Consider the following 57,671-nt stretch of genomic DNA (forward strand, 5'->3'; position numbering starts at 1 on the left):
GACCCGCTTCGACAAACTCGCCGTCCGCTACGAAGCCACCGTCCACATCGCCGCCATCAACGAGTGGCTGTGACCGACTTCGACACAGGCCCTAGTGGCCTCGCCCGATGGGCGAGGCCACTACTTCCACGAACGAGCACGATCTCGCCGCCGGGGGTCGCCGCCCGGTGGGGTCAGTCGAGGCGGGTGGCGCCGGGGGCGGGGAGGACCGTGATGGTGCCCGGTGCGGTGAAGCCGCGCTCGGCGTAGGCGGCGGTCACGGTTGCGGCGACCGCGTCGGCCCGGCCCGTGTCGACCAGGGCGAGGACGCACCCCCCGAAGCCGCCGCCGGTCATCCGGGCGCCCAGGGCGCCAGCGGCAAGCGCCGCCTCGACCGCGGTGTCGATCTCGGGCACCGTGATCTCGAAGTCGTCGCGCATCGAGACGTGCGAGGCGGTGAGCAGCGGGCCGATGTCCCGGACCCGGCCGGCGCGCAGCAGCGCCACCGTGTCCAGCACCCGCTGGTCCTCGGTGACCACGTGCCGGACCCGCCGCCGGGTCTCCTCGTCATCGAGCCGGGCGAGCGCGGCGTTGAGCTGGTCGACGGCCACGTCGCGCAGCGCGGAGACGCCGAGCGCCTTGGCCGCCGTCTCACAGGACCGACGGCGGGCGGCGTACTCGCCGTCGGCGTGCCGGTGCGGCGCCCGGCTGTCGATCACCAGCACGGCCAGCCCGGCGGCGTCCAGGTCGAACGGAATGTGTTCGACGGACTCGTCACGGCAGTCGAGGAAGAGGGCGTGCCCGGCACGGCAGCGGATCACGGCGGACTGGTCCATGATCCCGGTCGGCGCGCCGACGTAGACGTTCTCCGCCCGCTGCGCCAGCCGGGGCTGCCGCTCGGCGGGCAGCTCCAGCCCTCCGAGGTCGAGTAGCGCGGCGAGCACGGCCGACTCCAGCGCGGCCGAGGAGGAGAGCCCGGAGCCCAGCGGCACGTCGGAGGCGATCGCCAGCCGGGCGCCGGGCACCTGGTGGCCGGCCTCGCGCAGCGCCCAGACCACACCGGCCACGTACGCGCCCCAGCCGGTGACCCGGCCCGGCTCGGCGACGTCGTCCGCGCCGAAGGTGATCGTCTCGTCGGAGAGCTCGGACCAGACCGTCCACCGCTCGCCGTCCTGCCGGTCGGCGGCGACGACCGTCCGCAGTGGCAGTGCGAAGGGCAGCACGAACCCGTCGTTGTAGTCGGTGTGCTCGCCGATCAGATTGACCCGCCCGGGAGCCGCCCAGCGGCCGGCGGCCCGGCCGCCGTACTGGGCGGTGAAGCCGGCGGCGGCCCGCTCGGCGACGTCACCGGTCGGGTGGGTCATGACTGCTCCAGGATGTGCGTGCGGTAGAAGGCCCAGGCGTCCCCGACCATGTCGTGCAGGGTCGGCTTCTGCGGCGTCCAGCCCAGCTCGTCACGGGCCAGCGCGGAGGAGGCGACCAGCTCGGCCGGGTCGCCCTCGCGGCGGGGCGCCACCTCGACCGGCAGCGCGTGCCCGGTGACCTCGCGGACGACGTCGACCACCTGCCGGTTGGTGAAGCCGTTGCCGTTGCCCAGGTTGTAGATCCGGTGCTGGCCGGCCGTCGCCGCGTCCAGCGCCAGCAGGTGGGCCCGGGCCAGGTCGGCGACGTGGATGTAGTCGCGGACGCAGGTGCCGTCGACGGTGGGGTAGTCGTCGCCGAAGAGTTGGAGCTTCTCCCGCCGGCCGGCGGCGACCTCCAGCGCGATCGGGATCAGGTGCGTCTCCGGGTCGTGCCGCTCGCCGAGCGCGACGTCACCGGCGAGGTGCGCGCCGGCCACGTTGAAGTAGCGCAGCGACACGGCGGCCAGCCCGTGGGCGATCGTCTCGGAGGTGAGCGCCATGTCGACGGCGAGCTTGGTGGCGCCGTACGTGTTGGTGGGCGCCTTGACCGCGCTCTCCGGGATGGGCAGCTCGGTGGGGTTGCCGTAGACGGCGGCGGTGGAGGAAAAGACCATCCGGGGCACCCCGGCGGCCCGGACCGCGTCGATCAGGGCGAGCGTGCCGACCGTGTTGGTCTGCCAGTACAGCTCCGGCCTGACCATCGACTCGCCGGCGGCGATCAGAGCGGCGAAGTGCAGCACCCCGTCGAAGCCGGCGTCGGGAGTGACGATCCGGGCGGCGTCGTGGATGGACGCCTCGACGTGGGTCGCATCCGGAGCGAGCGCCTCGCGGTGGCCGGTGCGCAGGTCGTCCAGGACCACCACCCGGTGACCCGCGTCGAGCAGCATCCGGGTCACTACGCTGCCGATGAAGCCGGCGCCCCCGGTGACGAGCAGTTTCACGTCGTTGCCTCCCTGCCTGGCCCGCCCGGGACGTGGCCTCGGTGAATCACCCTACGGCGGCGGGTGGCCCCCGGCCGATCCCGTCACCATCGCCATTCCATCATAATCTCTCACGATTAAACAGACCCGAACATTTGATCCGCACCGTGCGAACCCCGGTGCGACGGGCCGTCGGTGTCTACCATCTCTGTCATGCGGGAAGCGGCCCGTACCGGGCTCCGGCGAGGCGCGCGGGGGAGGCCCCGCCGCGACCCTGGCCCGCTCGCCCGGGTCGTCGCCCGGGTCGTGGTCCGCGCCGCCGACGGCGCCACCCGTCTCGTCACCGACCTGCTGGGGGCCGGCCCGGCAGCCGGCCGGGAGCGCATCTCCGAAGCCGAACTGCGGGACCTGGTCGCGGCGAACACGCTGCTCGACCCGGATGAGCGGCGGATCATCGACGAGGTTCTGGTGGCCGGAGCCAGCCTGGTCCGTGAGGTGATGATGCCCCGCACCGAGGTGGTCTTCCTGCCCGCCCGGCTGACCATCGCCGAGGCCGCCCGGCTGGTACGCGCCGAGACGCACACCCGCTACCCGGTCACCGACGGCACCCACGACGACGTGGTCGGCTTCGTGCACCTCCGAGACGTGCTGCTGCGCCCGGACGCCGACGCGTGCGCCACCGTCGGCGAGCTCACCCGGGAGGTGAAGCGCCTGCCCGGCAGCAAGCGGGTGCTGCCCGCGCTGACCGAGATGCGCCGGGAGGGTCAGCACCTCGCGGTGGTCGTCGACGAGTACGGCGGCACCGCCGGGATCGTCACCCTGGAGGACCTGATCGAGGAGCTGATCGGCGAGATCCGCGACGAGTACGACGTCGCGCCGGACCCGGTGCACGCCGGCCTGCCCGCCGTGGTGGATGGTCGGCTCAACCTGGCCGACTTCGCCGAGCGGACGGGCGTCGCGCTGCCCGCCGGGCCGTACGAGACGGTCGGCGGGTTCGTGATGGCCGCGCTGGGCCGACTACCGGTCACCGGCGACGAGGTGCCCGTACCCGTTGAGCCGGCCGAAGCCGGCGGACCCGACCCGGCCGACCCCCTGGGCGGTTGGCTGCTGCGGGTGCTGGCCCTCGACGGACGCCGGGTGACCCGGGTCGCCGTCTCCGCCGTGCGGGTGCCGGAGCAACGCCGTGAGTTTAGCGCCGGGTTGGCGCGGGACGCCGGGGCGGAGCAGGCGTGGGAGGCGCTGCCGGAGCAGCAGATCGAGGCCGGTGTCGCGCCCGTCCGCCGGGTCGGCGCGAGGGAAGCGTGCGAGGTGAACGCCCCGACACCGGCGGGCCGCGGCCGACCCGCCGGCCCGTCATGACGGACCCCGCTGCTTGCTGACAGAATTATCGGCATGTCCGACGTTCCCGCCCGCCCCCGCGTCTTCTCCGGCATCCAGCCGACGGCCGACTCGTTCCACCTCGGCAACTACCTCGGCGCGGTGCGGCACTGGGTGGCCCTGCAGGAGACCCACGACGCCTTCTACTGCGTGGTGGACCTGCACGCCATCACGGCGGGGCACGACCCGGCGCTGCTGCGCCAGCGGACCAGGGTGGCCGCCGCCCAGCTCTTCGCGGTCGGTCTGGACCCGGAACGCAGCACCCTGTTCGTGCAGTCGCAGGTGCCCGAGCACCCGCAGCTGGCCTGGGTGCTCGGCTGCATCACCGGCTTCGGCGAGGCCAGCCGGATGACCCAGTTCAAGGACAAGTCGCAGAAGCAGGGCAACGAGCGGGCCAGCGTCGGCCTGTTCACCTACCCGATCCTGCAGGCCGCCGACATCTTGCTCTACCAGGCCAATGCGGTGCCGGTCGGCGAGGACCAGCGCCAGCACCTGGAGCTCTCCCGGGACCTGGCCCAGCGGTTCAACTCGCTGTTCGGCCCGACGTTCACCGTGCCCGCGCCGCACATCGTCAAGGACACCGCGAAGATCACCGACCTGCAGGACCCGACCGCGAAGATGTCCAAGTCGTCGTCCTCGCCGGCCGGCATCATCGACCTGCTGGAGGACCCGGCCCGGTCGGCGAAGAAGATCCGCTCGGCGGTCACCGACACCGGCCGGGAGATCGTCTTCGACGCCGAGACCAAGCCGGGCGTGTCCAATCTGCTGACCATCCACTCGGCGCTCAGCGGGCGCGACATCGACGAGCTGGTGGCCGCGTACGCCGGTCGCGGCTACGGCGACCTGAAGAAGGACCTGGCCGAGGTGGTGGCGGAGTTCGTCCGCCCGATCCAGCAGCGCACCAGCACGTACCTCGACGACCCGGCGCAACTGGACAAGCTGCTCGCCGCCGGCGCGGAGAAGGCCCGGGCGGTGGCAGGGGCCACCCTGCGGTCGGCGTACGAGCGGGTCGGGTTCTTCCCGCCGGTGCGCGGCGAATAGCGCCGCGGGACAGGTGGGCGGGTCGGTGGCCGAAGGGGCGACGCGAAGCGTGGATCGCAGTGGTGGGGTGCCGCCGACCGGCGACACCATCCAGATCGGCATCGCGGTGGACATCCCGGAGCCGTGGGGGGCCCAGCTCACCCGGCGGCGGGTCGAGGCCGGTGACCCGCTGGCCGTACCCGCGCACGTGACGCTGCTCGGGCCCACCGAGATCCCGACGGCCAACCTGCCGACCGTCGAGCGGCACCTCGCCAGCGTCGCCGCCGCGCACCTGCCGTTCACGCTGCACCTGCGGGGCACCGGCACGTTCCGCCCGGTGACCCAGGTGGTGTTCGTGGCGGTGGCCGCCGGGATCAGCGAGTGCGAGCTGCTCGCCTCCGCCATCGCTGCGACGCCGGGCCTGCACCGCCAGACCCGGTTCCCTTACCACCCGCACGTCACCGTGGCGCAGGACGTGGCGCCGGAGGCGCTGGACAAGGCGTACGAGGACCTGGCCGACTTCTCCGCGATGTTCGAGGTCGAGGCGTTCACCCTGTTCTCGCACAGTGGGCAGGCCCGATGGCGGCCGCGCCGGGACTTCCGCCTCGGCGGCTGAACCAGCCGGCGACGCGCCGCCGGGCGAGGACGGGAAGCCGGTTGCCACCACGGCGGCGGGAGATCGGCGAGGATGACCGCGTGAACGTGATCGGCCGGATCGAGGCGGGCATCGACCGCTGGGTGAACGCCGCGCGCTGCCGGTCGGGGCTCTTCGACCACGTGTGGCGAGCCGGCGCCCTGTACGCCGAGGTGCTGGCCGGGCGGCTGGCGGCGGCGATCGCCTACTACGGCTTCTTCGCGGTGTTCGCCCTCGCGCTGGTCGCGTACTCCATCTTCGGCGCGATCCTGGAGGACAACGACGAGGTCAGCGCGGCGGCGGCCGATTTCCTGAAGGACAACCTGCCGTTCCTGGACGCGCAGCAGATCGCCAACTCCAGCGGAACGGTCGGTGTGGTCGGCCTCGTCATCCTGGTCTTCACCGGGATCGGCTGGGTGGAGGCGATCCGCTCCTCGCAGCGGTTGATGTACCGGCTCAACCAGCAGCCCGGCAACCTGGTGATCCGGCGGCTGGTCGACCTGGGCGTGATGATCGGCGTCTTCGTGCTGCTCGGCGTCTCGGTGGCGGCGGTGGACGCGTTGGAGTCGCTGCTGCGCTTCCTGCTGCGCAGCACCGGCTCGGTCGGCCTGACCACGATCAGCGCCGTGCTCAGCGTGCTGATCAACACCGTGCTCGCCACCGCGCTGCTGCTCGCGGTGCCCCGGCTGCGGATGAGCCGGTCCCGGCTGCGCCCGGTGGTGCTGCTGGTCGCGGTCGGCATCACGCTGCTGAACACCGTCGGGCGGTACTACGTGGTGCGCACCGAGCGGAACCCGGCGTACACGGTGGTGGCCGGTGCCGTCGGCCTGCTGCTCTACCTCTATCTGCTCAACCAGCTGGTGCTGTTCGGGGCGGCGCTCCTCGCGACCAGCATGCGCGGGCGGGTGGTCGACCTGGCGGAGGGCGCCCCGCCGGCGAATCTCGACGAGGACACCGATCCGGGTACGCCGGGCGGCGCGGGCTGATGATGGAAGGTGTGCAGGTGCTGATCTCGGTCGATCCGGACTCGTCGGTGGCGCCGTACGAGCAGGTGCGCGGACAACTCGCCGAGCTGATCGGCGACGGCCGGTTGCCGGTGGGCACCAGACTGCCGACCGTCCGACAGCTCGCCGCGGACCTGCGGCTGGCGGCGAACACGGTGGCCAGGGCTTACCGGGAGCTGGAGGCGGCCGGGCTGCTGGAGACCCGGGGGCGTAACGGCACCTTCGTGGCCCCGGGGCGGGACGACGCCGTCGACCGGCTGCATCGGGCGGCGGCCGGTTACGCGGCCGAGGCGGTCCGGCTCGGCGTGCCGCCGGCCACCGCGCTCGCCCTGGTCCGTGCGGCCCTGGACGCCACCCGCCCCGGCTGATCGGAGCCTGATCGGGCGCCGGACGGGCGAAAACTGAGGCGAACGGCGTCACGGCTCGCGTTGGCCGACCATGATGAGCCGGTGGGCGCACTCATGACACTGGACCTGCCGGCCGACTCGCCGATGCTCGGCCTGCCCTGGATCATCACCTTCGGCCCGCTCGGTGACCTGGATGAGTGGGAGCCGGTGGTCTGCGGGCCGTACGAGCGGCCGCACGCGTTGGCGCTGGCCGAGGCGGTGGTGGCTGAGGAGCAGCTGATGGCGGTTGTGGAGCCACTGCTGCCGGCGCTGTCCGCCGACGAGATCCGCAGCGAGATCGCCGCCGCGCAGGTCGCCGCCGAGGATGAGGCCCGGCAGGTCGAGGGGGCCGACCTGTACGGCGACTTCGAGGATGTGATCGACGAGGAGTTGGACGCCGCCGCCGACGAGGCGGGCCATGGCGAACCCGCCGAGCCGCCGGACGAGGCCGAGGTGCGCGCGGGCTTCACCCGGATCGCGGCGCTGCTCACCGCGAAGTGAGCGACTCCCACCGGTGACGGCCCGGTCAGCGGGTCGGTGCGCTGTCCAGCACGCAGAACTCGTTGCCCTCGGGATCGGCGAGCACCGTGAACTGCTCGCTGCCCCTCTGCCCGACGTCCACGTGCCGCGCGCCGAGCCCGATCAGCCGCCGTACCTCGGTCTGCGGGTCACCGTCGGCGACCAGGTCGAGGTGGAGCCGGTTCTTGCCCCGCTTGGTCGTGCCGGAGCCCTGCAACCAGACGCTGGGCATCGCGGCGGAGGGCTGCCCCGGCGGCCAGAGTTTGGCGCTGCCGTCGTCGCCCTCCTCGACCTCGTGGCCGAGGGCCGCCGACCAGAACGCCACCATGAGGTCCAGGTCCTCGACGTCGAGTGTGCACTGCGCTATCCGTACCACCATGCTCCGTGTGGTACGGCCGGCGGCGACGACGCACACCCCGCGCAGACGGACACCGGCGCCGCGCGGAGCGGACTCCGCGTGGCGCCGGCGCCACCTCACCCCCCACCACAAGGGGCCGGTAGCCCAGTCGCCCGTCGGCGCGGGGCACGACGGACGACCAGGTCGATGACGGGTTACCCGCTCAGCGTCGTTCCAACCAGGCGGCCGCGTCGACCGGCAGCAGGTGGCCGGAGCCCTGCCCGGTGAGCGCCTCGCTGGCGACGAGCGGTTCGCCGTACCCGTCGATGGGGACCGGTGCGCCGCTGAGGTTGACCACGCAGGTCAGCACGGTCGCGCCGGCGGCGCGGGAGAACGCCAGCACGCCCGGCCCGCTCTCCAGCCAGGTCACCCCGCCGGCGTCGACGGCCAGCGCCGGGTGCTCGTGCCGGATCCGCAGCGCCGCCCGGTAGAGCTCCAGCGTCGAGCCGGGCAGGCCGGTCTGCGCGGTGACCGAGAGGGCGGCCCAGGTCGCCGGCGCGGGCAGCCAGCTCAGCTCGCTGCCGGCCGGCCCGAAGCCGTACGGGGCCAGCTCACCACTCCACGGGATGGGCACCCGGCAGCCGTCCCGGCTCTCGCCGGTCCGCAGGAACGCCGGGTCCTGGCGCAGTTCGTCGGGGAGGTCGAGCACCTCGGGCAGGCCCAGCTCCTCGCCCTGGTAGAGGTAGGCGCAGCCGGGCAGGGCGAGCATCAGCAGGCTGGCCGCGCGGGCACGGCGCAGCCCTTCGACGCCGTCGCCGTAGCGGGTGACGTGTCGCTGCTTGTCGTGGTTGGACAGCACCCAGGTGGTGGGCGCGCCGACCACGGTCGACTCGGCCAGCGCGGTGTCGACCACCTTGCGGAACGAGTCCGCCGACCAGGTCGCGTCGAGGAAGTCGAAGCTGAACGCCTGGTGCAGCTCGTCCGCGCCGATGTAGCGGGCCAGCCGCTGCGGGGTCTCGGCCCACGCCTCGGCGACGGCCATCCGGCCTCCGGGGTAGCTGTCCAGGATGGGCCGCCAGGCGCGGTAGATCTCGTGCACCTCGTCCTGGTCGAAGTAGGGCAGCCGGCCCTTGCCGAGCAGCTCGACCTGGCGCTGGCCGATGGTCAGCGTGCTGAAGCCGACGTCCGGCAGACCCTCGGCCTTGATCATGCCGTGTGCCACGTCGATCCGGAAGCCGTCCACGCCCCGGTCCAGCCAGAAGCGCAGCACGTCCTCGAACTCGGCGCGGACCTCGGGGTGGCGCCAGTTCAGGTCCGGCTGGGCCGGGTCGAACAGGTGCAGGTACCACTCGCCGTCCGGGACCCGGGTCCAGGCGGGGCCGCCGAAGATGCTCTCCCAGTCGTTCGGCGGCAGCTCGCCGTGCGCGCCCCGGCCCTCGGCGAAGAGGTAGCGGGCCCGCTCCGGCGAGCCGGGGCCGGCGGCGAGGGCGGCGGTGAACCAGCGGTGTGCGCTGGAGGTGTGGTTGGGCACCAGGTCGACGATGATCCGCAGGCCGAGGGCGTGCGCGTCGGTGATCATCGCGTCGAAGTCGGTGAGGGTGCCGAACATCGGGTCGACGTCCCGGTAGTCGGCGACGTCGTACCCGCCGTCGACCATCGGGGAGGTGTAGAAGGGGGTCAGCCAGAGCGCGTCCACCCCGAGGTCGCGCAGGTACGGCAGGCGCTGCCGGATGCCCTGGAGGTCACCGGTGCCGTCGCCGTCGCTGTCGGCGAAGCTGCGGACGTAGACCTGGTAGACGACCGCGGAACGCCACCAGTCGTCGTCGGCGGCGGTGCGGGGCGGGGTGGCGGTGCTGGCGGTCATCGGTTGGCGTTCCCCGTCTGTCTCTGGCCGGGTGCGGTGGCACCCGGCGGGGTGTGGCCGATGGCCCGCCGGGTGTCTGAGCAATATGCCGGCCGAGCGCTGCAAGAGTCAAGCAGTTCTTGCGCAAGGCAGCACCGCGGTTGCTGCGGCAGTTGGCAGCTGGGACCGTGTGGCGTCGATCAGCCGGGACCGTGCGGGGCCGATCAGGCGGGGACGGCCAGCGCCGAAGAGCCGCCCCGGTGCCGGTTGGAGCCGGCGGCGCCGGGGCGGGCCGGGACGACAGCGGTGGAGCCGCGTACCACCAGCTCCGGGCGGAACAGGTACTCCGAGTGCGGAGCGCCATGCCCGTTGATCTCGTCCACCAAGGCCCGGACCGCGGCCACCGCCATCGCGATGACCGGCTGCTGCATCGTGGTCAACGGCGGGTCGGTGAAGGCCATCAGCGGCGAGTCGTCGTAGCCGACCACGGAGAGGTCGCCGGGGACGGTCAGGCCGCGCTGGCGGGCCGCCCGGATCGCGCCGAGCGCCATCAGGTCGGAGCCGCACACCACACCGGTCACGCCGCGGTCCAGCAGCCGGCCGGCTGCGGCCTCGCCACCCTCCACACCGAACAGCGACAGCTCGGCCAGGGAGCCCAGGTCAGCCTCGGCGACGCCGGTCAGCCGGGTCATCGCGGAGCGCCAGCCGGCCACCTTGCGCTGCACCGGGACGAACCGGTCGGGGCCGGTGATCAGGCCGATCCGGCGGTGCCCGAGTGCGACCAGGTGGGCCACCGCCAGCTCGGCGGCCTCCCCGTCGTCGCAGGAGACGAAGGGGGCGCCGATGCCGGGCACGTACCCGTTGATCATCACGACCGGCAACGGCCGGGCGATCAACGCCCGGTAGCGGTCGTGGTTGGCGGCGGTGTCGGCGTGCAGGCCGGAGACGAAGACGATCCCGGAGACCTGCCGGTCCAGCAGCATCTCGACGTACTCGTCCTCGGTGACGCCGCCGGCGGTCTGGGTGCAGAGCACCGGGGTGAACCCGCTCTGCGCCAGCGTCGACTCGATGACCTGGGCGAAGGCGGGGAAGATCGGGTTGTCCAGCTCCGGGACCACCAGGCCGACCAGCCCGGCGCTGCGCTTGCGCAGCCGGGCCGGCCGCTCGTAGCCAAGCACGTCGAGGGCGGTGAGGACGGCCTGCCGGGTCTCCGGGGCCACGCCGGGGCGGTCGTTGAGCACCCGCGACACCGTGGCCTCGCTGACTTCGGCCTGCTGGGCGATGTCGGACAGTCGAGCGCGCATGGCGGCACTTTAGCCCACCGGCAAGTTCTTGCGGGGCTCTCTGCAAGCCCTTCCATTATCTGCAACCTCTTGCTAACGTCCCGGCAACATGCGAGAGCAGCGGCGCGACATCGATGCGCCGGTTGGCAAGAACTTCCAGAGCTTCCCACTGGCGGGCTGCCCTTCCCCCGGCGGACCCGCCATGACGACAGGAGTACCGATGCGCATCCGTACCGCGGGTGTGGTCGCCCTCTTCGCCCTGGCGCTCGCCGCCTCCGGCTGTGGTGGCGACAGCGACGAGCCGGCCGCGAAGGAATCCCCCAAGGCCGCCGGCGGCAAACTGGTGATCTGGGCGGACGACAAGCGGACCGCCGCCCTCAAGCCGTTCGCCGAAAAGTTCGGTCAGGAGAACGGCGTCACCGTCGAGGTCGAGGCCGTCAGCAAGGACCTGCAGACCAACTTCGTCACCGCCTCCCAGCAGGGCAGCGGCCCCGACGTGGTGGTCGGCGCGCACGACTGGATCGGTAACCTGGTGCAGAACGGCGCCATCGACCCCGTGCAGCTCGCCGCGGAGCAGAAGAGCGCGTTCAACGAGACCGCCATCAAGGCGGTCACCTTCAACGGTCAGCTCTACGGCGTGCCGTACGCGCAGGAGAACCTGGCGCTGATCCGCAACACCGAACTGGCCCCCGAGGCGCCGAAGACGATCGAGGACCTGGTCGCCACGGGCAAGCAGCTCAAGACGGCGAAGAAGGCCACCGAGACGCTCTGCCTCCAGGTCGGCCAGAACGGCGACGCGTACCACATCTACCCGCTGTACACCTCGGCTGGCGGCTACCTCTTCGGCACCGGCGCCAACGGCGACTACGACCCGAAGGACCTGGGCGTGGGCAAGCCCGCGTCGATCGAGGCGTTCAAGAAGATCGGCGCGCTCGGCGAGAAGGGCGCGGGCGTGCTCAAGCGCTCCATCGCGGACACCAACTCGATCGCCACCTTCACCAGCAAGAAGTGCGCGTTCCTGGTCTCCGGTCCGTGGGCGGTGGCCGACGTCAAGAAGGCCAACATCAAGTACGACATCTCCGCCATCCCCGGCTTCGCCGGTGGCAAGGAGGCCCAGCCGTTCGTGGGTGTTCAGGCGTTCTACGTCGCCACCAAGGGCAAGAACAAGGCGCTGGCCCAGGAGTTCGTGGCCAACTACACCACCACCCCTGAGCTGGCCGTCGCGCTCTACAACGCCGAGCCCCGGCCGCCGGCGCTGACCGCCGCCCTCGAGCAGGTCAAGGGCAGCGACCCGGATCTGGCCAAGTTCCAGGAGGCCGGCAGGAACGGCCAGGTGCTCCCGGCCATCCCGGCGATGGCCGCGATCTGGGACCCGTTCGGCAAGGCCGAGGCCGCCGTCATCGGTGGCGCCGACCCGACCAGCACCATCACCGCGGCCGGCAAGACCATCTCCGGCCAGATCAAGTAATGAGCACGCCGCTGTCCGGCCCGGGGTCTGCCAAGCAGGCCCCGGGCCGGGGGCCCGTCGGCTCCCGGCCCCCGCGCTCCCGTGCCGCGCGTGACCACGCGCCGATCACCCTGACCGGCCTGGCCGGCAAGGTGCTCCTGCTCGGCCTGACCGCCGGTATCGCGGTCTGGGCGGCCTTCCCGCTCATCGACGCAGGGAAGTGGGTCGGTCTGGCCCTGCTGGCGGCGACCACCGCCGGACTGTTCTACCTGTACCTCACCCGCCGGCACATCCCGGCCAAGTACCTGGTCCCAGGCACCCTGTTCCTGATCGCCTTCCAGGTCTTCCCGGTGCTCTACACGGCCAGCACCGCCTTCACCAACTTCGGCGACGGGCACCGGGGCAGCAAGGACGACGCGATCGTCGCGATCCAGACCTCCTCGGTCACCCAGGTGCCCGGCTCCGCCGAGTACGCCCTGTCGATCGCCACCAAGGGCGACCCGGCCACCGGACCGCTGGTCTTCCTGGTCACCAACCCCGCCACCGGCACGGTCTCCGCCGGCGACACCGGCGGGCTACGCCAGCTCGACGCCGCCGACGTCACGGTCACCCCGGCCGGCAAGGTCACCGCCGCCGACGGCTACACCGTGCTGAACTTCGGCCAGGCCAGCGCCCGCAGCAAGGAGATCACCGACCTGGTGGTGCCCACCGCCGGCGGCGCGCTGCGCTCCAGCGGCCTGTCCCGCGCGTACGAGGGCAAGGCGGTGCGGGCGTACGAGGCCGGCTGCGACTGCGTCCGGGACACCGAGACCGGGCAGACCTGGACCGCCGACGAGGAGGTGGGCGCCTTCGTCGCCGCCGACGGCGAGCGGCTCGCCCAGGGCTGGAAGGTCAGCGTCGGGCTGAGCAACTTCACCCGGGTGCTCACCGACAAGAACATCTCCGGCCCGTTCCTCGGCACCCTGATCTGGAACTTCGCCTTCGCTGTGGCTTCCACCGGCGGGACGTTCCTGCTCGGCGTGCTGATCGCGCTCGTGCTGCACTCGCCCCGGATGCGCGGCACCAACCTCTACCGCGTGCTGCTGGTCCTGCCGTACGCCATGCCGTCGTTCGCGATGCTGCTGGCCTGGCGGGACATGTTCAACGCCGACTTCGGCCTGATCAACAACCTGTTCGGCCTGGACGTGGACTGGTTCGGCCACGCGTGGACGGCGCGCCTCGCGGTCATCCTGGTGCAGCTCTGGCTCGGCTACCCGTACATGTTCCTGGTGGCCACCGGTGCGTTGCAGGCCATCCCGCGGGAGTTGACCGAGGCGACCTCGGTCGACGGGGCATCGCCCTGGCAGTCCTTCCGGGCGGTCACCCTGCCCCTGCTGCTGATCGCGCTCTCCCCGCTGTTGATCTCGTCGTTCGCGTACAACTTCAACAACTTCAACGCGATCTACCTGACCACCGAGGGCGCGCCGTTCCCGGCCGACAACCCGACCAACGGCGCGACGGACCTGCTCATCACGTACACCTACCGGCTCGCCTTCGGCGGGCAGGGCGCGGAGTTCGGCTTCGCGGCCGCGATCTCACTGTTCATCTTCGCCATCGTCGCGGTGGTCTCGGCGGTCAGCTTCCGCCGGACCCGTAAGCAGGAGGAGGTGTACTCGTGACCACGCTCACCGGGCCCATGCCTACCGGCGACACGGCAGGTCCGCCGCCGGCGGTCAACCGCAACGTCACCGGCCGGCGGCGCAACCGCTGGTTCGCCCAGGTCGGCTGGCGGCACCTGGTCGCCGTGCTCGGCGTGCTGTTCAGTCTCTTCCCGATCGTGTTCGTGCTCTCCGCCGCGCTCAACCCGCTCGGCACGCTCTCCACCACCGACCTGGTGCCGACCGACGGGGTGTCGCTCGGCAACTTCGGCGGGTTGTTCGAACGGACCGCCTTCGGGCGGTGGTTCCTCAACTCGCTGCTGATCGCCGGGGTGGCCTCGTTCGCGTCGGTGCTCCTCTCCGCGCTGGCCGCGTACGCCTTCTCGCGGATGCGGTTCCACGGCCGCCGGGTGGGGCTGCTCGCCCTGCTGTTGATCCAGATGTTCCCGCAGTTCCTGGCGATCGTGGCGATCTACCTGATCTTCGGCACGATCACCGACCTGTGGCCGTCGATCGGCTTCAACACCCCCTGGGGGCTGTTGCTGCTCTACATGGGTGGCGCGCTCGGGGTGAACACCTGGCTGATGAAGGGCTTCTTCGACACCCTGCCCCGGGAACTGGACGAGTCGGCGACCATGGACGGGGCGTCGCACGCCCAGGTCTTCTTCCGGATCATGCTGCCGCTGGTGGCGCCGATCCTGGCGGTGACCGGGCTGCTGGCGTTCATCGGCACCATCAACGAGTTCCTGATGGCCAACGTGTTCCTCACCGGCACCGACTCGAAGACCCTGGCGGTCGGCATGTACGGCATGTTGCAGGGCAACGAGCGCAACAACAACTTCGGCATCTTCGCCGCCGGGACCCTGCTCACCGCGATCCCCACCGTGCTGGTCTTCCAACTGCTCCAGCGCTACATCGTGTCCGGGCTGACCGCCGGCGCGGTGAAGGGGTAGTCGGCCTGGGGCTGGGTGTGGGTCGTGACACGGGCGCGGGCTTGGGCGCGGGCCGGGACACCCTGCCCTGCTGCCTTTGCTCTGCTTCAACCCGCGCAACAGCCGGTGTCCGCTATCCGGACAGTGCCCGTTGCGCGGGTGTAAGCAGAGCAAAGGCGGCCAGCAGAGGCAGCTGGCCCGGCTCACCGTCGTACCCCCGCGCCCCGGACGAAAGGAACATCGTGCAGCCGCACCACGACGGATCCGCCAGTTACGTCCCGCAGCAGGAGCCCACGCTGGGGGAGACAATCGACGTCTTCGTCCGGGCGCCGGCCGGGGGCGACATCCAACAGGTATATGTGCGCACGACTGGCGATGGCGAGCCGCGTTTCCGCGAGGCCACTGTGGACCGCGTCGACGGTGAGGTGGTCTGGTGGCGGGCCGAGATCGAGGCGCGCAACCCGGTGAGCAACTACCGCTTCCTGCTCTCCGGGCGACGGCGTACCCGGTGGCTGACTGCCGCCGGGCTGGTCGACCACGACGTGCCCGACCACGGTGACTTCAAGCTGGTCACCCACGCGCCGCCGCCGGCCTGGGCGCGCGACGCCGTGATCTACCAGATCTTTCCGGACCGGTTCGCCCGCTCCGCGGCGGCCGGCACCCGGCCGCTGCCGGACTGGGCGATCCCGTGCGACTGGGACACCCCGGTGATCGGGCGCGGCCCGGAGACGCCGCACCAGCTCTACGGCGGCGACCTGGACGGGATCGCCGAGCGGCTGGACCACCTGGACCGGCTCGGGGTGAACACCGTCTACCTGACCCCGGTCTTTCCGGCCCGATCCAACCACCGCTACGACGCGGCCAGCTTCGACCGGGTCGACCCGTTGCTCGGCGGGGACGCCGCGCTGGCCCGGCTCGCCGACGCGGTACGGGCCCGGGGCTGGCGGCTGCTCGGCGACATCACCAGCAACCACACCGGCGACGCGCACGACTGGTTCACCGCCGCGTCCTCCGACGTCCGCGCTCCGGAACGGGAGCTGTACTACTTCGACGGGAGCACCGGGGACTACGAGTCCTGGAACGGGGTCAAGTCGCTGCCGAAGCTGAACTGGCGAAGCGCCGAGCTGCGCCGCCGCTTCGCCACCGCCGAGGACGCGGTGCTGCGCCGCTGGCTGCGCCCCCCGTACGGGCTGGACGGGTGGCGGGTGGACGTGGCGAACATGACCGGCCGGCGTGGCGCCGACGCGTACACCCACGAGGTGGCGGCGCTGCTGCGCTCGGTGGTGGCCCAGGACCGCCCGGACGGCCTGCTGATGGGCGAGCACGGCCACGACCACACCGGTGACCTGGACCGCGACGGCTGGCACGGCACCATGAACTACGTCGGCTTCACCGACCCGGTCTGGTCCTGGCTCCGCCACGGCGACCAGCCGGTGCCGAACTTCCTCGGCACGCCGGGCGGGGTGCCCCACCGGGACGCGGACGCGGTGCTGGCCACCATGGACGCCTACCGGTCGCTGGTGTCCTGGCGTTCGTACGTGCACTCGTGGCAACTGCTCGGCTCGCACGACTCGGCTCGGATCCGGACGGTGGTCGGCGACGCGGCCCGACAGGAGGTCGCCGCCGGGCTGCTCGCCACCATGCCCGGCATCCCGATGATCTTCGCGGGGGATGAGCTGGGCCTGACCGGCACGAACGGCGAGTCGTCTCGTACCCCGATGCCGTGGCACCGCCCTCGGAGCTGGGACGCCGGCACGTTCGCCGCGTACCAGGCGCTGATCGCGCTGCGGCGGGGTGAGCCGGCGCTACGCCACGGCGGCCTGCGGCGGCTGCACCACGACCCGGACACGCTCGTCTTCCTGCGCGAGGCGCCGACCGGGGCGGTGCTGGTGCTGGCCCGCCGGGCACCCGGCGGCCCGGTGCGGCTGGCCGGGCTGCCGGCGGCCGAGAACCTGTACGGGGGTGCGCCAGCGCTCCGACCCGGCCCGGACGGCTCGATGACCCTGCCCGGTGACGGCCCCACCTTCCAGGTCTGGCGGCTGTGCTGAACGCGGTCGGTCAGCCTCGACGCGCCGATCCGCAGGACCCCCTACTACAAACTGTCGTTGATAGGGGAGGATGGGCGGCGTGGAAGCTCTGCGACTGACTCTCCTCTATGTCCATCTGATCGGTTTCGCCCTGCTGCTCGGCGGCTCGATCGCCCAATACATCAGCGGCCGGCTGCGGATCAACCCGGCCATGCTGTGGGGGGCGGTGATCCAGTTGCTGACCGGGCTCGGCCTCTCCGCCCCGCTGCGCGACGGTGACGAGCCGGCCCCGGCGAAACTCGTGACGAAGCTGGTGATCGCGCTGCTGATCTTCGTCATGGTCTTCTTCTCGCGGAAGCGGGACGTGGTCAATCGCGGTCACTTCCTCGCGATCGTCGGCCTGACGCTGGTCAACGCGGCGGTCGCGGTCTTTTGGCGGTAGCGTCCGAGGAGGGGGCCGCCCCTGAAAAACGGACGTTCGTGACGCCTGGACTGCTCGCCTACCAGCACGAAGAGTGACTTGCCCCACGCGAGGATTACACCCGGGTAACAGGCACTCAACAGTCGTGCACGATTGTCGGCTGGTGGGTGGGCGCGGGCGTACGCTCCCGTCCGTAACGTGGGACAGCCGGCGGCACACCGCAGGTCGGCTGATGGGCTGCCACCGCACTAGGCGCGGTGTGCAATGGGAAGGAGACGTCTTGCGCTCGGTGCGTGGGATGCGGATCGCCTCGATCTTCGCGGTGGGTGGGCTCGCGCTCACCGCCGCCGCGTGTGGCGAGGCCCCCAAGGATGACAACAACGCGGGCAGTGGCGCCAAGAAGTTCAGCGCCTGCATGGTGACCGACGTCGGCGGCATCGACGACAAGTCGTTCAACGCTTCGGCCTGGAAGGGCCTGCAGGAGGCCAAGGCCGCCAACGACAACATCGACATCAAGTACGTCGCGTCGAAGGCCGAGGCCGACTACGAGCCGAACCTGACGCAGTACGTCAACCAGAAGTGCAACTTCATCCTGGCCGTCGGTGGCCTGATGTCGAACGCCACCTCGAAGATCGCCAAGGCGAACCCGAACCAGGAGTTCGGCATCGTCGACGCCAACCCGGGTGACGCCAACGTCTACCCGATGCAGTTCGACACCGCGCAGGCCGCCTTTCAGGCGGGCTACCTGGCCGCCGGGCTGACCAAGACCGGCAAGGTGGCCACCTACGGCGCCCTGCCGATCCCGCCGGTGACCATCTTCATGGACGGCTTCGTCGACGGCGTGGCGTACTACAACACCACCAAGAAGAAGAACGTCCAGGCGCTCGGCTGGGACAAGGCGACCCAGAAGGGTTCCTTCACCAACGACTTCGCCAAGCAGGACGAGGGCAAGAAGGTCTCCGACACGCTGGTCGCCCAGGGCGCGGACATCATCATGCCCGTCGCCGGTGGCTCCGGCCTCGGCACGACCTCCGCGGCCAAGGCCTCGAGCGGCAAGTACAACACCATCTGGGTGGACGTCGACGGCTGCGAGAGCACCCCGGACTGCGCGGCGATCATCACCACCGTGGTCAAGAACATCCCGGACGCCGTCAAGGAGGCCGTGGTCAAGGCCGCCGCCGGCGACAAGCTGCCGGCCAAGCCGGGCTTCGTCGGCACCCTGGCCAACAACGGTGTCTCGCTCGCCCCGTACCACGACTTCGACAGCAAGGTTCCGGCCGAGCTGAAGGCCGAGATCGACAAGATCAAGGCGGACATCGCCGCCGGCACCATCACCGTCACCTCAAAGGCCCAGCCGACCAAGTGACGACCGGCCGGTCCCTCCGGTGAGATCATCGGAGGGTCGGCGGGGACAGGTACGACCGATCCGGCCGCTCCGGCGCCGCGGGTGACCACCCGTGGGGCCGGAGCGGCCGATCGCGCGCCACGATGACCGGGCCAGCCGGGCCGGGTCGACGGCAGCTACGCTGCACCATCGCTCGCACTCCAGGAGGTTGCGCTGAGACTCGAACTGCGCGGCATCACCAAGCGGTTCGGTGATCTGGTCGCCAACGACCACATCGATCTGACGGTGGAGCCTGGAGAGATTCACGCCCTGCTCGGCGAGAACGGCGCGGGCAAGTCGACCCTGATGAACGTGCTCTACGGGCTCTACCAGCCCGACGAGGGCGAGATCCTGGTCGACGGCAAGCCGCTGAAGCTGAAGGGCCCGTCCGACGCGATCGCGGCCGGGATCGGCATGGTGCACCAGCACTTCATGCTGGTGCCGGTCTTCACGGTCACCGAGAACATCATGCTCGGAGCCGAGCAGGTCCGGGGCGGCATCGCCGGCTTCCTGGACCGGCGGCGTGCCCGGCGCGAGGTCGCCGAGGTGTCCGAGCGCTACAACCTGCAGGTCGACCCGGACGCGGTGATCGAGGACCTGCCGGTCGGCATCCAGCAGCGCGTCGAGATCGTCAAGGCGCTCACCCGCGACGTCGACCTGCTCATCCTGGACGAGCCGACCGCGGTGCTCACGCCGCAGGAGACCGAAGAACTGCTGACGGTCATGCGGTCGCTGAAGGCGGCCGGCAAGTCGATCGTCTTCATCACCCACAAGCTCGGCGAGGTCAAGGCCATCGCCGACCGTATCACCGTGATCCGACGCGGAAAGACCGTCGGCACCGCCTCGCCGGAGGCCAGCCGTGACGAACTGGCCGCGCTGATGGTGGGGCGCAGCGTCCGGCTCACCGTGGACAAGGGCAATGCGACACCGGGCGAGCCGATGCTGGAGGTGGCCGGGCTGGTCGTCGACGACGACCGGCAGATCCGCGCGGTCGACGGGGTGGACCTGACCGTACGCGCGGGCGAGGTGCTCGGCGTGGCGGGTGTGCAGGGCAACGGTCAGACCGAGCTGATCGAGGCGATCATGGGCTTGCGCCCGGTGCTCGCCGGCACGGTCAGCCTGGCCGGCGACCGGATCGACGGCTGGACGACCAAGAAGGTGCTCCGCGCCGGCGTCGGCTACGTGCCGGAGGACCGCAGCGTGGACGGCCTGGTCAAGGAGTTCAGCGTCGCGGAGAACCTGGTGCTGGACATCTACGACCGGCCGCCGTTCGGTGCGGGGCTCGCGCTCAAACCGGACGCGATCGCGACCTCGGCGAAGGAGCGGATCGAGCAGTTCGACGTCCGCACCTCATCGGCCGACGCGCCCGTGGGCACCCTCTCCGGCGGTAACCAGCAGAAGGTGATCGTGGCCCGGGAGCTGTCCCGGCCGCTGAAGCTCTTCATCGCCGCCCAGCCGACCCGCGGCGTCGACGTCGGGTCCATCGAGTTCATCCACAGCCGGATCATCCGCGAGCGGGACATCGGCACCGCCGTCATGGTGGTTTCCAGCGAACTCGACGAGGTGATCGGGCTGGCCGACCGGATCGCGGTGATGTACCGGGGTCGGATCATCGGCATCGTCGGCCCGGACACCCCGCGCGAGGAGATCGGCCTGCTGATGGCCGGTATCAGCCCGGACGCGGCCCACGAGCAGGGTACGGACGCCGTGCCCACCGACGGCGCGGCTACCGACGGGAGCCCGGCGAGCGACGCAGGCTCCGCGAACGAGGACGAGGCATGAGCGACCCCATCCCGCAGTCCGGCTCGCCGGACAAGGAGCCGGCGAGCGAGGCGCAGGCCGCGCAGAACGCGTTCAGCAACACCGAACGGGCCGAGCCGGCGACCAAGCCGGACCCGTCGGCACCGGAGCCCAAGCCCAGCCTGGGCCGGCTGTTCCTGGACAACCTCTGGGCGGCCAACACCTTCACGGTGACCCTGCTGTCGTTGGTGCTGGCGATCGTGGTCGGCGCGGTGCTGATGATCATTTCTGATCCGGCCGTGCTCTCCACCTACTCCTACATCACCGCCCGCCCGGCGGACGCGTTCAGCGCCAGCTGGACGCTGGTCAGCGAGGCGTACGCGAACCTGTTCAAGGGGTCGATCTTCGACCCGGAGGCGTTCTCCGGCTGGCTGAACGGCAGCAACGGCTGGCAGGCCGTGCTCGCGCCGATCTCCGAGACGCTCACCTACACGGCGCCGCTGGTCTTCACCGGCCTGGCGGTGGCGCTGGCCTTCCGCGGCGGCCTGTTCAACATCGGTGCCCAGGGCCAGGCCACCGTCGGCGTGGTCCTGGCGGCGCTGGCCGGCTTCCTGCTGCCGCTGCCGCCCGGTCTGCACCTGCTGGTGGCGGTGCTGGCCGGGGCCCTGGGCGGGGCGATCTGGGGTTTCATCCCGGGCATCCTCAAGGCCCGCGCCGGGGCCCACGAGGTGATCAACACGATCATGCTCAACTACGTCGCCACGTACTTCCTCACCTGGTTGATCGTGCAGAACGGCGTGCAGGACCCGACCCGTCCCGACGCGATCAGCAGGGCGGTGGACACCTCCGCCCAGCTGCCCCGGCTGCTCGGTGACAACCTGCGGGTGCACGCCGGCATCCTGCTCGCCGTGCTGGCCACCTGGGCGGTCGCCTGGCTGCTGAACCGCTCGACGCTCGGCTTCGAGCTGCGCGCGGTCGGTGCCAACCCGGACGCCGCCCGGACCGCCGGAATCAGCGTCACCCGGACGTACATCCTGATCATGGTCTTCTCCGGAATCCTGGCCGGCCTCGGCGGCTCGAACATGGTGTTGGGCTCCACCGCCAGCGCCCTGACCCCGCTGGTGGTCGCGCAGATCGGCTTCGACGGCATCCTGGTGGCGCTGCTCGGCCGGGTGAAGCCGTGGGGGGTGCTGCTGGCAGGGCTGCTGTTCGGGGCGCTCCAGGCCGGCGGTAACCGGATGCAGTCGTACTCGGGGATCTCGCTGGAGCTGGTGACCGTGCTCCAGGCGCTGATCGTCATCTTCATCGCCGCGCCGGCCCTGGTGAAGGCGATCTTCCAGCTCCGGGCCGCGCGCGCCGCCCGGTTGCAGACGAGCCTGGCGAAGGGCTGGTAACTCATGTCCACCATGGCTGTCCCCGACATCGCGGTCGCCCCGGTCGACGAGGGCTTCTGGACCCGTAGCCGCAAGGTCGGTCTGACGCTGCTGGCGCTCGGTCTGCTGTCGGCGGTGCTCTTCGGCGCGCTCGCCACCGACCAGCAGGCCCGGTTCACGCTCAGCGACGACGCGGCCGGCGCCGCACTGGAGATCAACGGCACGATCGGGGCGATCCTGTTCGGGATCATCGCGATCGCCGCTGGCGCGGCGCTGCTCGCCGGGGTGCCGAAGCGCTGGTTCCTTCCCGTGCTCGGCGTCGGGCTGGTCGGCTTCGTGCTCTCCTTCCTCTGCTGGCAGGTCTCCGCCGCGCCGGCCGGGCAGAACTTCATGCCGCTGGTCAACATCATCCGGGGCACGTTCATCCTCGCGCTGCCGCTGATCTTCGGCGCGCTCGCCGGGGTGCTCTGCGAACGGTCCGGCGTGGTCAACGTGGCCATCGAGGGTCAGTTGCTGATGGGCGCGTTCAGCGGCGCGTTGTTCGGCAGCCTCTCCGGCAGCGTCTGGGTGGGTCTGGTCGCCGCCGCCCTCGGTGGCGCGTTCATCTCGCTGCTGCTGGCCGTCTTCGCCATCCGCTACCTGGTCGACCAGGTCGTCATGGGCATCGTGCTGAACCTGCTGGCGGTCGGTGTCACCGGCTTCCTCTACGAGCGGCTGATGCAGACCGACGCGACGAAATACAACAGCGCGCCACGCTTCAGCAACTGGAACATCCCGCTGCTCGAGGACATCCCGGTGCTCGGCCCGGCGCTGTTCCGCGGCAACATCTTCCTCTACCTCGGCCTGCTCCTGGTGCTGGTGATCCACATCGGGCTGTTCCGGACCCGGTGGGGGCTGCGTACCCGCTCGGTCGGCGAGCACCCGACCGCCGCCGACACGCTCGGCGTCAAGGTGCTGCGGGTGCGTTACCGCAACGTGCTGCTGGCCGGCGTGGTCGCCGGAATCGGCGGCGCGTCCTACACGCTGGCGCTCTACTCGTTCACCAAGAACATGATCGGCGGCAAGGGCTTCATCGCACTGGCCGCGCTGATCTTCGGCCGGTGGAACCCGACCGGCGCGCTGCTCGCCGCGCTCTTCTTCGGCTTCGCCGACCAGCTCGCCACCTATCTGGGCGCGATCAACAGCGTGATCCCCAGCCAGTTCCTGGCCATGCTGCCCTATCTGGCGACGATCCTGGCGGTCGCCGGGTTGGTCGGCCGGGTCCGGGCACCGGCTGCGGACGGCAAGCCGTACATCAAGGGCTGACGCCCGGCGTCGACGCGGCGGGGCCGAGGTGGTCCCGCCGCAGGCAGCGATGACGGTGCGGCAGAATGATGGGATGACTGAGATCGACTGGGCGCGATTGCGCGCCGCCGCCTCGGACGCGATGCGGCACGCGTACGCGCCGTACTCGACGTTCCCGGTCGGCGCGGCCGCGCTGGTCGACGACGGCCGCGTGGTGGTCGGCTGCAACGTGGAGAACGCCGCGTACGGGGTGACCCTCTGCGCCGAGTGCGGGGTGGTGTCCAGCCTGCACGCCACCGGGGGTGGCCGTCTCGTCGCGCTCTCCTGCGTCGACGCCACCGGTGAGCCGTTGATGCCGTGCGGCCGGTGCCGGCAGCTGCTCTGGGAGCACGGTGGGCCGGAGTGCCTGATCGAGACCAAGGGTCGCCCGCTGCGGATGGCAGAGCTGCTGCCGCACGCCTTCGGTGTGGAGGACCTGGAGGCGGTGACCGGTGAGACGCCGGTGCCGGTGGTCCCGGAGCGGCTGGCTGCCTGGCGCGGGCGCGGCACCGTCTTCGTGCACCCGGACATGTCCGCCGGGCAGCAGGTCTGGACGGCGTACTGGGAGCGGTCGGCCGGGGACGACGCGGGCGCCGAGACCGGCGTGCTGGAGGAGGCCCCGAGCTGGGACGACCCGGCGGAGGCGATCACCTGGGGGATGGCCCGGACGCCTCGGGTGGTGGTGGTCGACGCGACCGGGACCATCTTCTGGGCCGGTGAGGGCGAGCCGCCTTTGGAGATTCCCGTTCGCTGGGCTGCTGGTTGAGCTCTGGGGATTGGGCCGACCGCGCCCGGCTCCGGGCGGTCAGGCTTGATCCCTCCGCCGGGCACGGTCGGCCCAATCCCTCGGTGTTCACGGTCCGTGGGTCGGGATCTGCATACGACTAGGAAAGATCTTTTCTGATGAGTAGTGGTTTTGCTGCTGTTGATGTCATTCGGGTGAAGCGGGACGGGGGTGTGCTGTCGGACGCGCAGATCGACTGGGTGATGGACGCGTACACCCGCGGGGTGGTCGCCGACGAGCAGATGGCCGCGCTGGCCATGGCGATCCTGCTCAACGGCATGACCGACCCGGAGATCGCCCGGTGGACCGCCGCGATGATCGCCAGCGGTGAGCGGCTGGACCTCTCGGCGGTACGACGCCCGACGGTCGACAAGCACTCCACCGGCGGCGTCGGCGACAAGATCACCCTGCCGCTCACCCCGCTGGTCGCGGCGTGCGGCGCGGCCGTGCCGCAGCTCAGTGGGCGCGGTCTCGGGCACACCGGCGGCACGCTGGACAAGTTGGAGTCCGTCCCGGGCTGGCGGGCCGCGCTGAGCAACGACGAGTTCATCAGCCAGCTCGGCGACGTCGGCGCGGTGATCTGCGCGGCCGGCGCCGGCCTGGCTCCCGCCGATCGGAAGCTGTACGCGCTGCGCGACGTGACCGGCACGGTGGAGGCGATCCCTCTGATCGCCAGCTCGATCATGAGCAAGAAGATCGCCGAGGGCACCGGCGCACTGGTCCTCGACGTCAAGGTCGGCTCGGGCGCCTTCATGAAGTCCGTCGACCAGGCCCGTGAGCTGGCCCGCACCATGGTCGAGCTGGGCGGTGCGCACGGCGTGCGGACGGTCGCCCTGCTCACCGACATGTCCACACCGCTCGGCCTGGCGATTGGCAACGCGGTCGAGGTGACCGAGTCGGTCGAGGTGCTGGCCGGAGGTGGACCGGCCGACGTGGTGGAGCTGACGCTGGCCCTGGCGCGGGAGATGCTCGACGCCGCCGGCCTGCCGGACGCCGATCCGGCGGCGGCGCTGCGGGACGGCCGGGCGATGGACTCCTGGCGGGCGATGATCCGGGCGCAGGGCGGCGACCCGGACGCGCCGATGCCGGCTGCCCCGGAGGTCGAGGTGGTGCGCGCGGAGCAGGACGGGCACGTGGCGGCCGTCGACGCGTACGCCATGGGGGTGGCGGCCTGGCGGCTCGGCGCGGGCCGGGCCCGCAAGGAGGACCCGGTGAGCGTTCCGGCCGGGGTGGTCCTGCACAAGCGACCCGGCGATGCGGTGCGGGCCGGTGACGCCCTCTACGAGCTGCGCGCCGAGGACCCGGCGCGGATCCCGGCGGCGCTCGCGGAGGCGGCCCGCGCGGTGCGGGTCGCGCCGACCGCGCCGGTGCCGACGCCGCTGGTCATCGAGCGGATCGGCTGACCTGACCCGGGGTCGGGGCGGCGTGGTGCCGGTCACCAGGGAGCGCTATTCTCGCAGGCCAAGGGGGGATAGCCGGCCTTGAGCCGTCGCGAGCAGACAGGAAAACGCGCCGTGACCGTACCTGCCCCCGACCCACGAGAGGTACGCGAGGCGAGCCTGGACGAGTTGTCCCGGCTCCGCCTGCCGTTGCCGCCTCCCCAGTTCCCGCTCGTCTGGGAGCCGGGTGACCAGATCGAGTTGCGCCCCACAGCGGAGATCGAGGCGCGGATCGCCGTGCTGCACCTGATCCTGGCCCGCTGCTTCGGGATGCCCCCGCAGGCGGCGATGAGCTGGCTGCTCGGCTCGCACCTGATGGAGATGGTGACCCCGCCGGAGTGGCAGTTCGTGACCGGCGGCAAGGGCGACCACCGGTCGTTCGTGCTGCACCACGACGCGCTCTTCGCCCTGGCCTGGGTGCTCGGGCTGAGCAAGCAGCTCGACCCGACCCTCGCCGTGGACGAGCGGCTGGTCGAGCGGCTGCCGCACATCGCCGAGGGGGAGACGTTCCCGCGCTGGCGGTCCCGGATCCTCACCGCGCCGCAGCATCCCGCCGACGCGGCCGCCCTGCTCGATCTGCACTACTGCCTGGACTGGGCTTACCTGGAGACTGAGCGGGTCGGGCGGTCGCTGCCTGGGCTGGTCGACGCGAACGCGATCGGTCAGCGGCGCTGGGCGCTGGAGTGGGCGGTGATCCTGCGTGGGCCGTACCACGATGAACCGCCCGGCTGGGAAGAGGTCGACCTCTCCACCTGACCTCAGCGGGGCCGCTGGACGTCGAGCCGGACCGCCACGGTGACCCGGACCGGTTCGGGCAGCGCGACCAGCCGGGCGGCGAGAGCGGCCGGGTCGGTGTGCCATGCGCTGGGGCCCATCCCGACCAGGGTGGCGACCTCCGGCCGGGTCAGCGTCAGCTCCGCCCGGTGTACGGCCGAGTTGACCCCGGTGAAGTGCCCGCCCAGGCTGCCGGCCACCCGGTCGGCCTTGTCCGGGTCCACTCGCAGCAGGCCGAGAGCGTCCACCAGTTCGGCGAGGTGGTCGGCGGCGGGGGTGACCACCAGCAACGTGCCGTTCGGGTCGAGCACCCGGTGGAACTCCGCGCCGTTGCGCGGGGCGAAGACGTTCAGCAGCACGGAGGTCGACGCGTCGGCGAGCGGCAGCCGCTGCCAGGTGTCGGCGAGCGCCGCGGCCGCCCGGGGATGCGCCCGTGCCGCGCGGCGGAGCGCCGGCTTGGACACGTCCAGGGCCAGACCCACCGCGTCCGGCAGCGCCGCCAGCACCGCGCCGAGGTACCGGCCGGTGCCGGCGCCGGCGTCCACCACCAGGGGGTACGCCTCGAAGTCGGGCGTCGGCGGCTCAACCCGTACCTCTGCGGTTGTGTCCTTTGCTCTGCTTGCCTCCGCGCAACGGTTCTGTCCGGAAACCGTTGCGTCGGTTGAAGCAGAGCAAAGGGCGGACGGGGTAGGCCCCGGGTGCGTGGCGGCCGGCGCGCGGAGCCGGCCGACGGCGTCCGTGGCGGCAGCGGCGAGGGCGGCCGAGATGACGTCGTAGTGCCCGGCGGCGAGGAAGTCCGCCCGGGCGGCCACCATCTCGGCGCTGTCGCCGGCGTGCGGGGCGCGCCCGGCCAGCAGGTTGACGTACCCCTGCCGGGCGATGTCGAAGCTGTGCCGGCGCGGGCAGCGCAGCGCCCTGGCGGTGCCGGCGGTCGACTCGGACAGCGGCTCGCCGCAGACCGGGCAGCGCAGCCGGTCGAGGATGCGCGGGTCCACGTCAGGCCGCCGGTTCGGGCTGCGGGCGGGTGGCCCGGGGCTCGGGGCCGGCGAGGTGGTCGACCACCCGGTGGGTGAGCGCGCCGAGCGCGTCGACCTCAGCGGGGGTGAGCAGGTCGATCAGGTGCCGCCGGACGGCGGCCACGTGGCCGGGGGCAGCGGACTCGATGGCCTGCCGACCCGCCGGGGTGAGCACGACGATGGAGCCGCGGGCGTCGTCGGCGCACTCCTCGCGGGTCACCAGGCCGCGTTGCTGCATCCGGCTCAGGTGGTGCGAGAGCCGGCTGCGCGACCACAGCATCCTGGCGGCCAGCTCGCTGAGGCGCAGCCGCCCCTGCTGGGTCTCGGAGAGGTCGGAGAGCACGTCGTAGTCCGGCTCGGAGAGGCCGGCGTCCTGGGTCAGCTCCCGGGCCAGCTCCAGATCGAGCAGTCGACGCATCCGGCGGTAGCCGCGCCAGGCGCGGGCCTCCCGTTCGTCCAGCCACCGCGGTGTGTCCATACGTGGAGTCTAGCGGTTTGGTTGACATGTCACCGATTCGCCTTCTAGGTTGATGACATGTCAACAAATTCACTCGAGCGCGACCCGACCACCCGCCGCCTCAACGTGATCGTCGCGAGCACGCGCCCCGGCCGGGTGGGTCGGATGATCGGCGACTGGTTCACAGACGCCGCCGGCCGCCACGGTGGCTTCGACGACGTCCGACTGGTCGACCTCGCCGAGGTCGGGCTGCCGTTCCATGACGAGCCGCATCACCCGTCCGAGGGTCGCTACCTCTACCGGCACACCCAGCGGTGGAGCGCGACGACCGCGGCCGCGGACGCGTTCGTCTTCGTGATGCCCGAGTACAACTACGGCTTCAGCGCCCCGCTCAAGAACGCGATCGACTACCTCTACCACGAGTGGCAGCACAAGCCGGTGGGCTTCGTCAGTTACGGCATGAGCTCCGGCGGCCTGCGTGCCGTTCAGATGATCAAGCAGGTGGTGACCACGCTCAACATGGTCCCGGTCAACGACGCGGTGACCATCTTCTTGCGACAGGCGCTGGACGGCGCCGGCCGGCTGGTGCCGGATCCGGGGCGGGACGCCGCCGCCGAGGCGATGCTCCACCAGCTCGGCCGGCTGGCCGCCGCGCTTGCGCCGCTGCGGGTGCCGGCATGAGCGACCGGCTGTGGGGGCTGTTCGGCACGCGGGGGCGCGGGGTGCTGGTCACCCTGCGCCGGGACGGCCGACCCCAGCTGTCCAACCTCGACTACCTGGCCGAGCCGGGGCTGATCCGCTGCTCCACCACCGGGGACCGGGCGAAGGTGCGCAACCTGCGCCGCGACCCCCGGGCCAGCTTTCACGTGACCACGCCGGACGGCGGCGCGTACGCGGTCGCCGAGGGCACCGTTACCCTCACCGAGCCGGCCGCGGCCACCGCCGACGCGACGGTCGACGAGCTGGTCGAGGTCTACCGGCGGATTCGCGGCGAGCACCCGGACTGGGCGGACTACCGTGCCGCCATGGTCGCCGACGGGCGGCTCGTGATCCGCCTCGAAGTGCACCGGGTGTACGGCTGGCAGCCGTGACTGCCGGCCGGTCCCGTCCCGGTCCGCCAGGGTCGCTGACTAGGGTCTGAGCATGGTCGCAACTATCCGGTACGAGGACATCGTCAAGGTCCCGAAGGCGCTGCTGCACGACCACCTCGACGGCGGGCTGCGGCCGGCGACGATCGTCGAGCTGGCCGCGGAGGTGGGCCACGAACTGCCCGCCACCGACCCCGAGGCGCTGGGGCGCTGGTTCGTCGACGCGGCCGACTCCGGCTCGCTGGAGCGCTACCTGGAGACGTTCGCGCACACCGTGGCGGTCATGCAGACCGCGCCGGCGCTGCGCCGGGTGGCCCGCGAGTGCGCGCTGGACCTGGCCGCCGACGGCGTGGTCTACGCCGAGGTGCGGTTCGCTCCGGAGCAGCACCTGGAACAGGACCTGAGCCTGGACGAGGTGGTCGAGGCGGTGCTCGCCGGTTTCGCCGAGGGCACCGCCCAGGCCGTCGAGGCGGGGTTGAACATCCGGGTGGGCACGCTGCTTACCGCCATGCGGCACGCGGCCCGCTCGCAGGAGATCGCCGAGCTGGCCGTGCGGCACCGGGACTCCGGGGTGGTCGGCTTCGACATCGCCGGCGCCGAGGCGGGCTTCCCGCCCACCCGGCACCTGGACGCCTTCGAGTACCTCCAGCGGGAGAACTTCCACTTCACCATCCACGCCGGCGAGGCGTTCGGCCTGCCGTCGATCTGGCAGGCGATCCAGTGGTGCGGCGCGGATCGGCTCGGCCACGGGGTGCGGATCGTGGACGACATCACCCCCGGCGCGGCGCCGGTGCTCGGCCGGCTGGCCGCGTACGTCCGGGACAAGCGGATCCCGCTGGAGCTGTGCCCGTCGTCGAACGTGCAGACCGGAGCGGTGGACTCGATCGCGGACCACCCGATCGGCCTGCTGCGGGACCTGCGGTTCCGGGTCACCGTCAACACCGACAACCGGCTGATGAGCGGCACGTCGATGTCGCGGGAGATGGCCCTGCTGGTGGAGACGTTCGGCTACGGCTGGCGGGAGTTGCAGTGGTTCACCATCAACGCGATGAAGAGCGCCTTCATCCCGTTCGACGAGCGGCTGCGGATCATCGATGAGGTGATCAAGCCGGCGTACGCGAAGCTGCTGGCCTGAGTGGTCAGCCGTGCGGGTGGCCGGCGAGCAGGCCGGCCACCCTGCGCAGCACCTCCCGGGCCCGGGCCGCCTCCGCGCCCAGCCCGGTCTGCCGGCGCAGCACCGCGGGCTCGGCGCGCAGCAGCGCCACCCCGCGCCGGACCAGCACCTGTGGCGCCTTGCGCTGCTCGGACAGGTCGCGGGCCAGCCGGCGGAGGAAGGTCGCCCCGCGCGGGCGGCGCAGCGCGTACGCACCGGCGAGCAGGCCACGACGGCGGCACTCATCGACGATCTCGGCGGCGAAGATCCCTTCGGCCACGAAAAGTGGCGATCCGGCGACGTCAAATGGCCGTGTGGCCACCCGTCGATCCGCGCCGATCGCATAAACCGGCACATCGGCGCGACCCTCGCGAGCCAGTCGGGCAATCGTTTCGACCGCCGTGAGGGCGTCCCACGACTCGGGTGATTCCCAGTCCACCTGGCCGTTTCGGCGCGGCAACGTAGGGTTATCGCCATCTTTGTAAAAGTCGTCCAGGCAGAGCACCGGTAGGCCGGTTTGCTGCGCTATGTACGACTTTCCAGAGCCAGAAGGGCCAGCGAGCAGGACAACGCGGTGCGGATGTTTCATTACCTTCAGTTACTCCGGCCAGACGGACTGCTATCAAATCGCATCAACATCTCATCACACCTTCGGCGGGTGACAACCTGGGCTTTCTTCTTGCCGGGCGGCGTGATGGAATCTCGGGGGTCCGACCCGCCGGGTCGGACGCTGGGCGTTGCGCGGGGGCAACGCGTTCAAGCTGTAATCGCGAGGGCGGTGACGTGAGCAAACGGCCAAAGACGGCGGGCTCCTTCCTGTCGCGGCTGCGCCGACCGGCCAGCCGGCTCCGGGACATGCCGATCTGGTCCAAGCTCGGTCTCATCATGATCGTGCCGACCATCGCCACGGTCGTGGTGGGCACCAGTGGTCTCGTCGACCACCTGGAGACGCTCAACAATGCCAACCGGGCCGGCGACCTGGCCAACCTGTCGAGCTACTCGGGTGACCTGGTCGACACGCTTCAGGACGAGCGGACCACCGCCGTGCTGCTGCTGGGGGCCAAGGGGACGCAGCCGACGGCGCAGTACCAGGAGGCCTACAACCGGGTGAACTCCCGGGTAGACCAGGCGAGGGGCCCCTACCTGCAGCAGCGGGCCGAGATCGAGGACCTGCCGAGCAGCCTGGAGGGCGTGCTCAACGGGATCGACCAGACCCTGAAGGACCTGCCAGGCGTCCGCAGCCAGGTGTTCAACGGCAAACTCAAGCTCACCGAGACCATTCAGGCGTACGAGCGCCTGATCAACGACCTGCTCGCCATCCGTGACTCCGCCACCCAACTCGCCGGCAACAGCGACCTGAGCGACCGGATGCGGGCCGCCGCGGCGATCGCCCGGGAGAAGGAGTTCCTCTCCGTCCGCCGGGTCGTCGTGCACCGCGCCCTCGGCTCGGAGCAGCGGCGGATGACCCCGGTGCTGCGCACCGACTACATCGCCAGCGGCACCGGTCAGCAGCAGGCCCTGCAGAGCTTCAAAGCCGTCGCCAGCCCCGACGAGGCGAAGTTCCACGACCAGACGGTCGCCGGCGGTGACCGTCGGGAGGCGCAGAACTACACCGGCTGGATCGACGGCAACACCACCGGCGACATGAGCGGTGCGCCGTTCGGCCCGGACCAGTGGGACTCGGCCATGACGGCCAACGCCAAGCTGATCCGCACCGTCGAGACGAAGCTCGACGGCGACGTGGTCGCCGAGGCCGACAACCTGCGCTCGGACGTCCAGCGTCAGGTGTTCCTGGAGACCGGCCTGCTGCTCAGCATGCTGCTGCTGGCCATCCTCTTCGCGTACCTGGTCGCCCGCTCGATGGCCCGCTCGCTGCGTGAGCTGCGGCAGGGCGCTCTCTCCGTCGCCCAGTACGGCCTGCCGCAGGCGGTGGCCCGACTGCGTGACCCGCAGGTCGTCGGGCAGCTCTCCCCGGTGCAGCTGGCCAACCAGATCGCCGAGCCGCTCCCCGTCCGCAGCAAGGACGAGTTCGGCCAGGTGACCGAGGCGTTCAACGCCGTCCACCTGGAAGCCGTCCGAACCGCCGCCGAGCAGGCGGCGCTGCGCGCCTCCGTCGCGACCATGTTCGTCAACCTGGCCCGCCGTTCGCAGATCCTGGTCGACCGCCTCATCGGGCACCTCGACCGGCTGGAGCGCGGCGAGGAGGACCCGGACCGGCTGGCCGAGCTGTTCCAGCTCGACCACCTGGCCACCCGGATGCGCCGCAACGACGAGAACCTGCTCGTGCTCGCCGGCGCCGACTCCACCCGCGTGCAGCGCGAGCCGGCGGCGCTCATCGACGTGCTGCGCGCCGCGCAGTCCGAGGTCGAGCACTACACCCGGATCGAGTTCGGGGTCATCGACCGGGACATCGAGGTCGCCGCGCACGCGGTCAACGACCTGGTGCACCTCGTCGCCGAGCTGTTCGACAACGCGACCGCGTTCTCGCCGCCGGACTCGCAGGTGATGGTCGAGGCCCGCCGGGTCGGCGACCGCACCTCGCTCTACGTCGAGGACCGCGGCATCGGCATCAGCAACGACCAGCTGAACGAGCTCAACGAGCGTCTCGCGACGCCGCCGCAGGTGGACGTGGCCGTGTCCCGCATGATGGGCCTGGTCGTGGTCGCCCGGCTGGCGTCCCGGCACGGGGTCCGGGTCGAGCTGCGTCCCGGTGGTGACCGTGGCACGGTCGCCGACGTGACCCTGCCGACCTCGGTGCTGGTGCCCCGGGCGCTCTCCGGCCGGATGCAGCAGCCGCCGGCGCTGCCCGCGGCCGGTGGCCCGCAGGGCGGTGGCCCGGTTCCGGCCTTCGGCGCGCTGCCCGCGCTGGGCAACGGCCCTCGCCCGAGCGAGTCCGGCAACCAGGTCACCCTGGGTGGTCGCCCGTTCGACCCAGCCTCGCGCAACGGCGCCGGCACCCCCGCCAACGCCGGTGCGTACCGCTCGATGCCGGCCTGGTCGGACCTGACCGGTGCGGCCGGCACGAACGGCGGGGACGGGTTCACCCCGCGGACGGCCAACGGACAGCCGATCGACCCGCTGCCGCAGCGCCGCGCCGGCGACGACTCTCCGGACGCGGGCCAGCAGCCGGCCATTCCACGGCAGCTGCCCAGCAGCCCCGAGGCGCACCCGTACTCGCCGCCGCCGGTCTCCGCGCAGCCCTACTCCGGCGCACCGGTCTCCGCCTCGCCGGCCTCCGGCCAGCCGTACTCCGCGCAGCCCTACTCGGGTGCGCCGTACGCCGGTCCGCCGGTGTCGGCCGCCCCGGCCTCGGGTCAGCCGTACTCGGCCCCGCCGGCCGGTCAGCCCTATTCGGCCCCGCCGGCCGGTCAGCCGTACTCGGCGCCGCCAGCCGGTCAGCCCTATTCGGCCCCGCCGGCATCGAGTCAGCCGTACTCGGCGCCGCCGGCGTCCGCCCAGTCGTTCCAGTCGTTCAGCGGCTTCGCGCCCCGATCGGCCCCGCCCGCCCAGGCGCCCAACGCCCCCGCGCCGCCGGCCTGGCCGCCGGTGCCCGGTGGCGACCGGGACGCGGCCACCCCGCCGGTGCCCGAGCGGTTCGCCGCCGCCCTGGACATGACGACGGAGCTGCCGCGGGTGCAGCGACCCGCCGAGCAGCCGGCCGCCACGGCTCAGCCGACGGCACCGACCTCGGCGGCACCGGCGCAGAGCCGGCCGGCGCCGCAGCAGCCGCAGGCCCAGAATCGGCAGCGGTACGCGGACGAGACCATGGAGCTGCCGATCTTCCGGGAGCTCGAGTCGGCCTGGTTCCGTACCCGTCGGCCGGGTCCGGAGGAGGCGGCAGCGGCTCAGGCAGCCGCACCGGCCGCCCAGCCGGCGGCCAATGGCGGCACCGCGACCCAGCAGTTCGCGACGGTCGAGGCCAGCGGCCGGGCAGTCCACAAGACACCACCCGGGACGACAGGTAACACACCGATGGCAGACACTCCGACGGCCGGAGGAGCGCCGCGGGACAACGGGTCGACAGCGAACGGGGGCACCCGCCCCAGCCTCGCCGAGAGCCTGCCGAACCGCCGGCCCCAACCGCCACAGACCAACGGCTGGCAGACCGCCGCCGACGACGGCTGGCGTGCCGCCTCGGCAGCGGCCAGCGCGGTCCCGGTGAGCGAGACCACCACGACCGGTCTGCCGAAGCGCAAGCCGATGGCGCAGCTGGTCCCCGGCGCGGTGGAGAAGCCCACCACCTCGGTCCAGCGGCGTTCCCCGGAGGCGGTCCGTGGCCTGCTCTCCGCCTACCACCGGGGCGTGCAGCGAGGGCGTAGCACCTCGGACAACCCGACCAGCCCGGAGGCGACTCCGGGAGGGCAGCAATCCTCGCAGTCTGGCTCAGGCCCAGCGGCCGGGAGCGGGCAGAAGGAGCAAGAAGGATGACAACTACGCAGGATCTTGGTTGGCTGCTGGCCAACTTCGCTGACCGGGTGCCCGGTGTCGCGCATGCGGTCGCCGTCTCGGCGGATGGCCTGCTTCTCGCGTCGTCACGGGATCTGCCGCGGGACCGGGCCGATCAGCTCGCCGCGATCGCGTCCGGTCTGGTCAGCCTCACCCAGGGAGCGGCCCGCTGCTTCGAGGGAGGCGCTGTGCTGCAGACCGTCGTGGAGATGGACAATGGCTTCCTGTTCCTGATGTCCATCTCGGACGGCTCGTCCTTCGCAGTGCTGGCCGCCCGCAGCTCGGACGTCGGGCAGGTCGGCTACGAGATGGCGTTGCTGGTCGACCGGGTGGGCGACGCGCTGACCCCGCAGCCGCGTGCGGCCGCGGGGATGCTGAGCTGACGCCTCGCCGATCGTGAGGTCGGCGCTACTGCAACAACGACAACGACGGGTTTCACCGGTGGGAGCCGGTGCCGGGTACGAAGGAGGTGAGCGGCGACATGGCCGATCGTGACGAACCGACCGGAGCGTTGGTCCGTCCATACGCCGTGACCCGCGGTCGTACCCGTCCCCGGCTCGACATCGCGCTGGAGGCGCTCGTCGAGACGACGGTGCGTGGCCGGGCCGCTGCCAATGGCAACGGTGGCCGCGAACACCAGTACATCGCCGCGCTGTGTGACGGACGCGTGCAATCGCTCGCCGAGATCGCGGCGCGGATGCAGCTCCCGCTCGGTGTGGCCCGGGTGCTCATCGCCGACATGGCGACGGACGGCCTGGTCGCAGTCCACGAGCCGACCATTTTGGACGACTCCGACGACGCGATGGGCACTGAACTGCTGGAGAGGGTGCTGAGTGGACTTCGCAGGCTCTGACATGTCGCACCGCCCGCCGAACCCGAGTGGGCGCGTGACGTCGGCGAAGATCGTTATCGCCGGTGGATTCGGCGTCGGTAAGACGACGCTGGTCGGCTCGGTCTCGGAGATCACGCCGCTGACCACCGAGGCCATCATGACCTCCGCTGGCGTGGGCGTCGACGACACCCGGCAGGTGCCGGGCAAGACGACGACCACGGTGGCCATGGACTTCGGCCGGATCTCGATCGACCGTGACCTGATCCTGTACCTGTTCGGTACGCCGGGTCAGACTCGATTCTGGTTCATGTGGGACGAACTGGTTCGGGGCGCCATCGGTGCGGTCGTGCTGGTGGACACTCGCCGGCTGGCCGACTGCTTCGCGGCGATCGACTTCTTCGAGCACCGGCGGCTGCCGTACCTGGTGGCCATCAACTGCTTCGACGGGATGCAGTACCACGACCCGCAGGACGTTCGGGACGCGCTGGCGATCTCGAGCGACGTGCCGGTGGTGGCCTGCGACGCCCGCAACCGGGAGTCGACGAAGCACGTGCTGATCTCGCTGGTCGAGTACGTGCTCACCATGCGGCGTACACGCGCCGTCGCGCCGGCCTGACCGGGCGATCGCGCCCGGTGGTGGCTTCGGCCGCCACCGGGCGCTGAGTGCTGTCCGGAGGCACCTCGCCGGGCAGCCCCGCACCTCTTTTCAAGACGCCGCCTTTCCAGGCTCTTGGACGCAGTCGGCCCCTTCAGGGGCGGATTGGTCCAGGACCTTCACGAGGCGGCGTTGGTCGTGCCGGGCTAACGCTGTGGCCTGAACGCGCTCCCGCCCCCAGTCAGCTGACTGAGGGCGGGACAGACGCGTGGGTGATGGTGACCGGGGGTCAGGACTGGTAGCCGGCGGACCGGTACTCGTATTCGCGGTCGTCGTCGCGGTCACCGTGGTCACGACTGAAGTCCCAGCCGCCGGCGGCCTCGCGACCCGGCCGGCCGCCCACCGCGAACCCACCGATCTCCTGCCCCCGACGCCAGCCACGGAAGTAGCCGGTGGTGTTCTCCGCGAGACTCGCCGCATCACGCACTATCCGCAGCGGACGCTCCTCGCGCAACGGGGAACCCGGGACCAGGTTGGCCTGCGGCACGCGCTTCGGTAGACCGGCCGTCGTCTCGGCGCCCACCGCGGGACGGGCCGCCTGCTCGGCTGCCTGCCACCCGGTGTCGGCCGTGGTCGACCAGTCCAGGTCGGACTCCTCGGTCTGCCCGACGAACCAGGCCGACTTGGCCTGCGCGAAGATCAGCAGGTCCCCGTCGCCCTCGTCCGCCACCGGTGGCGGACGGTGCTCGACCGGGGGTGACGGCCGGTGCTCGACGGGTCGTTCCATGCGGGGCGCGGGGCGGCCGTTGCGGGCGGCCTGCTCCCGATCGACCAGCCGCAGCGGCGGCGTCTCGAGGCGCGGGTCGGTGGGCGGGTTGAGGCTTGCCTCGCGCAGCGCCCGGTCGGCCAGCGGTGGCGGCTCCACGAGCCGCAGCATGGGTGGCTCCTGCGGCAGGTCGTCCGCCAGCCAGGGCGGGGTGACGCGGCCGTCGGCCCGGCCCGGGTCGGTGGGGGCGTCGATGCCACGGCCGCCGCCGTACGAGTAGGCGGCCGGGTTGTTCGGCGAGCTGTCGGCCGGGTCCTCCGGGTTGTTGACCAGCGGCCAGTTGGCCCGGGAGCCCGGCGGTGCCGACTCCTGGCCCGGACGGGGAGTGGGCACCGGGATGCTGAGGTCGGTGGCGCTGAAACCGCCGGTGGGAGCCTCGTCGACCGGGCGTTGCAGATGGCTGGGCCGGGGCTCGCCGTTGGTCTTGGGGCGGGGCGGGATGACCGTGCGTTGCCGCTCGGCCCGCGCGTTGTTGATCGCCGCGGTCGTCAACGTCGGCCGGAACGGCTCGCCCGCCTCGGCCGGCGGCACCGCGCCGCGCTGCGCCGGCGCGATCGGGGTGATCCCGGGCGGCGGGGGCGGTGGCGAGGAGACTGGCCGGTTGGTCGGACCGTCGATGCGGCTCGGGAGGGGTTCGCCACGCCCCGGCAGGGCGGACACCGCCGGGCCGGCGGCCGCCGCCGGGGCAACCGGAGCGGGTGCGACCGGCGGCGGGGTGATCGGAGCCGGGGCGACCGGCGGTGGCCCGAGCGGGCGCGGCGACGCCAGCGGGGCGCCACCCGGGATCGGTTCGGGGCGGCTGCGTCGGCCCCCGGTGGGGGCGGGCTCGGCGGCGACCGGGGTCGGCCGGACCGCGCGCAGCCCGGTGCCGGTGTTGGACATGCCGGCCAGCTCGCCGACCGACTCGCCACGGCGGGCGGCGGCGCGGCGACCGGGCGCCGGCGCGGGCGTGCTGGCCCGTGCGCTGAGCGCGCTGACCAGCGCCTCGCAACCGGCGTCGCAGGCCCGTACCGAGGCGACCGCCTGCCGGACGGTCTCGGCCACCGCGGAGGTGAGCGCCCGGTTCACCGCGGCGCGGCGGGGCGTCTCGGAGATGGCGACCCGCAGTGCGGTGACCGCCTCGTTGATTTCCTCGGCGTCGGCCACCCCGTCCGCGGCGAGGTGCGCGGCGATGGCGTCCGCCGCCACCGAGACCTCGCGGCCCCGGGCCACGGTGCCGCCCAGCATGCCCGGCTCGGGCAGGGCGTCCAGCACGGCCAGCGAGACCGGCTCGGCCGGGTCCGGATACGCGCGCAGCGCCGCCGGGTAGAGCTCGCGCAGCACCTCGCGCAGCGCCACGGCGGCCGAGTGCCGACCGCTGGCAAGCGCGGCGTGCGCGGAGAGCACCTGCTTGTAGCCGGCGAGATCCCGGGGTGCCGGCAGAGTGACCGCGGACAGCGCGCCCGCCTGCAACGCGCGGGCCAGGCCGACGGCGCGTCGTTCGGCTGGCGGCGACTGCATCTCCTCCAGGGAGTCGTCGTCGGCGAACCGCTCGGCGAAGTCGTCCACCGAGTCGTCGTCCGCGATCGCCAGCGGCCGACCCGCCGCGCTCAGCAGCGAGGTGACCGTGTGGTCGTCGCTGTCGGCGGCGATGGCCGCACCGCTCGGCCCGCCCGACCGCTCCACGAGCAGCGCGACGAGCTGGGCGTAGCCAGCCGCGTCGTCGCCGATCTCGCAGACATGCAGCAGACGGCCTGCGTCGTCGACCACAGCGGACGTCAGCGTCGAACCGGCCGAGGCCGGTCGGTCAGCAGGATCCGCTGAGGCCAGACCGCAGTACACGCGCACGAGCGCCACGGCGTCGTCCTCCTCCCGGGACAGGTCTTTCCTCTGCCAGCAACTGATGCTCCCCGGTACGGGTCAGTCGCGCCAGTCCACGACCGCAGAGATCTTGCCGACAATGGTGCGCCAACCCAAACTTGCGGTTTGTGCCCCGATTTTCTTCAACCGCCGTCGGCCCATGAAACCGCCGATCCCGCCGTTGGCGGTCGCCCGCAGCGCCTCGTCCAGGTCGTCGAGGCTGGAGGCGGCGGAGAGCATGTCCAGCACCGCAGGCAGCCGCAACGCGTACGACAGGTCACGTGCGACCTCGCCGGCCTTGATCAGCAGGGCCGAATCCCAGGCGTCGTGCCCGCCGCGCAGGTTCTCCACGACGAGGTCGAGCTCGTAGCTGTCCTCGTCGAGCGACGCGATGTCGGCCGGCTCCACCCGTTCGGACAATTCATTCCAGCTGTCCAGTTGGGACAGATCATTTGGCGCGCCGGACCGGATGAAACTGACCAACGACTCGGGGGTCTTGAACAGCAGCAGCTTGCCCCGGTGGCTGAGGAAGACCGGCACCTCCTCGTCGTCCGCCTCGTCCGTGGCGTTCTCGTCGTCGGCCTCGTCGGCGTCCGTGTCGGCGTCACGGCGACGGCGCGACGCCTCGTCCTCGTCGCTCTCGGCCAACTCCTCGGCCAACTCCTCGTCGAGGATGACGACGGTCTCGTCGTCCTCGTCCTCCTCGATCACCTGACGGCGGGCGAGGAACGGGTCGTCCTGGTCGCGCTCGGTCACGTCGGTGGGGGTCAGCGCCCCCGCCGGCCGGTAGGCCCGCAGCGTGAAACCGGAGCCGGCGGGCAGGGCGATCTCGACCGGGTCGATCCGCAGCTCGTCCCAGAGCGACCGGTCGTCCGACGTCGACGCGAGGCCAATCTCCTCGGCCTCGTCGGCCTGATCTGGCTCGGCCGGGCCGGTGGTGTCGTCGAGCTCGGGCTCGTCGGCGTCGGGCCGTTGGGGCGACTGGCGGGCCACGCTGACCTCCGTGTGCTTCGGGTTGCCCACCCGCCGACGTCTTCGACCGGCGAGTGACTCTGGGCACATACCCTAGTCGGCGGTCCTGGGCGGCCGGTGCCCGCACCCCGATGACCGGCTGGCGCACCGGTTCGGGCCCGCGGGTCATCGCGGGTGGCCACCGGTGGCGTACCGGCGATTCGACAAGTAGCGTAGCTACGTATGAAGGCCCAGGAGTTGCACGGCCACCTCGACGCACTGCTGCTCGCCGTGCTCGAACAGGGCGCGCTGCACGGGTACGCCATCATCGAGGCGCTGCGGGCGCGCAGCGACGGCAGCCTCGACCTGCCCACCGGCACCATCTATCCCGCGCTGCGCCGGCTGGAGCGCGCCGGGCACGTCGCGAGCACCTGGAGCACGGTCAACGGTCGGGAGCGACGGACGTACCAGCTCACCGACTCCGGTCGGCGGGCGCTGGCCGGTGAGCGCGCTGGTTGGCACGAGTTCCGCGTGACGGTCGGACGATTCCTCGACCCCGGCAGCCCACCCGGCACCCCGGCCTGAGCCGCTCAGCGGGTGGTGGCGAGCAGCCAGCCGCGCGCCGCGCGGACGAGCGAGAAGTAGGCTCCGCCGACCAGCACCGCCCCGATGAACATCGGTGGCCAGCTCAGCGCCGCGTCCCAGAGCCCGATCGACCATGCGAAGAGGGCGGTGACGGCCAGCATGCCGAGGACCAGGGTGCCGGTCAGGCCGGCGCCCACCGCGCGCTGCGCGACGGCCAGGCCCGGCCGGGCGGACCGGGCGCTCGCCACCACCACCAGCAGGCCAGCCACCGCGAGCAGCAGCGAGCCGATCCAGATCCAGTCGACCGAGGCGGCGAGCAACCGGTAGACGGCCGGCGGGTGCGGACCGTCGCTCCAGCTCGCCCCGCGCCACGTCAGGTCGCCGGCCACCACCGACACTCCGGCCACCGCCAGCATCCGCAGGGAGAGCCCGCGCAGCGCGCCGACCGCCAGCTCGGCCTGCCAGGAGGGAAGCAGCTGCGCCGGTGAGCCGAACTCGGCCACCGCACGCCGCTGCGCCTCCGTGGGCGGCACGCCGTCCTCGCGGTACGCCTCGACGGCGTCCAGCAGACCGTGCCGGGCCTCGGTGAGCAGGTCGGACTTCAGTCGGGCCGGCCCCTGCAACCGGGCAGCAAGCTCCCGCAGGTGCTCCTCCACCAACACGTCCTCACAGCGCGGCATGGCACCACCCTGCCACGGACGCCGGCGCGCCGACGTCCGGGAGAACCCTGGTCCGTCCCCGAGCCCGGTCAGGGGGTGAGAGCCAGGTACCCGCGTTCGGCCGCCGCCTGGAGCAGCCACTGGTCCCGGTACCAGCCGGGGGCGGTGACCAACTCGGCGTGCCGACCGCGCTGGATCACCCGGCCGCCATCGAGGACGACGATCTCGTCCAGCTCGGCCAGCCCGCTGAGCCGGTGACTGATCAGGAGTACCGAGTGCCCGGCGGGGGTGGCGGCGAGGGCGGAGGCGAGCACGGCGTCCGCGGCGGTCGGGTCCAGCCCCTCGGTGGGCTCGTCGAGCACCAGCACCGGCGGCGCGGCGAGCAGGGCCCGGGCGAGCGCGAGCCGTTGCCGCTGGCCGCCGGAGAGCTGACCGCCCTCCTCGCCGACCAGGGTGTCCCATCCCGCCGGCTGGGCGTGCACCCACTCCAGCAGGCCGGCGGCGGCGGTCGCCGCCACCAACTCGTCGTCGCTGGCCCCGGCACGGCCGAGCAGCAGGTTCTCCCGCACCGTGGCGTGGAAGACGTACGCCTCGGCGAGCAGCCCACCGACCGCGCGGGGCAGCTCCTCCTCGGCGTACGTCGAGACGTCGCGACCGTCCAGCGTGACCCGGCCGGACGTGGGCCGGACCGCGCCGGTCAGCACGGCGGCCAGGGTGCTCTTGCCGGCTCCGCTCGGGCCGACCACCGCGATCCGCCGCCCGGCGGGCAGGTCCAGGCTCACCCGGTCGAGCGCGGGCGCGGCACCGGCCCGGTACCGTACGGTCACCTCGGCGAAGCGCAGCTCGTGCGCGCCGCCTCGGTCCGGGCCGCCGATGCCATTCGCGCTGGGCTCCACGGCGGCGTGCCGGGGAGTCGGCAGGTCCGCGTCGAGCAGGGCGGCCACCCGGGTCAGGCCGGGCCGCAGCTGGGTCCACTGCCGGGCCGCCGAGACCAGGGCCAGCGCCACCTCGACGGCCGCCAGGGTGCCGACGGCCAGTACGCCGACCAGCACCCCCGGCACGTCCGCGGCCAGCGCGGCCAGCACCACCGCGGCGGCGGTCAGCCCGGCGACCAGCACCCCGGCCGCGTCGACGGCGAACCCGGTGGCGGCCAGGCGGCGTTCCAGCCGGGCCAGTCGGCCGGCCCGCTGCTCGGCGGCGTGCAGGGCAGCGCCGGTCGCGCCGAACGCGGCCAGGTCGGCGGCACCGTGGGTGAGGTCGATCGCGTCGGTGGCCAGCGCGCCGCGCAGCGGGGCCACCTCCGCCGCGTTGCGCCGGGTGACCGCGGTGGCCAGTGCGGGCAACGCCACCCCGGCGATGAGCAGCCCGGCGGCGAGCACACCGGCGGCCGGCGGCGAGATCAGCGCCGCCCCGGCCACCGCCAGCAGCCCGACCAGTGCCGCCGCCGATCCCGGCACCAGCACCCGCAGCAGAAGGTCCTGCACCGCCTCGACGTCGGAGACCAGCCGGCTCAGCACGTCCCCCGAGCGGTGCGCGGCGGTGCGGCGGGCGGCGAGGGTGGCGAAGACCCGGGCCCGGACGTCGGTGATCATGCGGAGGACCGCGTCGTGCCCGGCGAGCCGTTCGGTGTAGCGGAACACGCCCCGGCTGATCGCCAGCGCCCGGACCGCCACGATCGCCACGGTGAGCCGGTCCAGCGGTGGCCGGCCGGCGGCGCTCATCAACAGCCAGGTGGCGGTCGCCATCAGGGCGAGCCCGGCGAACTCGGTGGCCGCGGCGAGCAGGCCCGCGCCCACCAGCCGGCCCAGGTACGGCCGGGCCAGGCGCAGGACCGTCCGCTCGGCGGTCGACCGCCCGGTCGGGGCGGCGTCGACCGCCGCTTCCAGTGGGCCCGGCCCGCCGGCCAGCGGCTCGGGTGCCGCGTTCATCGGGCCACCTTCCCGGTCGGCTCGGGCGTCAGCTCGGTGACCCGGCCATCCTCGATCCGCAGGATCCGGTCGGCGTCGGCCAGCAGTGCCGGCCGATGCGCGACCAGCAGCGCGGTCCGCCCGGCGACCAGCCGGCGGGTGGCGTCGAGCACCACCGCCTCGGCCGCGGTGTCGAGTCGGGCGGTGGGCTCGTCGAGCACCACCACCGGGGCGTCCCTGAGGAACGCGCGGGCCAGGGCCACCCGTTGCCGCTGCCCGCTGGAGAGGCCGTGCCCGCGCTCGCCGAGCAGCGTCTCCAGCCCCTCCGGCAGGCCGGCCACCACGTCGTCCAGGGCCGCGTCGTGCACCGCGGTGGCGAGCGCGTCGGGCGGGGTGTCCGGTGCGCCGAGCCGGATGTTGTCGGCCAGCGAGGCGGCGAAGAGGTGGGCGCGCTGCGGCACCCAGGCGAGCTGGCGGCGCCAGGCGTCCGGGTCGGCGTCGGCGAGGTCGACCCCGTCCACGGTGACCCGGCCGCTGGTCGGGGTCACGAAGCCGAGCAGCAGACCGAGCAGGGTGCTCTTGCCGGCGCCGCTGGGCCCGATGATGGCGATCCGCTGACCGGGTCGGACGGTCAGCGTCACGTCGCGCAGCGCGGTGGTCCGCTCGTACGCCACGGTCACCGACTCGAAGCGGATCTCGCCCCGCCCGTCCGGGGTGGCCGCGCCCTCGGCGGCCCGGGGTGCGGCGGGCGCGGCGGAGATGGTGAGCGCCTCGTCCAGCGCGGTTAGCCCCTCCATGCTGGCGTGGAAGCGGCTGCCGGCGGCCCGCAGCGGCAGGTACGCCTCCGGGGTGAGCAGCAGCACCAGCAGCGCGGTCTGCAGGGCCAGCCCGCCGCCGAGCAGCCGGATGCCGACCGGCACCGCGACCAGGGCCACGGAGAGGGTGGCGACCAGCTCCAGCACCAGCGCGGAGAGGAACGCGATCCGCAGTGTCTTCATGGTGGCGACCCGATGCCCGTCGGCCATCCGGCGGACCACCTCGGTCTGCGCCCGGGCCCGGCCGAACGCGCGAAGCGTGGGCAGCCCGGCGACCATGTCCAGGAAGTGCCCGCCCAGCAGGGAGAGCCGGCGCCACTGCCGCTCCGTGGCGGCCTGCGCCTGCCAGCCGAGCAGCGCGCCGAAGACCGGGATCAGCGGCAGGGTCAGTGCGATGATCACCGCGGAGCCCCAGTCGGCGAAGACGACCCGGGCCAGCACCGCCACCGGCACCGTCACGCTGAGCACCAGCTGGGGCAGGTACCCGGTGAAGTACGCGTCCAGCGCGTCCAGCCCGCGCCCGGTCAGCGTGGCGAGCTGGCCGGCCCGTTGCCCGGCAACCCAACCCGGCCCGTGCCGGCCCACAGCGCCGAGCAGGTCGGCCCGCAGTGCGGCCTTGACGGTGGCGGCGACCCGCGATGAGACCGTGCCCTGCGCCCAGACCAGCGCCGAACGGGCGGCGACCGCCACCGCGAAGGCGGCCAGCGCGGGCCGGTCCAGGCGGCCGTCGACGGCGGTGGCCAGCACCGCTGCCAGCGCGGTGGCCTGCGCCACGATCAACCCGGCGGCGAGCACGCCGAGCAGAACGAGCACGGCGAGATCGCGCCGGGCCGCGGGGACCCGGCGCAGCAGACGCGGGTCGAAGGGACGGCGGTTCACCAGTACACCGGTGCCCTGCCGTCGGTCCGTCCCCGGAAAACCCACCAACACATCGCCTGGAAGCCTAGTAGGGCCGGCAGCAGCGGCAGCGCCACCCAGCCGAGTAGCCGCAGCGTCGGCGCGCTGGCGGCGGCGTCGGCCACCGTCAGCGAGGTGCCCGGGTCCGCCGAGGACACCAGCACGTAGGGCCAGAGGGCCGCACCGACCAGCGCCACCGGCAGTGCCAGAGCCGCGCCGGTGGCGACCAGGGCCCATCCCGGCCGCCGTCGGGCCAGCGCCGCGCGGGCCAGCAGCAGCGCCGCCGCCAGCAGCAGCGGCAGCAGTACGGCCACCGCCGGCCGCTGGACGGCGTCGTGTACCCGGGTGGAGAGCAGCCCCAGGACGGTGGCCAGGGCGACCGCGGTGAGCGCCACCGGCACCAGCCGGCGGGCCGACCGGCCGACCGCGTCGGCGTCGGCGGCCGGCAGCCGCAGGGTGAGGAAGGTCGCACCGTGCACCGCGACCAGGGCGACCATGGCCAGCCCGGCGGCGGCCGCGAACGGGGTGGCCAGATGCGACACCCCGACGACGTGCCCGTCGGCCGCGCGGGGCACGCCCTGCAGCAGCGCGGCCAGCAGCACGCCCCAGCCCAGGGCGGCGAGCACGCTGCCGACCACCACCACCCGGTCCCAGCGGGCCCGGATCCGCTCGTCGGTCGGCCGGCTGCGCAGTTGCACTCCGGCGGTCACCAGGACCACACCGGCCAGCGCGCCGGCGACCGCCGGGTAGCACCCGGAGAGCAGCTCGCCCTCCAGCACCGGAAAGGCTCCGAAGAGGATGCCCACGGCGGCCACCAGCCAGACCTCGTTGCCGAGGAAGAACGGGCCGAGCGCGGTGAGCGCGGCCCGTCGTCCGGCCGGGCCACCGCGGCGCGCGAGCAGCAGCCCGACGCCGTAGTCGTAGCCGGCGAGCACCAGGTAGGCGCCGAAGAAGAGGCCGAGCAGGGCGTACCAGGCGAGGTCCACGGTGATCTCCTCAGGCCAGGGCGGGTTCGGGGTGAGCCGGTTCGTTCGCCGGTGCCGGCGGGCGGCCGAGCGGCGGGTCACCCGCGCCGCGCGCCGCGTGCCGGGCGAGCAGCACCCAGTTGGTGACGGCGAGGGTGCCCAGCAGCAGGCTGAACCCGATCAGCGAGGCGAGCATCACCGGTGCGCCGACGGGGGAGACCGCCTGCTCGGTGGGGAGCAGGCCGTACGCCACCCAGGGCTGGCGGCCGACCTCCCGGGCGATCCAGCCGAGGATCACCGCCACGAACGGCAGCGGCAGGGCCAGCAGGACCAGCCAGAGCGGGAAGCGCAGCCGGATGATCCAGTCCCGGAAGAGCAGGGGGAGCAGCAGCCAGACGCAGCCGAGCGTGAAGCCGATCAGGATCATGAAGCCCAGCCCGACGTTGGCCAGCACGGGCGGGGTGTAGTCGCCGGGGCCGAACCGCGCCGTCCACTCGGTGATCAGCGCCTGGGCTTCCGGGCCCTGGCCGAACTTGGTCGGCTGCACCGCGCCCACCGGGCCGAACTGGGCGAAACCGAAGCCCTGCACCAGCGTGATCGCCAGCGCCGAGGTGACCAGGCCGATCCGCAGCGAGGTGCGGAAGATCGCGAAGTCGGGGGTACGCCGGATCAGGTGCCAGGCGCTGACGGCCGCCATCAGCATCCCGCCGACCAGCAGCGCGGCCGAGACCACGTGCCCGAACGCCATGCCGAGGCTGGGATTGGTGAGCAGCGCGCCGAAGTCGGTGAGGTGGGCGATGCCGTCGCGCACCTCGTACCCGACGGGGTGCTGCAGCCAGGAGTTCGCCACCATGATCCAGAACGCCGAGGCGTACGCGGTGAGCGCCACGCCCCACAGCAGCGCGAGGTGGACGCCCTTGCGGAGCCGGTGCCAGCCGAAGATCCACATCCCGAGGAACGTGGACTCCAGGAAGAACGCCACCAGCGTCTCGATGGCCAGCGGCGCGCCGAAGACGTTGCCGACGTAGCGCGACAGGCCGCTCCAGTTCAGCCCGAACTGGAACTCCATCACGATGCCGGTGGCGATGCCGAGCACGTAGTTGATCACGTAGAGCTGGCCCCAGTATCGGGTGAGCCGCTCCCACTTCGGGTTGCCCGTGAGCACCCACGCGGTCTGCATCCCGACCAGCAGGGTGACCAGCCCGAGCGTGACGACCACGAACAGGAAGTGGATCGACGTGGTGGTGGCGAACTGCAGACGGGCGAGGAGCAGGGTGTCCATGACCGGCTCTCCAAAGCGTTGGCTGCCTTGTCGTAGCCACCCTACACGTAGCTTGGCTACACGTTGATTACTACGTCTTGTCGTAGACAATTCTACGACAAGACGTAGTAATTGTGGGGAGCCTGCTCCTCAGCCTGGACGTGGGATCAGGAGCGCGCGCCGAACTCGGCGGGCCAGCGCGGGTCAGCTCAGGAAGAGGGTGATCGGGAGGGCGACCAGCATGGTGGCGACCGCGAGAGCGGTGGCGCCCAGCACCCGCGGCGGCCGGTCGCTGACCAGCAACCGCTGTACGCGTACGTCCAGGTCGCGGTCGCCCATGCCCAGCGCGCCGGCCGGGGTGATCCGGTGACCCGCGGCGGCGAACCGACGCAGCGCGCCCGCCAGCGGCGCCTCGGCGTGCAGCTCGCGCGCCTTGTCGTCGGCTCGCATCTCGACCAGCAGGGCGACCCGCTCGTGCGCGTCCCGGACCCAACGGAACCACGGCAACGCGCGGCAGAGCGCGGTGAAGGGCAACAGCACCAGGTCGTGCCGCTCGTTGGCGTGCGCGCGCTCGTGGCTGAGCACCGCGGCGAGCTCGGCCCGGTCCAGCAGGCTCAGCGTGCCCGCGCTGACCACCACCTGCGGCTTCACCCCCGGCAGGCAGTACGCGGCCGCGCTCGGATGGTCCAGCACAAGCGCGCCGGGCGCGGCCGGGTCGTTCCGGGCGACCAGGGTGAGCAGGTCCCGGTGCCGACGCTGGGCGCGCAACGTGCCGTGGATGCTGTGCACGGTCGTGGTGACCAGCACCGCGCCGATGCCGAAGCCAACCCCCACACCGGCCAGGTGGAAGGCGGTCACCCCGACCGGCAGCGTGCCGTGGGCGAGGTCGGTGGCCAGGGCGAACAGTGCGCTCCCGGTCGGCAGGTCGTAGGCGGTCACCCCGAGCGCCATCGGCAGGCCCATCGCCGAGAGGCCCAGCGCCAACCCGACCGCCTGCCAGCACACGATCGCCACCCGAGGGCTGCGCCACGTCCAGGTGGAGCTGGCCAGCACCTGAGCGGTCAGATAGCAGGCCAGCATGGTGGCGGCGAAGTGCGCGGCGTAGGCCATGGCGCGCGCCCTACCGCTCCGCTGCCTCGCCGGCCGGCCGTCGGCCCGCCGGCCCGTCCACGCGGTCGGTCAACTCGGCGCCGGCCTCGGCCGTGCCCGGCCCGGTCAGCCCGGCCTCGCTGCCCAGGGCCGCGCGCAGCACCTCGGCCTCGGTGCCGGTCACCGAGCGGGCGAAGCGCACCAGCGCGGCGTCGCGGCTGCCGCCGAGGTCGAGCGCGTCGAGCATGAGCTGGGCGATGTGCGCCTCACGGCTGGCCGCCGGCCGGTAGCGCCAGGCCCGGCCCTCTCGCTCCCGCTGCACCATCCCCTTGCCGGCGAGCCGGTCCAGCACGGTCATCACCGTGGTGTACGCCAGCTCGCGGCCGTCGAGCGCGTCGGCCACCTCGCGCACGGTCACCCCATCCGACGTGCCCGGGACCACGTCCCACAGCACGTCCATAACCGCACGCTCAAGATCGCCCAACCGAGTCACGCCCCAATCCTACCCCCGGTAGTAGACCCCCACCCCACAAGCCCACCCGACGGCCCTCACCCCCGCCCCCATCCCGCCGGCGAGTCGCTGGCCGGTGACCCAACCCGGGGCGCCGGCCGGCAAGACGAGACACCCGGGCGGACCCGGCCCACGTCAGGGTTTCGGGGGGAGCCCGCCCGCGGAGGGATCAAGCCTGACCGCCCGGAGCGGGTGGGCTCCCCCCGAAACCCCACGGCCGGGACCCGATTAATCACACCCCCTTGGGGTGCCACACCGTCTTCGTCTCCAACAGGTTGGTCATCCGCGCGACGCCGGGGTCGGCGGACCAGTCGTGGTCGGCCGGGGCCGGACGGAGCACCCGCTTCAGGTTCTCCGCCGCCTTGACCTCCAGGTCGGCCGCCAGATCGGCGTCGGTCACCCCGCTGAGGTCGATCGCGTTGACGTCCATGTGCGCGGCCAGCGTCGGCGCGGTCTCGGTGATCCGGCCGGTGAGGATGTTCACCACCCCGCCGGGCAGGTCGGAGGTGGCCAGCACCTCGGCCAGCGTCACCGCCGCCAGCGGCTCGGTCGGGGAGGCCGCCACCACCACCGTGTTGCCGGTGACGATCGCCGGGGCGATCACGCTGACCAGGCCGAGCAGCGCCGGGCGCTCCGGTGCGACGACCGCGACCACGCCGGTCGGCTCGGGCGCGGAGATGTTGAAGTACGGCCCGGCGACCGGGTTTGCCCCGCCGTGCACCTGGGCGAGCTTGTCGGCCCAGCCCGCGTACCAGACCCAGCGGTCCACCGCGGCGTCCACCTCGTCGCCCGGCACGCCGAGGGCGACGAACTGCTCGCGGCGGCCCTCCAGCATCTCGGCGGCCCGGTAGAGGATCTGACCCCGGTTGTACGCGGTCGCTCCGGCCCAGCCCTTCACGGCGGCGCGGGCGGCGACCACCGCGTCCCGGGCGTCCTTGCGGGAGGCCAGTGACACATTCGAGGACTGCACGAGATACGACCGTCCCGACTCGCTGCGCGGGAACTTCCCGCCGATGAAGAGCTTGTACGTCTTGCGTACCGCGACCCGCTCAGACATTGAGGTACCCCTCCAGCCCGTGCCGGCCGCCCTCGCGACCGTAGCCCGACTCCTTGTAGCCGCCGAACGGCGAGGTGGGGTCGAACTTGTTGAACGTGTTGGCCCAGACGACCCCGGCGCGCAGCCGGTCGGCCGTCCATAGGATCCGGGAACCCTTGTCGGTCCAGATTCCCGCCGAGAGCCCGTACGGCGTGTTGTTGGCCTTCTCCACGGCCTCGGCCGGGGTGCGGAAGGTGAGCACCGACAGCACCGGGCCGAAGATCTCCTCGCGGGCGATGCGGTGCGCCTGGGTGACGCCGGTGAAGATGGTCGGCGCGAACCAGAAGCCGCGGTCGGGCAGTTCGCACGGTGGCGACCAGCGTTCGGCGCCCTCGGCCGAGCCGGCGTCGGACAGCTCGCGGATCCGCTCCAACTGGGCGGCGGAGTTGATCGCGCCGATGTCGGTGTTCTTGTCCAGCGGGTCGCCGACCCGAAGCTGGGCCATCCGCCGCTTCAGGGACTCCAGCACCCGGTCGGCCACGTTCTCCTGGACCAGCAGGCGGGAGCCGGCGCAGCAGACGTGCCCCTGGTTGAAGAAGATGCCGTTGACGATCCCCTCGACCGCCTGGTCGATCGGTGCGTCGTCGAAGACGATGTTGGCGGCCTTGCCGCCGAGCTCCAGCGTGAGCTTCTTGCGGGTGCCGGCGACGGACCGGGCGATGGCCCGTCCGACGTCGGTGGAGCCGGTGAAGGCGACCTTGTCCACGCCGGGGTGCTCGACCAGTGCCCGGCCGGTGTCGCCGGCCCCGGTGATGATGTTGACCACGCCGGCCGGCAGCTCGGCCTGCTGGCAGATCTCGGCGAAGAGCAGCGCGGTCAGCGGGGTGGTCTCGGCCGGCTTCAGCACCACCGTGTTGCCCGCCGCGAGGGCGGGGGCGATCTTCCAGGCCAGCATCAGCAGCGGGAAGTTCCACGGGATGACCTGCGCGGCGACCCCGATGGGCTTCGGGTCGGCGCCGAAGCCCGCGTGCTCCAGCTTGTCGGCCCAGCCCGCGTAGTAGAAGAAGTGCGCGGCGACCAGCGGCAGGTCGACGTCGCGCGCCTCCTTGATCGGCTTGCCGTTGTCCAGCGACTCCAGCACGGCCAGCTCGCGGGACCGCTCCTGGATGAGCCGGGCGATCCGGAACAGGTACTTGGCCCGGTCCCGGCCCGGCATCGGACCCCAGACCTTCTCGTACGCCTTCCGGGCGGCGCGCACCGCGCGCTCCACGTCCTGCGCGCCGGCCTCAGCGATCTCGGCCAGCACCTCCTCCGAGGCGGGGTTGATCGACTTGAAGCTGCCGCCATCGGTCGGGTCGACGAACGTGCCGTCGATGAACAGCCCGTAGGTGGGTTTGAGGTCCACCACCGAGCGGGACTCGGGGGCGGGTGCGTACTCGAACATCGGCTCAGTCCAGGGTGAAGTAGTCGGGACCGGAGTAGGTGCCGGTCGTCAGCTTGGTGCGCTGCATCAGCAGGTCGTTGAGCAGGCTGGACGCGCCGAAGCGGAACCAGTCCGGGTCGAGCCAGTCCGCGCCGACGGTCTCGTTGACCATCACCAGGTACTTGATCGCGTCCTTGGTGGTCTTGATGCCGCCGGCCGGCTTCACGCCGACCTGCCGCCCGGTGGCGGCCCGGAAGTCGCGGACCGCCTCCAGCATCACCAGGCTCACCGGCAGCGTCGCGGCGACCGGGACCTTGCCGGTGGAGGTCTTGATGAAGTCGCCGCCGGCCAACATCGCCAGCCAGGAGGCCCGGCGCACGTTGTCGTAGGTGGCCAGCTCGCCGGTCTCCAGGATCACCTTGAGGTGGGCGTCCCCGGAGGCTTCCTTGGTGGCCACGATCTCGTCGTAGACCTCCTTGTAGCGGCCGGCCAGGAACGCGCTCCGGTTGATCACCATGTCGATCTCGTTGGCGCCGGCCGCGACGGCGGCCCGGGTGTCGGCGAGCTTGATCTCCAGCGCCACCTGGCCCGACGGGAAGGCGGTCGCCACGCTGGCCAGGTGCACGCCGCTGCCGCGCAGCACCTCCGCCACGTACGGGACCATCGCGGGGTAGACGCAGACGGCGCCGACGTGCGGGCAGGACGGGTCGGCCGGGTCCGGGCGAACGGCCTTCGCGGCCAGCGCGCGCACCTTGCCCGGGGTGTCCGCCCCTTCGAGGGTGGTCAGGTCCACCATCCGGATCGCCAGGTCGATCGCCTGTGCCTTGGCGGTGGTCTTGATGGAGCGGGTGCCGAGCTGCGCCGCCCGCTGCTCCGCGCCGACCTGGTCCACGCCGGGAAGGCCGTGCAGGAAGGTCCGCAGAGCGGTCTCGGATCGTCCCAGCTCGGAGAGCTCCGACCGGGCCGACGTCGTTGTCGCCGTCATGCCCCGAAGTCTACGCACCGGACCGCTGTGTGATCTTGCTCACGCGGTCCCGCTGTGACCGGTCCGGCGTGAGCGGCGTCGCTGGTCCGACCGCACCCGCACCGTCCCACGCGACGGACCGGTAGGTTGAGCGATCGTGGATGTACACGTCATTGACCACCCGCTGGCACAGTCACGGCTGACCGCCATGCGGGACGCGCGCACCGATTCCTCGACGTTCCGGGCGGCGCTGCACGAACTGACCACCATGCTGGTGTACGAGGCGGCACGCTCCTTCCCCGTCGAGCGGTACCCGGTGCAGACGCCGATCACCGGCACCGAAGGCACCCGGCTGGCCAACCCGCCGCTGCTGGTGCCGGTGCTGCGGGCCGGCCTGGGCATGGCGGACGCCGCACTCGGCCTGCTGCCCGAGTCCTCGATGGGCTTCGTCGGCCTGGCCCGGGACGAGGAGACGTACGAGCCGCGCGCGTACATGGAGTCGCTGCCTCGGGAACTGGCCGGCCTGCCGGTGCTGGTGCTCGACCCGATGCTGGCCACCGGTGGTTCGCTGGAACACGGCTGCCGGCTGCTGGCCGACCGGGGCTGCACCGACATCACCGTGCTCTGCGTGCTCGCCGCACCGGCCGGCATCGAGCGCCTGGAGCGCTCCGGCCTGCCGTTGCGCCTGGTCACCGCCTCGATCGACGAGGGCCTCAACGAGCGGATGTTCATCGTTCCCGGCCTCGGCGACGCCGGCGACCGCCAGTTCGGCGGCATGCCCCGGTTCTGAGTCGTCACCCCGGTCGGTGCCCGGGTCCGGCGGGTCCGCGCGCGGTGGTGCGCGGACCCGCTACCGTCTCCGGCCATGACTGGTGTTGCGCTCGCCGAGGAACTGCTGCTCCTCGCCTACGACGACACGACCGGCAAGGCGACCATGCCGCGGATCAGCCTGGACCTGGGCATGGCCGCCGCGGTGCTGGTCGAGCTGGCCCTGGCCGGCCGGATCGCGTACGCGGACGGTTCCCTGACGGTGGTCGACCCGACGCCCACCGGCGAGCCGGTCGCCGACGAGGTGCTCGGCCGGATCGCCGCCGACACCCCGCACACCCCGGCGTCGTGGGTGCAGCGCCTGCGGCACGGCCTGCGCGACCGGATCCTCGGTGACCTGTGCCAGCAGGGTGTGGTCCGGGACATCGACGAGACCGAACTGGGCTTCATCCACGTGCACCGCTACCCGGTGGTGGACACCTCGGTGGAGGCGGACACCCGGCAGCGGCTGGCCGAGGCGCTGACCGGCACGGCAGCGCCGGACGAGCGGACCGCAGCGCTGGCCACCCTCGTCGTGGTGCTGCGGATGGAATCCGCGCTCGGGGTGAGCGGCGAGACTGCCGCCGACGCCCGCCGCCGGCTGGAGGAGATCGCCACCGGCGCCGGGTTCTCCGGAGAGGTGAGCATCGACGACTCGGTGGTCCGCCCCTCGGTCGGCCTGGTCGTCGCCGCGCTGGCGAAGGCCGTCGACCAGGCCCTCGGCAAACGCCACTGACCTGTTAGGAAGGGCCCCTTCCTCTACACGAGGCGGTAATAAGGGGCCCTTCCTTGCACTACACGCCGAGGGCGGTGGCGATTTCCGTGCGGAGCTGCGCGATCGCTGCGGCGGCGCGGGCGCGGGCGGCTCCGACGTCGCCGTCGGGCACCAGCTCCACCACCTCCAGGTACGCCTTGAGCTTCGGCTCGGTCCCGGACGGGCGGATCACCACCCGGGCGGCCCCGGTGCGCAGGATCACCACGTCCGCCTCGGGGAGCAGATCCCGGGTGCTGTCGACCGGGTGCCCGAGCAGCGTGGTCGGGGTGGCCGCCCGGATCCGGGCCATCGCGTCGGCGATCTCCCGCAGGTCGTCCACCCGGACGGAGAGCTGGTCGGTGTGGTGCACGCCGAACTCGGCGGCCAGCTCGTCCAGCCGGTCGGTCAGCGTGCGGCCCTGCGCCTTGAGGCCGGCGGCCAGCTCGGCGACGGTCAGCGCGGCGGTGATGCCGTCCTTGTCCCGGACGTGGTCCGGGGCGACGCAGTAGCCGAGCGCCTCCTCGTAGCCGTAGACCAGCGGCGCGCTCCCGCCGCCCGCCCGGACGATCCACTTGAAGCCGGTCAGCGTCTCGTCGTAGGGCAGGCCCCGGGCCGCGCACATCGCCCGTAGCAGTGACGACGAGACGATGGTGGTGGCGTAGAGCCCGGTCACCCCGCGGCGCATCAGGTGGTCGGCGAGCAGCGCGCCCACCTCGTCGCCGCGCAGCATCCGCCAGCCCGTGTCGCCGTCGCGGACCACCACCGCGCAGCGGTCCGCGTCCGGGTCGTTGGCGATGGCGAGGTCCGCGCCGGTGGAGTCGGCCAGCGCGATCAGCAGGTCCACCGCCCCCGGCTCCTCTGGGTTGGGGAACGACACGGTCGGGAACTCCGGGTCCGGCTCGGCCTGCCCGGGTACTACCCCGGGCACCGGGAAGCCGGCCCGGGCGAAGGCGGCGGTGAGCACCGCGGCACCCACCCCGTGCAGCGGCGTGTACGCCACCGTCAGGTCCCGCGACCCGTCCGGCGCGATCACCGCGGTGGCCCGCTCGACGTACGAGGCGACCAGGTCGTCACCCAGCACCTCACCGGGGCGGCCCAGCGGCACCTCGGTCAGCGGGCCGACCGCCCGGATGGCGGCCTCGATGCCGGCGTCGGCCGGTGGCACGATCTGCGCTCCGGCGCCGAGCTCCCCGCCCAGCTCCGCACCGAGGTAGACCTTGTAGCCGTTGTCCTGCGGCGGGTTGTGGCTGGCCGTGACCATCACTCCGGCCACCGCGCCGAGCCGACGCACCGCGTAGGCCAGCACCGGGGTGGGCAGCGGGCGGGGCAGCAGCAACGCCGGCCGACCGGCCCCGGTGGCCACCTGGGCGGTCCGCTCGGCGAACTGGCGGGAGCCGTGCCGGGCGTCGTACCCGATCACCAGGGGGCCGGTGCCGCCCTGGGCGGCGAGCCAGCCGACCAGACCGGCGGCGGCCTGGGTGACGACGGCGAGGTTCATGCCGTTCGGGCCGGCGCGCAGCGGGCCGCGCAGGCCCGCGGTGCCGAAGGTCAACGGCCCGGCGAACCGGTCCGCCAGCTCGGGGGCGCTCGTCGGCAGCCTGTCCAGCACCGCCGTCAGCTCGTCCCGGCTGGCCGGGTCGGGGTCGTCGGCGAGCCAGCGCCGGGCTTGCTCGCGAATGTCGTCGATGTCAGTGGTGTCCGCCGCCATGCCTCTTGATAGCACGGCGGCGATCACCGCTGTCGGTTCCCTCCCGCTCAGCTGTCCCCGGTGAGCTGGAACGTCCGCACCATCTCGTCGAAGATCGCCTTGCTCTCGGCGAACTTGACGTCCGTCGAGGTGAGGTAGAACGAGAACGCCTTGCCGTCCTGCGCCACGCCACGCCAGATGCCGTGCCGTTTGGCGTCGCCCTCACCGCAGGTGTACTCGAACTCGGCGGCCGGCTGGCTGGCCAGCTCGGTCTCTTGCGAGGCGACCTGGCTGTACGGCTTGACGCAGGACTTGCTCCTGGTCTTGAGGCCGTTCTCGGCCGTCTCCGCCCACCGGGTGGAGCTGCTCGACCACTTCTCGGTGATGATGCGGACCTTGCGGCCGCTGTCCTCCGGGTCGATGTAGTCGGTGTACGAGCCGCCGGTGGCCTTCTTCCAGCCCTTCGGGACCAACACCTGGATGCCCCGGGCGGAGTGCTCCTGCATCTCCACCCCGGCACCGGTCGGGGCGGACGCGGTGGGCTGTGCCTGCGGGGTGCTCGGCGGGGTCTCGTCGCCGCCACTGGACAGCGCCACGATGCTGAGCAGCAGCACCACGGCCAGCCCGCCGGCCGCGGCGAGCTGCACCTTGCGCGGCCAGCCCTTGACCGTGGTGACCAGCTGACCACCGGTGGCGCGGATCTTGCCCAGAGCGCCGCCGCCCGCCGTCGCAGGCGTGGCCCAGGGCTGCCCGGTGCCCGGCACCGACCACTGGTTGCCGCCACCGTAGGTGCCGCCGATGTGTTGGGTGGCCTCCGGCGCACCGCCGTAGCCGACCTGCTGGGTGGCGTCGGGCCGGTTGCCGTAGCTGACCCGCTGGGTGGCGTCCGGGTGCCCGCCGGCGTCCACCCGCTGGGTGGCGTCCGCGGCGCCGCCGTAGGTGCGCCCGGTGGTGGGTCGGCCGGAGACGGACATCGCGCCGGTGGGCGTGTGCAGTGGGCCGGCCAGCGCGTCGGCGCTGGTCTCGTCGAGCCCCGTGGTGCCGCCCGCGTCGCCGGGCTGCGGGCGTTCGCCCCGGCGCAGCGACGCCAGGCGGTCGGTCAGGGACTCGTCCGGGGCGAGCATCGCCCGGCCGCCGATCTGGTTGTCCGGCTTCGGCTCGGGCCGGGCCGGCGGGGCGACGGGCGCCGGGCGCTGCTGCACCGGGACCACGGCGTACGGGTCGGTCACCGAGTGCACGGCGGTGGCGGTGCTGCCCAGCGGGCCGGCGAGCAGCTCGCGCAGCATGGCCCGGGACGTGTGCACGTCCAGCCGCCGGGCCGGGTCCTTCTCCAGCAGGCCCATCAGCACCCGGGTCAGGGGGCCACTGCGCTGCGGTGGGGCGGGTGGGTCCTCGACCACGGCGTGCATGGTCTCGATCGGGTCACCCTTGTCGAACGGAGGCCGCCCCTCGACGGCCGTGTAGAGCGTCACGCCCAGCGAGAACAGGTCGCTCGGCGGGCCGAACTCCTGACCCATGGCCCGCTCGGGCGAAATGAAGTGCGGCGAGCCGAGCACCATGCCGGGGGTGGTGAGCTGCACGTCGGTGGGCATCCGGGCGACCCCGAAGTCGGTCAGCACGCAGCGCCCGTCGGTGCAGATGAGCACGTTGGCCGGTTTGACGTCGCGGTGCAGTACGCCGATCGCGTGCGCGACCTCCAGCGCGCCGAGCAGCGCGATGCCGATCTTGGCGACCGCGCGGGGCGCGACCGGCCCGTCCTCGATCACCATGTCGGCGAGGCTGCGGGCGTCCAGCAGCTCCATCACGATCCAGGGCCGGCCGGCCTCGGTGACCACGTCGTACACCTGCACCACCGCGGGGTGCTGGATGGCGGCGGCGGCGCGGGCCTCGCGCAGCGTGCGCTCGTACATGGCGTCGCGGTCGCTGGGGGCCAGCCCCGGGGGCAGGACGACCTCCTTCACCGCCACGTCGCGGCGCAGCAGTGTGTCTGTGGCGCGCCACACCGTACCCATGCCGCCGTTGCCCACCGAGGACCGCAGCGAGTACCGGCCACCAATGGTGGTGCCGGGCGCTGCTCGTCCGTTGGCGGGACTTAGCTGTCCGCCGCTCCACGTCGGGATCTGAGTCACAGAAAAGCCACCGGGGGAAATCGAGGGGGGCTGGGACACAACCCCCCTATCTTGCTGGTTCCGACGCCCGATGCGAAAGCCGACGCGTCGGGCGTTTATCGAAGTCGACGGAACGTGCCCTGTCGTTCACCTCCTGTCGACGGGTCGGGACGCACTGTGCGGTATCCCTCACCCGACGACACGCGCGGGCGTCCTACCATCCGGGGATGAGTGAACGGCGGTCAAGCGAGTCCGGTTTCCCGATCAAGGGCGTCTACACGGCGGCCGACCTTCCGGAGGACCTCGACTCCCGGCAGGGCGCCCCGGGCGAGTTCCCGTACACCCGGGGGGTCTACCCCACGATGTACACCTCCCGTCCGTGGACCATGCGCCAGTACGCCGGCTTCGGCACCGCCACCGAGTCCAACGCGCGATACCACCAACTGTTGCGGGCCGGCACGATGGGCCTCTCCGTCGCCTTCGACCTGCCGACCCAGATGGGCTACGACTCGGACGAGCCGATCGCGCACGGCGAGGTCGGCAAGGTGGGCGTGGCCATCGACTCCATCGAGGACATGCGGCTGCTCTTCGCCGACATCCCGCTGGACAAGGTGTCCACGTCGATGACCATCAACGCTCCCGGATCCGTGCTGCTGCTGCTCTACCAGCTCGTCGCCGAGGAGAACGGGGTGCCCGGCTCGGCGCTCAACGGCACCATCCAGAACGACATCCTCAAGGAGTACATCGCCCGGGGGACGTACATCTTCCCGCCCAAGCCCTCGCTGCGCCTGGTGGCCGACACGTTCGCGTACTGCCGCAAGGAGGTGCCGAAGTGGAACACCATCTCCATCTCCGGCTACCACATGGCCGAGGCTGGTGCGACGCCCGCGCAGGAGATCGCGTTCACCCTGGCCAACGGTGTGGAGTACGTCCGGGCGGCGCTGGCCGCCGGGCTCGCGGTGGACGACTTCGCGCCCCGGCTGTCGTTCTTCTTCGTGGCCCGCACGACGCTGC

The 57,671-nt window shown here is 72.4% G+C and carries 50 protein-coding genes and 1 pseudogene (1 of these 51 running past the window's edge); 29 read left to right on the forward strand and 22 right to left on the reverse strand.

Features of this window, described 5'->3' with window-relative positions:
- Positions 1-173: 173 nt before the first annotated feature.
- Both galK and galE read right to left on the reverse strand, forming a co-directional pair.
- Positions 174-1,343: a galactokinase gene (gene galK / locus ABZU69_RS02170; protein WP_354962596.1), complete on the reverse strand. Its 1,170-nt coding sequence runs from the start codon at positions 1,341-1,343 to the stop codon at positions 174-176.
- On the reverse strand, positions 1,340-2,269 hold the full coding sequence (gene galE, locus ABZU69_RS02175; RefSeq protein WP_354962932.1) for a UDP-glucose 4-epimerase GalE: 930 nt from the start codon (positions 2,267-2,269) through the stop codon (positions 1,340-1,342). Before galE ends, galK begins: the two co-directional genes overlap by 4 nt.
- A 246-nt stretch (positions 2,270-2,515) precedes the next feature.
- Here galE and ABZU69_RS02180 point away from each other — a divergent pair.
- From ABZU69_RS02180 to ABZU69_RS02205, 6 genes and pseudogenes are all read left to right on the forward strand, one after another.
- Positions 2,516-3,490: pseudogene (locus ABZU69_RS02180) on the forward strand (hemolysin family protein); the annotation flags it as partial.
- 204 nt (positions 3,491-3,694) lie between these two features.
- On the forward strand, positions 3,695-4,720 hold the full coding sequence (gene trpS / locus ABZU69_RS02185; protein WP_074316652.1) for a tryptophan--tRNA ligase: 1,026 nt from the start codon (positions 3,695-3,697) through the stop codon (positions 4,718-4,720).
- Between the two features lie 25 nt (positions 4,721-4,745).
- A complete protein-coding gene (locus ABZU69_RS02190; RefSeq protein WP_354962597.1) occupies positions 4,746-5,315 on the forward strand; it encodes a 2'-5' RNA ligase family protein in 570 nt (189 codons plus the stop codon).
- Positions 5,316-5,395: 80 nt separating this feature from the next.
- Positions 5,396-6,319: a YhjD/YihY/BrkB family envelope integrity protein gene (locus ABZU69_RS02195; RefSeq protein ID WP_354962598.1), complete on the forward strand. Its 924-nt coding sequence runs from the start codon at positions 5,396-5,398 to the stop codon at positions 6,317-6,319.
- An 11-nt stretch (positions 6,320-6,330) separates the two neighbouring features.
- Entirely contained in the window at positions 6,331-6,705 is a 375-nt protein-coding gene (locus ABZU69_RS02200) for a GntR family transcriptional regulator (RefSeq protein ID WP_354962599.1), read from the forward strand.
- An 81-nt stretch (positions 6,706-6,786) separates the two neighbouring features.
- On the forward strand, positions 6,787-7,224 hold the full coding sequence (locus ABZU69_RS02205) for a hypothetical protein (protein WP_089017805.1): 438 nt from the start codon (positions 6,787-6,789) through the stop codon (positions 7,222-7,224).
- A 25-nt stretch (positions 7,225-7,249) separates the two neighbouring features.
- Here the strand turns inward: ABZU69_RS02205 and ABZU69_RS02210 are convergent, their stop codons facing one another.
- The 3 genes from ABZU69_RS02210 to ABZU69_RS02220 all read right to left on the reverse strand — a co-directional run bounded on the left by ABZU69_RS02210 (position 7,250) and on the right by ABZU69_RS02220 (position 10,726).
- A complete protein-coding gene (locus tag ABZU69_RS02210) occupies positions 7,250-7,621 on the reverse strand; it encodes a VOC family protein (RefSeq protein ID WP_354962600.1) in 372 nt (123 codons plus the stop codon).
- A gap of 181 nt (positions 7,622-7,802) precedes the next feature.
- Entirely contained in the window at positions 7,803-9,443 is a 1,641-nt protein-coding gene (locus ABZU69_RS02215; protein ID WP_354962601.1) for a glycoside hydrolase family 13 protein, read from the reverse strand.
- A 203-nt stretch (positions 9,444-9,646) separates the two neighbouring features.
- On the reverse strand, positions 9,647-10,726 hold the full coding sequence (locus ABZU69_RS02220; RefSeq protein WP_354962602.1) for a LacI family DNA-binding transcriptional regulator: 1,080 nt from the start codon (positions 10,724-10,726) through the stop codon (positions 9,647-9,649).
- 199 nt (positions 10,727-10,925) lie between these two features.
- Here ABZU69_RS02220 and ABZU69_RS02225 point away from each other — a divergent pair, with 199 nt between their 5' ends.
- From ABZU69_RS02225 to ABZU69_RS02280, 12 genes are all read left to right on the forward strand, one after another.
- Positions 10,926-12,173 carry a maltose ABC transporter substrate-binding protein gene (locus ABZU69_RS02225; RefSeq protein WP_354962603.1) on the forward strand — a complete coding sequence of 416 codons (1,248 nt, stop codon included), beginning with the start codon at positions 10,926-10,928 and terminating at the stop codon, positions 12,171-12,173.
- Positions 12,173-13,810, forward strand: coding sequence for an ABC transporter permease subunit (locus tag ABZU69_RS02230; RefSeq protein WP_354962604.1), 1,638 nt, complete (start codon positions 12,173-12,175; stop codon positions 13,808-13,810). Before ABZU69_RS02225 ends, ABZU69_RS02230 begins: the two co-directional genes overlap by 1 nt.
- Before the next feature lie 17 nt (positions 13,811-13,827).
- Positions 13,828-14,742, forward strand: a complete 915-nt coding sequence (locus ABZU69_RS02235) for a sugar ABC transporter permease (RefSeq protein WP_354962933.1) — start codon at positions 13,828-13,830, stop codon at positions 14,740-14,742.
- A 221-nt stretch (positions 14,743-14,963) separates the two neighbouring features.
- Positions 14,964-16,769, forward strand: a complete 1,806-nt coding sequence (locus ABZU69_RS02240) for a glycoside hydrolase family 13 protein (RefSeq protein ID WP_354962605.1) — start codon at positions 14,964-14,966, stop codon at positions 16,767-16,769.
- Between the two features lie 79 nt (positions 16,770-16,848).
- Positions 16,849-17,190, forward strand: a complete 342-nt coding sequence (locus tag ABZU69_RS02245) for a hypothetical protein (protein WP_354962606.1) — start codon at positions 16,849-16,851, stop codon at positions 17,188-17,190.
- A gap of 277 nt (positions 17,191-17,467) precedes the next feature.
- The gene (locus ABZU69_RS02250; RefSeq protein ID WP_354962934.1) at positions 17,468-18,535 is read left to right on the forward strand and encodes a BMP family ABC transporter substrate-binding protein; all 1,068 of its coding nucleotides are present in this window, start codon (positions 17,468-17,470) and stop codon (positions 18,533-18,535) included.
- A 252-nt stretch (positions 18,536-18,787) separates the two neighbouring features.
- On the forward strand, positions 18,788-20,335 hold the full coding sequence (locus tag ABZU69_RS02255) for an ABC transporter ATP-binding protein (protein ID WP_354962935.1): 1,548 nt from the start codon (positions 18,788-18,790) through the stop codon (positions 20,333-20,335).
- The gene (locus ABZU69_RS02260) at positions 20,332-21,687 is read left to right on the forward strand and encodes an ABC transporter permease (protein WP_354962607.1); all 1,356 of its coding nucleotides are present in this window, start codon (positions 20,332-20,334) and stop codon (positions 21,685-21,687) included. The genes ABZU69_RS02255 and ABZU69_RS02260 overlap by 4 nt, the downstream gene beginning before the upstream one ends.
- Positions 21,688-21,690: 3 nt before the next feature.
- On the forward strand, positions 21,691-22,971 hold the full coding sequence (locus ABZU69_RS02265) for an ABC transporter permease (RefSeq protein WP_354962608.1): 1,281 nt from the start codon (positions 21,691-21,693) through the stop codon (positions 22,969-22,971).
- Between the two features lie 73 nt (positions 22,972-23,044).
- Positions 23,045-23,755, forward strand: a complete 711-nt coding sequence (locus ABZU69_RS02270) for a cytidine deaminase (protein ID WP_354962609.1) — start codon at positions 23,045-23,047, stop codon at positions 23,753-23,755.
- A gap of 137 nt (positions 23,756-23,892) precedes the next feature.
- A complete protein-coding gene (locus ABZU69_RS02275) occupies positions 23,893-25,176 on the forward strand; it encodes a thymidine phosphorylase (RefSeq protein ID WP_354962610.1) in 1,284 nt (427 codons plus the stop codon).
- 111 nt (positions 25,177-25,287) lie between these two features.
- Positions 25,288-25,968: a DUF4272 domain-containing protein gene (locus ABZU69_RS02280; RefSeq protein ID WP_354962611.1), complete on the forward strand. Its 681-nt coding sequence runs from the start codon at positions 25,288-25,290 to the stop codon at positions 25,966-25,968.
- 2 nt (positions 25,969-25,970) lie between these two features.
- On the opposite strand, the gene ABZU69_RS02285 is transcribed toward ABZU69_RS02280, so the two are convergent.
- Positions 25,971-26,981: a putative RNA methyltransferase gene (locus ABZU69_RS02285; protein ID WP_354962612.1), complete on the reverse strand. Its 1,011-nt coding sequence runs from the start codon at positions 26,979-26,981 to the stop codon at positions 25,971-25,973.
- 1 nt (position 26,982) lies between these two features.
- Positions 26,983-27,480, reverse strand: coding sequence for a MarR family transcriptional regulator (locus ABZU69_RS02290; RefSeq protein WP_354962613.1), 498 nt, complete (start codon positions 27,478-27,480; stop codon positions 26,983-26,985).
- A gap of 57 nt (positions 27,481-27,537) precedes the next feature.
- Here ABZU69_RS02290 and ABZU69_RS02295 point away from each other — a divergent pair, with 57 nt between their 5' ends.
- From ABZU69_RS02295 to ABZU69_RS02305, 3 genes are read left to right on the forward strand one after another with little or no spacing between them, the layout of a single operon-like run.
- Positions 27,538-28,140, forward strand: coding sequence for an NAD(P)H-dependent oxidoreductase (locus ABZU69_RS02295; RefSeq protein ID WP_354962614.1), 603 nt, complete (start codon positions 27,538-27,540; stop codon positions 28,138-28,140).
- On the forward strand, positions 28,137-28,550 hold the full coding sequence (locus tag ABZU69_RS02300) for a PPOX class F420-dependent oxidoreductase (RefSeq protein WP_354962615.1): 414 nt from the start codon (positions 28,137-28,139) through the stop codon (positions 28,548-28,550). Before ABZU69_RS02295 ends, ABZU69_RS02300 begins: the two co-directional genes overlap by 4 nt.
- Positions 28,551-28,602: 52 nt before the next feature.
- On the forward strand, positions 28,603-29,682 hold the full coding sequence (locus ABZU69_RS02305; protein ID WP_354962616.1) for an adenosine deaminase: 1,080 nt from the start codon (positions 28,603-28,605) through the stop codon (positions 29,680-29,682).
- 4 nt (positions 29,683-29,686) lie between these two features.
- Here ABZU69_RS02305 and ABZU69_RS02310 read toward each other — a convergent pair whose 3' ends face one another.
- On the reverse strand, positions 29,687-29,980 hold the full coding sequence (locus ABZU69_RS02310) for a hypothetical protein (protein WP_354962617.1): 294 nt from the start codon (positions 29,978-29,980) through the stop codon (positions 29,687-29,689).
- 503 nt (positions 29,981-30,483) lie between these two features.
- Here ABZU69_RS02310 and ABZU69_RS02315 point away from each other — a divergent pair.
- The 4 genes from ABZU69_RS02315 to ABZU69_RS02330 all read left to right on the forward strand — a co-directional run bounded on the left by ABZU69_RS02315 (position 30,484) and on the right by ABZU69_RS02330 (position 35,594).
- A complete protein-coding gene (locus tag ABZU69_RS02315) occupies positions 30,484-34,128 on the forward strand; it encodes a nitrate- and nitrite sensing domain-containing protein (protein WP_354962618.1) in 3,645 nt (1,214 codons plus the stop codon).
- Entirely contained in the window at positions 34,125-34,529 is a 405-nt protein-coding gene (locus tag ABZU69_RS02320) for a roadblock/LC7 domain-containing protein (protein WP_354962619.1), read from the forward strand. The genes ABZU69_RS02315 and ABZU69_RS02320 overlap by 4 nt, the downstream gene beginning before the upstream one ends.
- A gap of 98 nt (positions 34,530-34,627) precedes the next feature.
- A complete protein-coding gene (locus ABZU69_RS02325) occupies positions 34,628-34,999 on the forward strand; it encodes a DUF742 domain-containing protein (protein WP_354962936.1) in 372 nt (123 codons plus the stop codon).
- A gap of 1 nt (position 35,000) precedes the next feature.
- Positions 35,001-35,594, forward strand: coding sequence for an ATP/GTP-binding protein (locus tag ABZU69_RS02330; RefSeq protein WP_007455465.1), 594 nt, complete (start codon positions 35,001-35,003; stop codon positions 35,592-35,594).
- A gap of 268 nt (positions 35,595-35,862) precedes the next feature.
- Here ABZU69_RS02330 and ABZU69_RS02335 read toward each other — a convergent pair whose 3' ends face one another.
- Both ABZU69_RS02335 and ABZU69_RS02340 read right to left on the reverse strand, forming a co-directional pair.
- A complete protein-coding gene (locus ABZU69_RS02335) occupies positions 35,863-38,259 on the reverse strand; it encodes a transposase (RefSeq protein ID WP_354962937.1) in 2,397 nt (798 codons plus the stop codon).
- 39 nt (positions 38,260-38,298) lie between these two features.
- Positions 38,299-39,261, reverse strand: a complete 963-nt coding sequence (locus ABZU69_RS02340) for a DNA primase (RefSeq protein ID WP_354962620.1) — start codon at positions 39,259-39,261, stop codon at positions 38,299-38,301.
- 171 nt (positions 39,262-39,432) lie between these two features.
- On the opposite strand from ABZU69_RS02340, the gene ABZU69_RS02345 reads away from it, so the two are divergent.
- Positions 39,433-39,774, forward strand: coding sequence for a helix-turn-helix transcriptional regulator (locus tag ABZU69_RS02345; protein ID WP_354962621.1), 342 nt, complete (start codon positions 39,433-39,435; stop codon positions 39,772-39,774).
- 5 nt (positions 39,775-39,779) lie between these two features.
- On the opposite strand, the gene ABZU69_RS02350 is transcribed toward ABZU69_RS02345, so the two are convergent.
- The 10 genes from ABZU69_RS02350 to deoC all read right to left on the reverse strand — a co-directional run bounded on the left by ABZU69_RS02350 (position 39,780) and on the right by deoC (position 51,322).
- A complete protein-coding gene (locus ABZU69_RS02350) occupies positions 39,780-40,454 on the reverse strand; it encodes a permease prefix domain 1-containing protein (RefSeq protein WP_354962622.1) in 675 nt (224 codons plus the stop codon).
- Positions 40,455-40,522: 68 nt separating this feature from the next.
- Positions 40,523-42,361, reverse strand: a complete 1,839-nt coding sequence (gene cydC / locus ABZU69_RS02355) for a thiol reductant ABC exporter subunit CydC (RefSeq protein WP_354962623.1) — start codon at positions 42,359-42,361, stop codon at positions 40,523-40,525.
- Complete coding sequence (gene cydD, locus ABZU69_RS02360; RefSeq protein ID WP_354962624.1) at positions 42,358-44,034, reverse strand: thiol reductant ABC exporter subunit CydD; 1,677 nt, start codon at positions 44,032-44,034, stop codon at positions 42,358-42,360. Before cydD ends, cydC begins: the two co-directional genes overlap by 4 nt.
- Positions 44,031-45,038, reverse strand: coding sequence for a cytochrome d ubiquinol oxidase subunit II (locus ABZU69_RS02365; RefSeq protein WP_354962625.1), 1,008 nt, complete (start codon positions 45,036-45,038; stop codon positions 44,031-44,033). Before ABZU69_RS02365 ends, cydD begins: the two co-directional genes overlap by 4 nt.
- 10 nt (positions 45,039-45,048) lie before the next feature.
- Complete coding sequence (locus ABZU69_RS02370) at positions 45,049-46,299, reverse strand: cytochrome ubiquinol oxidase subunit I (RefSeq protein WP_354962626.1); 1,251 nt, start codon at positions 46,297-46,299, stop codon at positions 45,049-45,051.
- A 183-nt stretch (positions 46,300-46,482) separates the two neighbouring features.
- Positions 46,483-47,388 (reverse strand): M56 family metallopeptidase, encoded by a 906-nt coding sequence (locus ABZU69_RS02375; RefSeq protein ID WP_354962627.1) that lies wholly within the window; start codon positions 47,386-47,388, stop codon positions 46,483-46,485.
- A 10-nt stretch (positions 47,389-47,398) separates the two neighbouring features.
- Positions 47,399-47,860: a BlaI/MecI/CopY family transcriptional regulator gene (locus tag ABZU69_RS02380; protein ID WP_354962628.1), complete on the reverse strand. Its 462-nt coding sequence runs from the start codon at positions 47,858-47,860 to the stop codon at positions 47,399-47,401.
- 250 nt (positions 47,861-48,110) lie between these two features.
- Entirely contained in the window at positions 48,111-48,935 is an 825-nt protein-coding gene (locus ABZU69_RS02385; protein WP_354962629.1) for an aldehyde dehydrogenase family protein, read from the reverse strand.
- Entirely contained in the window at positions 48,928-50,358 is a 1,431-nt protein-coding gene (locus ABZU69_RS02390) for an aldehyde dehydrogenase family protein (RefSeq protein ID WP_354962630.1), read from the reverse strand. The genes ABZU69_RS02385 and ABZU69_RS02390 overlap by 8 nt, the downstream gene beginning before the upstream one ends.
- Positions 50,359-50,362: 4 nt before the next feature.
- Positions 50,363-51,322, reverse strand: coding sequence for a deoxyribose-phosphate aldolase (deoC, locus tag ABZU69_RS02395; RefSeq protein ID WP_354962631.1), 960 nt, complete (start codon positions 51,320-51,322; stop codon positions 50,363-50,365).
- Positions 51,323-51,458: 136 nt separating this feature from the next.
- On the opposite strand from deoC, the gene upp reads away from it, so the two are divergent.
- Together upp and ABZU69_RS02405 are read left to right on the forward strand one after the other, a co-directional pair.
- Positions 51,459-52,091, forward strand: a complete 633-nt coding sequence (upp, locus tag ABZU69_RS02400) for a uracil phosphoribosyltransferase (RefSeq protein WP_354962632.1) — start codon at positions 51,459-51,461, stop codon at positions 52,089-52,091.
- Between the two features lie 75 nt (positions 52,092-52,166).
- Entirely contained in the window at positions 52,167-52,844 is a 678-nt protein-coding gene (locus ABZU69_RS02405) for a GPP34 family phosphoprotein (RefSeq protein ID WP_354962633.1), read from the forward strand.
- A 58-nt stretch (positions 52,845-52,902) separates the two neighbouring features.
- Here ABZU69_RS02405 and ABZU69_RS02410 read toward each other — a convergent pair whose 3' ends face one another.
- Positions 52,903-54,570 (reverse strand): phospho-sugar mutase, encoded by a 1,668-nt coding sequence (locus ABZU69_RS02410; protein WP_354962634.1) that lies wholly within the window; start codon positions 54,568-54,570, stop codon positions 52,903-52,905.
- A 47-nt stretch (positions 54,571-54,617) separates the two neighbouring features.
- Positions 54,618-56,678, reverse strand: coding sequence for a serine/threonine-protein kinase (locus ABZU69_RS02415; RefSeq protein ID WP_354962635.1), 2,061 nt, complete (start codon positions 56,676-56,678; stop codon positions 54,618-54,620).
- Between the two features lie 206 nt (positions 56,679-56,884).
- Between ABZU69_RS02415 and ABZU69_RS02420 the strand changes: the two genes are divergently transcribed.
- On the forward strand, positions 56,885-57,671 hold the start of the coding sequence (locus ABZU69_RS02420; RefSeq protein ID WP_354962636.1) for a methylmalonyl-CoA mutase family protein. Its footprint extends 797 nt past the window's final position; 787 of the gene's 1,584 nt are visible here — the first part of the coding sequence; the start codon lies at positions 56,885-56,887; its stop codon lies off the right edge, out of view.

The organism is Micromonospora sp. NPDC005206 (assembly GCF_040608175.1).
Classification (GTDB): domain Bacteria; phylum Actinomycetota; class Actinomycetes; order Mycobacteriales; family Micromonosporaceae; genus Micromonospora.

What these genes read in the sequence shown, in the direction of transcription:
- galK (WP_354962596.1), bottom strand. Translation starts at nt 1,343, where the DNA reads ATGACCCACCCGACCGGTGACGTCGCCGAGCGGGCCGCCGCCGGCTTC.
- galE (WP_354962932.1), bottom strand. Translation starts at nt 2,269, where the DNA reads ATGCTGCTCGACGCGGGTCACCGGGTGGTGGTCCTGGACGACCTGCGC.
- trpS (WP_074316652.1), top strand. Translation starts at nt 3,695, where the DNA reads ATGTCCGACGTTCCCGCCCGCCCCCGCGTCTTCTCCGGCATCCAGCCG.
- ABZU69_RS02210 (WP_354962600.1), bottom strand. Translation starts at nt 7,621, where the DNA reads ATGGTGGTACGGATAGCGCAGTGCACACTCGACGTCGAGGACCTGGAC.
- ABZU69_RS02215 (WP_354962601.1), bottom strand. Translation starts at nt 9,443, where the DNA reads ATGACCGCCAGCACCGCCACCCCGCCCCGCACCGCCGCCGACGACGAC.
- ABZU69_RS02220 (WP_354962602.1), bottom strand. Translation starts at nt 10,726, where the DNA reads ATGCGCGCTCGACTGTCCGACATCGCCCAGCAGGCCGAAGTCAGCGAG.
- ABZU69_RS02225 (WP_354962603.1), top strand. Translation starts at nt 10,926, where the DNA reads ATGCGCATCCGTACCGCGGGTGTGGTCGCCCTCTTCGCCCTGGCGCTC.
- ABZU69_RS02230 (WP_354962604.1), top strand. Translation starts at nt 12,173, where the DNA reads ATGAGCACGCCGCTGTCCGGCCCGGGGTCTGCCAAGCAGGCCCCGGGC.
- ABZU69_RS02235 (WP_354962933.1), top strand. Translation starts at nt 13,828, where the DNA reads ATGCCTACCGGCGACACGGCAGGTCCGCCGCCGGCGGTCAACCGCAAC.
- ABZU69_RS02250 (WP_354962934.1), top strand. Translation starts at nt 17,468, where the DNA reads ATGCGGATCGCCTCGATCTTCGCGGTGGGTGGGCTCGCGCTCACCGCC.
- ABZU69_RS02260 (WP_354962607.1), top strand. Translation starts at nt 20,332, where the DNA reads ATGAGCGACCCCATCCCGCAGTCCGGCTCGCCGGACAAGGAGCCGGCG.
- ABZU69_RS02265 (WP_354962608.1), top strand. Translation starts at nt 21,691, where the DNA reads ATGTCCACCATGGCTGTCCCCGACATCGCGGTCGCCCCGGTCGACGAG.
- ABZU69_RS02270 (WP_354962609.1), top strand. Translation starts at nt 23,045, where the DNA reads ATGACTGAGATCGACTGGGCGCGATTGCGCGCCGCCGCCTCGGACGCG.
- ABZU69_RS02275 (WP_354962610.1), top strand. Translation starts at nt 23,893, where the DNA reads ATGAGTAGTGGTTTTGCTGCTGTTGATGTCATTCGGGTGAAGCGGGAC.
- ABZU69_RS02290 (WP_354962613.1), bottom strand. Translation starts at nt 27,480, where the DNA reads ATGGACACACCGCGGTGGCTGGACGAACGGGAGGCCCGCGCCTGGCGC.
- ABZU69_RS02295 (WP_354962614.1), top strand. Translation starts at nt 27,538, where the DNA reads ATGTCAACAAATTCACTCGAGCGCGACCCGACCACCCGCCGCCTCAAC.
- ABZU69_RS02300 (WP_354962615.1), top strand. Translation starts at nt 28,137, where the DNA reads ATGAGCGACCGGCTGTGGGGGCTGTTCGGCACGCGGGGGCGCGGGGTG.
- ABZU69_RS02305 (WP_354962616.1), top strand. Translation starts at nt 28,603, where the DNA reads ATGGTCGCAACTATCCGGTACGAGGACATCGTCAAGGTCCCGAAGGCG.
- ABZU69_RS02320 (WP_354962619.1), top strand. Translation starts at nt 34,125, where the DNA reads ATGACAACTACGCAGGATCTTGGTTGGCTGCTGGCCAACTTCGCTGAC.
- ABZU69_RS02325 (WP_354962936.1), top strand. Translation starts at nt 34,628, where the DNA reads ATGGCCGATCGTGACGAACCGACCGGAGCGTTGGTCCGTCCATACGCC.
- ABZU69_RS02330 (WP_007455465.1), top strand. Translation starts at nt 35,001, where the DNA reads ATGTCGCACCGCCCGCCGAACCCGAGTGGGCGCGTGACGTCGGCGAAG.
- ABZU69_RS02345 (WP_354962621.1), top strand. Translation starts at nt 39,433, where the DNA reads ATGAAGGCCCAGGAGTTGCACGGCCACCTCGACGCACTGCTGCTCGCC.
- ABZU69_RS02350 (WP_354962622.1), bottom strand. Translation starts at nt 40,454, where the DNA reads ATGCCGCGCTGTGAGGACGTGTTGGTGGAGGAGCACCTGCGGGAGCTT.
- cydC (WP_354962623.1), bottom strand. Translation starts at nt 42,361, where the DNA reads ATGAACGCGGCACCCGAGCCGCTGGCCGGCGGGCCGGGCCCACTGGAA.
- ABZU69_RS02370 (WP_354962626.1), bottom strand. Translation starts at nt 46,299, where the DNA reads ATGGACACCCTGCTCCTCGCCCGTCTGCAGTTCGCCACCACCACGTCG.
- ABZU69_RS02375 (WP_354962627.1), bottom strand. Translation starts at nt 47,388, where the DNA reads ATGGCCTACGCCGCGCACTTCGCCGCCACCATGCTGGCCTGCTATCTG.
- ABZU69_RS02385 (WP_354962629.1), bottom strand. Translation starts at nt 48,935, where the DNA reads ATGTCTGAGCGGGTCGCGGTACGCAAGACGTACAAGCTCTTCATCGGC.
- ABZU69_RS02390 (WP_354962630.1), bottom strand. Translation starts at nt 50,358, where the DNA reads ATGTTCGAGTACGCACCCGCCCCCGAGTCCCGCTCGGTGGTGGACCTC.
- deoC (WP_354962631.1), bottom strand. Translation starts at nt 51,322, where the DNA reads ATGACGGCGACAACGACGTCGGCCCGGTCGGAGCTCTCCGAGCTGGGA.
- ABZU69_RS02405 (WP_354962633.1), top strand. Translation starts at nt 52,167, where the DNA reads ATGACTGGTGTTGCGCTCGCCGAGGAACTGCTGCTCCTCGCCTACGAC.
- ABZU69_RS02410 (WP_354962634.1), bottom strand. Translation starts at nt 54,570, where the DNA reads ATGGCGGCGGACACCACTGACATCGACGACATTCGCGAGCAAGCCCGG.